This window comes from Mesorhizobium sp. M0088, assembly GCF_040322895.1.
Taxonomy (GTDB): Bacteria; Pseudomonadota; Alphaproteobacteria; order Rhizobiales; family Rhizobiaceae; genus Mesorhizobium.
Genome location: NZ_JAMYUI010000017.1, coordinates 1 through 57,338, shown reverse-complemented (window position 1 = coordinate 57,338; position 57,338 = coordinate 1). Strand labels below are relative to the sequence as shown.

Sequence of the window (57,338 nt, the reverse complement as noted above, 5' to 3'; positions counted from 1 at the left end):
TCATCGCGCACACGGTGCAGGCGCTGCCGCTGGTGGTGCTGACGGTGCTGTCGGGACTGCGCTCCTACGACATGAACCAGGAGCGGGTGGCGCGCAGCCTTGGCGCCGGCCGCGTCGCCGCCTTCTGGCAGGTGACGATGCCGCAGATCCGCTTCTCGATCGTCTCGGGCGCGCTGTTTGCCTTCATCACCTCCTTCGACGAGGTGGTGGTTTCGCTGTTCATATCGGGCGGCGAGACCACGACATTGACGCGCCGCATGTTCAATGCGCTGCGCGACCAGATCGACCCGACGATCGCCGCCATCTCGACCTGCCTGATCGTGCTGTCGGTCGTGCTGTTGTCGGTTGCGCAGATCTTCGGCAGGCGCCATTGATTTCACCAGACCAATTCGCAGAAGTGACCATGGGATATCCAGACAGAATGCGTGATTTCCAGCTTCCCGGCCGCTCGCCGGTTCGTGCCACCGAGGCGATTGCCGCGACCTCGCATCCGCTTGCAACCCTTGCCGCCATCGACATGCTGCGGTCCGGCGGCAATGCCATGGATGCCGCCGTCTGCGCCGCCGCCGTGCAGGGCGTGGTCGAGCCGCAATCGACCGGCATCGGCGGCGACTGCTTCGTGCTCTATTCTCCCGGAGGGCAAGGCAATATGCTGGCCTTCAACGGGTCCGGCCGGGCGCCTGCCAGGGCGACAGTCGACTGGTACCGCGAAAAAGGCTTCGACCGCATCCCGCTGCAAGGTCCGCATGCGGTCACCGTGCCGGGTGCCGTCGATGCCTGGAGCCGCCTGCTCGAAGACCATGGCCGCAAGGGCCTTGCCGAGGTGCTGGCGCCGGCCATCCACTATGCCGAGAACGGCTATGTCGTGCACGACCGCGTCGCCTTCGACTGGGCCGAACCGGAAACCGATCTGTCGGCCGACGAGCACGCCACGCGCATCTTCCTGCCCGGCGGCAAGGCGCCGAGGGCTGGCGACGTCCACCGGCAGCCGGAACTGGCGGAGACCTTGCGCATCATCGCCAAATATGGCCGGTCCGGTTTCTACGAAGGCGCTGTCGCCGACGATATGGTGAGTCGGCTCAATGCATTGGGCGGACTTCATACGGCCGAGGATTTCGCTGCGACCAGAGGCGACTATGTGGCGCCGGTCAGCACCTCCTATGGCGGCCATGACATCCACCAGATGCCGCCGAACAATCAGGGGCTGACGGCGCTTTTGATGCTCAATTTGCTGTCGGGCTTCGAGCTTGGCGGGCTGGATCCCAATGGCGCCGAGCGCCTGCATCTGGAGATCGAGGCCGGGCGCCTGGCCTATCGCGACCGCGACCGTTATGTCGGTGATCAGGACCATGTCCCGGTGCCGGTCAGAGAGCTGCTGTCCGGCGCCTATGCCGACCGGCTGCGCGCCGAGATCGACCGCGACCGCGCCATGACGCATCTGCCGCGCGTGGACCTGCCCGGCAGCGACACGGTCTACATCTCCATCGTCGACCGCGATCGCAACGCGGTCTCCTTCATCAACTCGACCTATTACTCGTTCGGCAGCGGCGTGGTCGGCCCTAAGACCGGTGTCGTGCTGCAGAACCGCGGTTCGAGCTTTCGCCTTGAGCCTGCGCACCCGAACGCCATCGCACCGGGCAAGCGGCCGATGCACACGATCATGCCGGGCATGGCGACGAAGAACGGCCGCGTGGTGATGCCGTTCGGGGTCATGGGCGGCGGCTATCAGCCGTTCGGCCATGTCCATCTGCTGACCAACATGATCGACTTCGGCATGGACCCGCAGCAGGCGCTGGATGCGCCGAGGGTGTTTTACAATGATGACACCGTGGAGGCCGAGCGTGGCGTTCCCACCGAGGCGATCGAGGGCCTGCGCCGGCGCGGCCACCGCATCGCCGAACCGCATCACCCGCTGGGCGGCGGGCAGGTGGTGCTGATCGACTGGGAGAAGGGGACGCTGACCGGCGCTTCCGATCCGCGCAAGGATGGTTTGGCGCTTGGCTACTGAGGCGATCCGTTGTCCAATGGCGTATCCGTATCGAGGCAAGCCCGTCAGAAGGGCTCCCGCCAATAGTCGTTCGAAATCCAGCCGGTGATCATGACCCAAACCGAAACCCTCGCAGATCTCTCCCGCCGTCTCGCCGCCGGCGCCGACGATGCGCCCGCCATCCTGGCACCCGACAGGGCGACGCTTAGCCATGGCGAATTGCGCAGCCTGATCGCCGATACGGCAAAACAGCTGCATGCGCGCGGCATCGGCCGCGGCGACAGGGTGGCGATCGTGCTGCCGAACGGGCCCGAGATGGCCACCGCCTTCGTCGCCGTGGCGGCCGCCGCCTCGACGGCACCGCTCAACCCCGCCTACCGGGCCGACGAGCTCGATTTCTACCTCACCGACATCGGCGCCAAGGCAATCCTTGTCGCGGAGGGCGAGACCGGACCGGCGGTGACGGTGGCCGAACGCCTTGGCATCGGCGTGCTGCGGCTTGTCGTGCAGCCCGCCACACCCGCCGGCAGCTTCATGATCGAGGGCGCAGCGATCGGACCGCAGGCCGCGCCCGACATGGCGCAAGACAGCGACATTGCGCTGCTGCTGCATACCTCCGGAACGACATCGCGTCCAAAACTGGTGCCGCTCAGCCATGCAAACATTGCGGCCTCGGCTGCCCATATCGGCGGCACGCTTGGCCTGACGCCAGATGACCGTTGCCTCAACATCATGCCGCTGTTCCACATCCACGGCCTGATCGCGGCCGTGCTGTCGTCGCTGGCTGCCGGCGGCAGCATCTACTGCACGCCGGGTTTCAACGCGCTGCGCTTCTTCCAGTGGCTGAGCGAGGCGCAGCCGAGCTGGTACACGGCGGTGCCGACCATGCATCAGGCGATCCTGCCCCGCGCGGCACGCAACACCGAGGCGCTGGCGGCGGCGCGTCTGCGCTTCATCCGCTCATCCTCGGCGTCGCTGCCGGCGCAGGTGATGGCCGAGCTGGAGGCGACCTTCGGCTGCCCGGTGATCGAATCCTACGGGATGACCGAGACCGCCCACCAGATGGCATCGAACCGGCTGCCGCCGGGCCAGCGCAAGCCCGGCAGCGTCGGTGCCTCCGCCGGTCCGGACGTGGCTGTCATGGCGCCCGACGGGCGGCTGCTCGCAGCCGGCGAGACCGGCGAGATCGTCATTCGCGGACCCAATGTCACGACGGGTTACGAGAAGAACCCGGATGCCAATGCCACGGCTTTCGCGCATGGCTGGTTCCACACTGGCGACCAGGGCGTGCTCGACGAAGACGGCTATCTCAGGGTCACCGGTCGGCTCAAGGAGATCATCAACCGCGGTGGCGAAAAGATCTCGCCGCTCGAGGTCGACGACGTGCTGATGGACCATCCGGCGGTGGCGCAGGTCGTCACCTTCGCCATGCCGCATGACAAGCTTGGCGAGGAGGTGGCCGCGGCGGTTGTGCTGCGCGAAGGCATCAGTGCCACCGAGGGCGACATCCGCACCTATGCCGCGACACGGCTTGCCGATTTCAAGGTGCCGCGCAAGATCCTGATCCTGGACGAGATCCCCAAGGGTGCGACCGGCAAATTGCAGCGCATCGGCCTTGCTGCCAAACTCGGGCTTTGACGATGAAGATCACCATCTTCGGCGCCGGTGCGATTGGCGGCTATCTTGCGGCCAAGCTCGCCATCACTGGGCGGACCGATCTTTCGATCGTCGCGCGCGGCGCCCATCTGGAAGCCATCAAGGCGGACGGCCTGCGCCTGATCGAGGATGGCCAGGAGATTTCGGTCCCCGTCCGGGCCGCCGCCAAAGCCGACGAGCTTGGCGCCCAGGATTACGTCGTGCTGGCGCTGAAAGCCCATTCGCTCTCCCCAGCCCTCGACCAGATCGCGCCGCTGCTCGGGGACCACACATCAGTCGTCACCATGCAGAACGGCGTGCCCTGGTGGTATTTCCACGGCGTCGGCGGGCCGCTCGAAGGCACCAGGCTGAACGCGGTCGACCCCGGCGGCGCGATCTGGCAGCGGATCGGACCGGACCGCGTCATCGGCTCGGTCGTCTATCCCGCCGTCGAGGTCGATGCGCCGGGTCTCATCCGCCATGTCGAGGGCAAACGTTTCTCGCTCGGCGAACCCTCCGGCGAGCGCAGCGAACGGGTCACGCTTCTGGCCGAGGAGATGGTCAAGGCCGGCCTGCAAGCGCCGGTGCGCGAGGACATCCGCAGCGAAATCTGGGTAAAACTGTGGGGCAATCTCTCCTTCAACCCGATCTCGGCGCTGACCGGCAGCACGCTGGCCGCGATTGTCGCCGACGATGGCACCCGCGCGCTCGCCCGCACCATGATGCTGGAGGCGCAGGCGATCGGCGAAAGCCTCGGCGTGCGTTTTCCCATAGCGGTCGACCGGCGCATCAAGGGCGCCGGCGATGTCGGCGAACACAAGACCTCGATGCTGCAGGACCTGGAGCGCGGCAGGCCGATGGAGATCGACGCGCTGGTGAGCGCGGTGCAGGAACTTGGCCGGCTCACGGACAAGCCGACCCCGACCATCGATGCCGTGCTGGCGCTGGTGCGGCGGCTGGCGGTGGAGCGCGGGTGTTATGGGTGAGGTGGAGCGACGGGTTAAATCAGAGTCGTGGCATGAGCACCTTGGCCTCAAATCCCAGCTTGACTGGAGTTAGCAGCATGCTGAACGCCATTCACCACGTCGCGCTCATCTGCACCGACTACGACCAGTCGCGACGGTTCTACGTCGAACTCCTCGGCCTCGATCTGATCCGGGAGATCTATCGGGAGGAGCGGCAATCATGGAAGGCGGATCTGCGGATCGGGTCGGCCCAACTGGAATTGTTCTCCTTCCCTGCACCAGCGATGCGGCCATCCCACCCAGAGGCTACAGGCCTGAGACATCTGGCATTCGCTGTGGCTAATCTTGAGCCCGTAATTTTCCGCCTGGAAGCCGCAGGCGTTGCCGTCGAGCCTATCCGGATCGACCCATATACGGACCAACGGTTTACCTTTTTCAGGGACCCGGATGGATTGCCGCTGGAACTCTACGAAGCCCCATAAGGAACGGTTCGCTTTCGCGACGGGCGCTGTGTACTGACGGTCTCGGTATCGGCGGACCGCGAATCTGTGCTAAGCGCCGCCCAACCAACCAAAGGACGACACCAATGAGCGAACTGACCGTGGCCGAGGCGACCGAGAGCATCTATGCCTCGCTCCGGGCGGACAATGCCGACATCGACACACATATCGCGGCGCTTAAGGCGGCGCTGACGCGAGAAGGGATAAAACAGGCGGTGTTCGATCCGACCAAACTCGCGCAGAACAACCGCTCGGGCCGGAAGTTGATGCAGGCTTATTTTCGGCAGCGCGGCGTGAGCGTGAGGTTTTCGGACCAGTAGAACGGCGCGCGGGCGATCTCAACCCCGCCGTTGGGAGTTCCCGGCCGGTCCGTCGCCATCCGGACGTCGGGACTGCAGGTTCTAATCCATCGGAGCTGTTTCAAAGTCGGCCCTGGATCGCGGAGGGGGGATGGACGTGGTGGATTTTGATCGGATCGACAGACTGATCGCAGCGGTGCCCCCCGCCTTGGCGCTTCGCGCCGGACTGGACCTTGGCATCTTCACCCGGCTCGGTGAAAGTGCTGTGACTGCCGACAGCCTCGGGGCCACGCTCAAAGTCGAGCCCGATCGTCTGTCGCGGCTCCTCTACGCGCTCGCCAGCATCGGCCTCCTTGAAGTCGAGGACGGTCAGTTTCGCAACGGAGCCGAAGCGTCGGCCTTCCTCGATGCGTCCAAGCCGACCTATCGCGGCGGCGACCACGCGCTCATGCGCGAGTTGTGGGGAGCCGACCTTTTGACCGCGGACTCGCTGCGACAGAACCGGCCGGCCGCGCTGCACGATTTTTCCGAAGCGGGACCTGAGTCCGCGGCGGCCTTCAGCCGCATGCTCGCACTGGGCGGGGTGATTTTCGGCCGACACCTGGCCCAGGAGATGGACCTCTCGGCGGTCGGTTCGGTGATCGACATCGGCGGGGGTGCCGGGACCATACTGGTCGGGCTTCGCGAGCGGTGGACGCACATTGCGGCGACGCTGATGGAACTCCCGACGGTCGCAGCGGTCGCGCCAGCTATCCTGTCGGAATACGGTGCCGATGACGTGGTTGTCGAAGAGGGGGACATAACCGTCGCGCCATCGGTCGGTCGGCACGATCTGGCGATCCTGAAGGCCGTCGTCCAGGTGCTTCCGCCGGACCAGGCGCGCAATTCGATCCTGAACGCGGCGCGTTGCCTCACCCCCGGAGGCGAGATCGCAATTGCGGGGTGGGGTGTCGTCGACGACGACCGCCTCGGCCCGTCCGAGGGTGTCTTCCTCAATCTCACTTTCCTGAATCTCTATCGCCACGGCGAATCGTACACGGAAGGTCAATATCGTGCGTGGATGACCGAGGCTGGATTCCGGGATATCTCCAGGTCGCGCCTGACGGACGGCTGCACGTTGTTTCGTGGACGCCTCCCGGGCTGACTCAATAACAGCGATCTGCCGCCGCAAGTGCTTCGGCGCGGTGAGCTTGGTCCAGCGCGCCAATCCGCCGGACCGATGCATAGAACCTGACATAGTCACCCGAACACAAGTCGAACAGCCGGAGAAACGCGGCCACCCGGTCGCTATAGACGGAGGTCGCGGCGAGCTTTGCATTGTTGATCGGGGACGCGAACCAGGCATCGTATCCCCGGTATCGGCCCCAGCGCCTGTCGCGCATATGTCGGTAGCGCATCCGCAGCCGTTCAATCGCGGCCGTCTTTGCGGCCAGCTTTTGCTCCGAGGTGCCGGCGTTGGAATAGACTTGCGCCAGCTCGTCCCGGGTCTGCGACACCAGCACAAGAAATTCAGCTTTGCGCCTCCGGGCGGCTTCGTAACGGCGCAATGCGGCGGTGTCGCCAGTCGCGCGCAGCCACTTTTTCACGCCGGTCGTTTCAACGGCGACAGCGAACGCCTCGTTGAATGCGGAATCGTCGTGCACGTAGACGCGCTGGTGGGCCAGTTCATGGAACACCAGCGCTGCGAGATAGGTTTCATCCTGGCCGAACATCGTGCTGAGCAGCGGGTCGCTCGACCAGCCAAGCGTGGAATATGCGGTGATGCCCGTCACATAGACGTCCATGCCCTGTCCTTGAAGTTGGACAGCGGTTTCAGTCGCGGACTTCTGGGAGAAATATCCCCGGTAGGGAACGCAGCCGAAAACAGGAAAGCACCATGTCCGCGGCGTCAGCGAAAATGCCGGCGCGGCGAAGACGGCCCATGTCACTGAGTCCCGACCGATATCGACATAGCTGCGATAGCTGTTGTTGTCGGGCAGCGCCAGTTCATCCGTTGCAAACTGCCGTATGGCGCTCGCCGATGCCATTCGGGCGCGCAATGCCTTCGGCGTCGAAGGATTCTCGATCAGTTTTCCGACATCCTGGCGCGCTGTCATGATCCGCAGATGACCTTGCACGGACTGCGCGTAGTAGGAAACACTGGTGCAGCCGGTTACGCCGGACATCACGATCACAACGGCAACCAATCGAAAGAATGCGCGCATTACGATTTGCCCACAGCAGTGCTCACCCGTTCCGATAGGTCGCGATTGCCCCAGACCTCTCAAGCAGTCGCACTCATTTGATCGAGGTCTATAGTTTTCTGAAGAATCCGGACAGAATATTCGGACCCGCTTCACCGGGCCGCAGTCTGATCCCATCCTCGAAGCAGTTCAGCGTCACGCATTCGAAGCCGCTGTGTGCGAGGAGTGCCACCAGCGAGTCACGGTCGAAGTGGTGGAGGTGCTCGTCGGGAAGACGCATACGCCACGTCCGGAACCAGGCGTCGCCTTCCGTGCCGAGTTCGCGCCAGCGGCAATAGGGGACGGCGACGGCAAGGTAGCGGGTCTTAAGCCGCGCGAGGAAACCCAGATCCGGGATATGCTCAAGCACATCGAACATGGCGACGAGATCCCACGAGCTGGAGAGCGCCTCATCCCAATCGACGAAGCGCACGCCCTTGGGCAGCGGAAACCTGGTTATGTCGCAGCCGGCGCAGTCGGCGACCCCGGTTATTTTCGCGGCTTCGATGAATGTGCCGGTGCCATATCCAATCTCCAGCACGGACCGAGGAATCTCGCCGGTGATCCCCAGCACCCAGCCGAGTCGCTGATACCCGAGCTTGATGGTCCGGTCACTCAGGTCCTCGTAATAGGAAATGTACTGCTTGTCGTATTTGATCGGTTTGAAGTCGACCTGGTGGATCACGCCAAACCCGTCCACCGCGTAGTTGTCCAACATTAGCGTGCGGCCTCCGGATTCCGAACTCCTTACATGGCACAGCTAAACGCAGCCGGGCAACTGAGCGGTTCCGACAGTCGGGTGGTAGCTTGAACTGATCAGTCCTTGCCCGCCCGCTTGAAAATCCGCGCGTAAAATTCGCCGACGATGCCGCGCCGGAAGACGAGCACGCACACCATGAAGATCAGGCCGGTGGCGATGGTCACCGGAAAGCCGGAAGTGGCAAGCGTGTTTTCCAGGCCGATGACAAGGCTGGCGCCGATGATCGGCCCGACCATGGTGCCGATGCCGCCCAGAAGCGTCATCAGGATCACCTCGCCCGACATCTGCCAGGTGACGTCGGTGAGCGTGGCGAACTGGAAGACGATGGCCTTGAGCGAGCCTGCCAGCCCGGCCAGTGCCGCCGACATGACGAAGGCGCCGAGCTTGTAGTTGGCGACGGAATAGCCCAGCGAAATGGCGCGGTTCTCGTTCTCGCGGATCGAGCGCAGGATCATGCCGAACGGCGAATTGACGATGCGCCAGATGGCGAAGACGCCGACGAGGAACACCGCCAGCACGAAATAATACATGTTCAGCGAGACGTTCAGGTCGAGGACGCCCAGCAGCATGCCGCGCGGCACACCTTGGATGCCATCCTCGCCTTGCGTGAACGGCGCCTGCACGCAGAAGAAGAAGAACATCTGCGACAGCGCCAGCGTGATCATGGCGAAATAGATGCCTTGCCGGCGAATGGCGAAAAAGCCCATGACAAGGCCGAGCAAGGCCGCACCCGCCATGCCGAGCAGAATGCCGGCTTCCGGCGGCCAGCCCCAGACCTTGACGGCATGCGCCGTGAAGTAGGCGGCGCCGCCGAAAAAGGTGGCGTGGCCGAACGACAGCAGCCCGGTGTAGCCGAGCAGGAGATTGAACGCACAGGCAAACAGCGCAAAGCACAGCATCTTCATCAGGAAGATCGGATAGACCAGGAAAGGCGCCACCAGCAGCGCCAGGATGCCGAGCCCGACCAGCGTCCATTCAAGCCGTGCCGAGTTTTTGGCCGATGTCTCGCGAAGCGTCAGTTCCGACATGTCAGATGTCCCTTCCGACATGTCAGGCGTCCCTTCCGAACAGGCCGGCCGGCCGGACCAGAAGCACGATGGCCATGATGACGAAGACCACGAGGTTGGAGGCCTCGGGGTAGAAGACCTTGGTCAGGCCTTCGGCAAGGCCGAGCATGTAGCCGGTGACGATCGCGCCAAGGATCGATCCCATGCCGCCGACCACGACGACGGCGAAGACGACGATGATGAGATCCGACCCCATAAGCGGGCTCACCTGATAGATCGGCGCTGCCAGAATTCCGGCAAGCCCAGCCAGCGCGGAGCCGAGGCCGTAGGTCAGGGTCAGCAGCAACGGCACGTTGACGCCGAAAGCCTGGACGAGGCGGGGATTCTCCGTCGCGGCGCGCAGGTAGGAACCGAGCCTGGTCTTCTCGATCAGCACCCAGGTTCCGAAGCAGACGATCAGCGAGGCGACGACGACCCAGCCGCGATAATTGGGTAGGAACATGAAGCCGAGATTGGTGCCTCCCGAAAGCAGCGGCGGGACGGCGTAGGGGTTTCCCGAGACGCCGTAATAATAGCGGAAGATGCCTTCGAGCACGAGCGCGAGGCCGAAGGTGAAGAGCAGGCCGTAGAGCGGATCGAGATCGTACAGCCGCGACAGCGCCAGGCGCTCGACTACGATGCCGAAGACACCGACGATCAGCGGCGCAAGGATCAGCGCCGGCCAGTAGCCGATGCCGAGATAGGTGAGCAGCAGATAGCCGACGAAGGCGCCGAGCATATACTGGGCGCCATGGGCGAAATTGATGACGCGCAGCAAGCCGAATATGACAGCCAGGCCCAGGCTCAGCATGGCGTAGAACGAGCCGTTGATCAGGCCGACCAGCAACTGGCCGAGGAAGGCCTGAACGGGGATGCCGAAGATCATCGTCATGGCGCCATCATACACCCAGGACTTCGTGGAGCTGCGTCATGCGGTCCGGCAGTTCGCCGACCGGGAACCCTGCCACCACCTTGCCGTGCTCCATCAGATAGAAACGATCGGCGACACGGCTGGCGAAGCGGAAGTTCTGCTCGACCAGCAGGATCGTCATGCCGCGCTTTTTCAACGTCGCCAGCAACGCGCCGATGCGCTGCACGATGACGGGAGCGAGCCCCTCCGTCGGCTCGTCGAGAAGCAGCATTTTCACACCCGTTCTCAACATGCGCGCGATCGCCAGCATCTGCTGTTCGCCGCCCGACAGCCTGGTGCCGGGACTGTTGCGCCGCTCCTTCAGATTGGGGAACAGATCGAATATCTCCTCGACGCTCATGCCGCCCTCGGCCACGACCGGCGGCAGAACCAGGTTCTCGTCGACGGTCAGCGTGGCGAAAATACCGCGCTCCTCCGGCACGAAGCCGATGCCCTGATGCGCGGTGCGGTGCAGCGGCAGCCGCATCAGATCCTGGCCGTCGAAGGCGATCCCGCCGGTTCGCTTGCGGATCAGCCCCATGATGGCGCGCAGCGTCGTCGTCTTGCCGACGCCATTGCGGCCGAGCAGTGTGACCGTCTCGCCGGAATACACTTCCAGATCGACGCCGTGCAGCGCATGGCCCTCGCCATACCAGGCGTTGAGGCCGCTGACGGCAAGCAGAGGTGCGGTACTAGTCATCGGCGGTGCCCATATAGGCGATCTTGACGCGCTCGTCGCGGCTGACCGTGGCGTAGTCGCCGGCGGCCAGCACCTCGCCGCGCTGCATGACCGTTATCCAGTCGCAAAGGTCGGCCACGACAGTCAGATTGTGCTCGACCATCAGCACGGCGCGATCCCTGGCCACCGAACGGATAAGGTCGGAAACCGTGGCCACGTCCTCGTGCCCCATGCCGGCCATCGGCTCGTCCAGCAGCAGCACTTTCGGATCGAGCGCCAGGGTCGTGGCGATCTCGAGCACGCGTTTCCTGCCATAGGAAAGGTCGCCGGCGAGCCTGTTCCTGACGTCGTCGAGACCGACCGAGCGCAGCAATTCCTCGGCGCGCGGCGTCAGCCGGTCGAGCGCCGCCAGCGAGCGCCAGAACTGGACGCTGAGCCCGCCCGGCCGTTGCAGGGCGACGCGGACATTGTCGAGCACGCTGAGGTGCGGAAAAATCGCCGATATCTGGAACGAGCGCACCAGGCCCATCCGCGCGACCCTGGCCGGCGAGGTGCGGGTGATGTCGTGGCCAAGCAGCTCGATCCTGCCGCTGGTCGGCGCCAGGAACTTGGTGAGCAGGTTGAAGACGGTCGTCTTGCCGGCGCCGTTGGGTCCGATCAGGGCATGGATGTTGCCATGGCGGACGTCCAGATCGACGTTTTTGACGGCGATGAAGCCGGCAAAGTCGCGCCGCAACCCGCGGGCGGAAAGCACCACAGGCGGCTCGTTCGCGTTCAGGTCAGTCGGCGCCATCGGCCGCGCCGATCACTGGCCGGCCGTCGGACAGCCGCTTTCCTTTTCGCTCAGGAAGGCTTCGTTGCCGGGAATGGTGGCCAGGTATTTGTAGTAGTCCCACTCCTTGGTGCTCTCGGCTGGCGACTTGACCTGATAGAGATACATGTCGTGGACCATGTTGCCGTCCGCCTGCACCTTGCCGTTGGTGATGGCGGCGTCGTCCACGGGCATCGAATGCAGTTGCTTGGCGACGGCTTCGGTCTCGTCCGTACCGGCCTTGTCGATCGCTTTCAAATACTGCGTCACCGCCGAATAGGTCGAGGCCTGGATCATGTTCGGCATGCGGTTGGTGCGCTTGAAAAAGCGCTGCCCGAATTCGCGGCTCTTGTCGTCGCGATCCCAATAATAGCCTTCGGTCAGCACAACGCCCTGCGCCGCTTGAAGGCCAAGCCCATGCACCTCGGCCAGCGTGAACAGGAGTGCGGCAAGACGCTGACCGCCCTGCGCGATGCCGAATTCGGCCGCCTGCTTGATCGAGTTGGAGGTATCGAGGCCGGCATTGGCCAGGCCGATGACCTTGGCGCCCGACGATTGCGCCTGCAGCAGGAAGGACGAATAATCGGTCGATCCCAAGGGATAACGCACTTCGCCCAGCACCTTGCCGCCATGGCTCTCGACGAACTTGGTGGTCTGATCCTTCAGCGAATAGCCGAATGCATAGTCGACGGTGACGAAGAACCAGCTGTCGCCGCCCTGCTGCACGAGAGAGCCGCCTGTCCCAACCGCTTGCGAATGAGTGTCATAGGCCCAGTGGAAGCCATAGGGCGAGCATTGTTTGCCGGTCAGCTCCGTGGTTGCCGCGCCGGTGACGATGTCGATCTTCTTCTTTTCCTTGGAGATCCCCTGGACGGCGAGCGCCACCGAAGAGGTGGTCAGTTCCATGATGGCATCGACCTGTTCGGTGTCGTACCACTGCCGCGCGATGTTGGAGGCGATATCGGGCTTATTCTGGTGATCGGCGCTGATGATTTCTATCGGCGCTCCCTGCACCTTGCCGCCGAAATCCTCGACCGCCATCTTGGCCGCCTCGACCGACCACTTGCCGCCGAAATCGGCGTAGACGCCCGATTGGTCGTTGAGAATGCCGATCTTGACCTTGCCGTCGGAAATTTCAGCGGCCGAGGCGGGGATCGCGGATGCGGCGAGAAGTGCCGCGGAAACGAAAAGGCTTACCTTCATGGTTGACTTCCTCCCATAGCGATGAATCCGACCGACCCTCCTACGATCGATCATCGCAATGGTATTGAACATGAGGAAGATAGGGACAGAGGGCAAGAGGCCGTTAGGGATTTCGTGTGCGAAGCGATACCGTTTGGCGGCGGAACGCGAGCCTTGAGCGCGAGATAGAGACACAAACACGTGAACCGCCCGGCGGCAGTGCCGGCTCAGCCCTCGGCGGCGACGAGATGGCCGTTGCCGACATCCCTCAGCGCCAGTTTCAGCGGCGCCTCGCCGATCCTGCGGGTGGCGCTCGGGATCTCCTGGTCCAGGCGGGCGAAGCGGCTTCTTCGCTTGGCTGGATCGGGCACCGGCACGGCTTCGATGAGGCGTCTGGTGTAGGGGTGGCGCGGGTTGGAAAAGACCTGGTCGCGCGTGCCCATCTCGACGATCTGGCCGAGATACATGACGGCGACGCGGTCGGAGATGTTCTCGACCACAGCCATGTCGTGCGAGATGAAGAGATAGGCGACGCCGAATTCGCGCTGTAATTCCTTCAACAGATCGAGCACGCGCGCCTGCACCGAAACGTCGAGCGCCGAGACGCTTTCGTCGGCGATGATCAGTTTCGGCCGCAGCGCAAGAGCGCGTGCAATACAGACGCGCTGGCGCTGGCCGCCGGAGAATTCATGCGGATAGAGCTCCATCTGATCGGCCGACAGGCCGACGCGCTCGAACAGCGCCGCGACACGGTCACTGCGCTCTTGCTTCGAGGCGATGCCATGGATCAGCAGCGGCTCGGCGACGAGGTCACCTACACGCATGCGCGGGTCGAGCGAGGCGTAGGGATCCTGAAAAATCATCTGCACGTCGCGGCGCACCGCCTTACGCTGGTCGCGGCCAAGGCCGGACAGATTGCGCCCGCCAACCGCGATGTCGCCGCTGTAGGGCACCAGTCCGGCCAGCGCCTTGGCGGTGGTCGACTTGCCGCAACCGGATTCGCCGACCAGCGCCAGCGTCTCGTTGGGCGCGATCGAGAAGCTGACGCCTTCGACGGCGTGGACGCGACGGGTGACCCGGCCGAAGAAGCCGCCATGCAGGTCGAAGCGGACATGCAGGTCGGTGACTTCGGCGACATTGGCCGGCAGCGCCGTCTCGACATCCCTGGATTTTTGGCGGCCGACGCCGCTGCCGATGCGCGGCACTGCGGCCAGCAGCTCGCGCGTGTAGTCGGCTTGCGGCCTGGCAAAAATGTCAGCGGTTTTTCCCTCTTCGACCATGCGGCCATGCCGCATAATGATGACGCGGTCGGCCATTTCGGCGACGACGCCCATATCGTGGGTGATCAGGATGACACTGGTGCCGTGCTGGCGCTGCAGGTCGCGCAGCAGCTCCAGCACCTCGCCCTGCACGGTGACGTCAAGTGCGGTCGTCGGCTCGTCGGCGATCAGCACGTCCGGCTTGAGCGCCAGCGCCATGGCGATCATCACCCTCTGGCGCATGCCGCCGGACAGTTCGTGCGGAAACTGCTTTAGCCGGCTTTCGGCTTCCGAAATGCGCACCGCCTTCAACGCCTCGATGGCGCGCTGACGAGCTTCGCCCTGCGACAGGCTGGTGTGTGCCTCGATGGATTCGGTGAGCTGCCGGCCGATCGACAGCACCGGGTTGAGCGAGGTCATCGGCTCCTGGAAGATCATGGCGATGCGGTCGCCGCGAATGCGCCGCATCCGGCGCTCGTCGAGAGTCGTCAGATCTGTATCGCCCAGATGGATTTTCCCAGACGATATGCGCGCCGCCGGCTGCGGCAGCAATTGCATGATGGCCAGTGCGGTCATCGATTTGCCGGAGCCGGATTCACCGGCAATGCAGAGCGTCTCGCCACGCGCCAAAGTCAGCGACAGGTCGGAGACGACCTCGCGCTCGCCATCCTCGCCGCGCACGCTGACGGAGAGGTTGGCGATGTCGAGGACGGGTTCGGGGGTTGAGGTCATTGCAAAGGCAAAGTTCTGAGAGGTTTATTCCGGCACGCCCCCCTCTGTCCTGCCGGACATCTCCCCCTCAAGGGGGGAGATTGGCCGTCACGTGGGCCGGCGCTCCCCCTTGCAACATTAGAGATTGGCGAAAGCCGAAGTGACATCTGATCTCCCCCCTTGAGGGGGAGATGTCCGGCAGGACAGAGGGGGGTGCAGCGCCGACTTGACATCATTCAAACACGCAGCGCGGGAAGTAGAACGACACCACCCAGTTCGGTATGTCGACGATCTCGCTGATCCTGAGATCACCGCAGACAGAGGCCAACATATAGGCTTCGACCGGGTCGATCTTGTAACGGCCGGCGAGCAGGTCGACCATCTGGGCAACCGCCTCCCTGGCGCCGGCCATCAGGTCCGGACCGATGCCGGTCGTCACCTCATAGCCCTTGGCATCGAGATGGCGCGTCACCGGGCCTGGCGTGGTGAAGCGCGGCGTCTTCAGCCTGGCGTCCTTGACCAGATCGAGCTTGAGCACGACGTCCATCGGGCTTTCGATCGCCGTGCCGCAGACCTCGCCGTCGCCTTGCGCGGCATGGGTATCGCCGACCGAAAACAGCGCGCCCGCCACTTCCACCGGCAGGTACAGCGTGGTGCCGGCGGCGAGATCGCGGATGTCGAGATTGCCGCCGACGCGCCTTGGCGGCACCACCGAATGGTGGCCCTTTTCCGCCAGCGCGTTGCCGATGGTGCCGGCGAAGGGTTTCAACGGCACACGCGCATTTTTGCCGAACAGCGCCGGCTCGAGCGAGACGGCGTCGTATTTCCAGATGTTCAGCGCCGGCTCCTTGAAGTCGTCGGCGAGCAGCCCGAAACCGGGAATGTTGGCCGTCCAGCCGAAGCCGGATGGTTTGAACATCTCGATCGTCACCTTCAGTGCATCGCCCGGCTCGGCGCCCTCGACGAAGATCGGCCCAGTCACCGGATTGACGGTGGCGAAGTCGAGCCGGGCGACGTCGGCGACCGTGCTGTCGGCCTGAAACTGGCCGCCGGAGGAATCGAGGCACTGGAACTCGATGGTCGAGCCGGGCGCCACCCGCTCGGCCGGGACAAACGAATTGTCCCAGCCGAAATGATGTTGGCGCCCGTGGATGGTGTAGTCGCAGTTATTGCACATCTTTTACGTACACATTGTCGTAGTTGATCGGGATATGGACCGGGTCGACATAGAGGTTGTCGGCGCCGCCCATGCGCGCCGACTTCATGGTGAAGCGCTGCTCGTTGAAGACCGGCGCCCAGGGCGCGTCTTCCATCACCTTGTCGTAGATGGCGCTCCACATCTTGTCGCGCTCGCCGGCCTTGGCCGGGTCGACCACCGAGTCGGCCTCGGCCGCCTTGGCGTCGAGATCCTTGTTGCAGTACCACGACCAGTTCCAGCCGCCCGGCACCGCGCCGGCGCAGCCGAGGATCGGGCCGTAGAAGTTCGACGGATCCGGGAAGTCGGCGATCCAGGCCATGCCGCCGGACCAGATCATCGGTGCGCCGGCCTTGTCGCCGCCGGCGGCAATGACGTTTGCCTGAGCCAGCGACTGGATGCTGGCCTTGATGCCGATCGCCGCCAGGTCCTGCTGGATCGCCTGGGCGATGCGCGGGTTGGGATCGGTGTTCATGGCGAACAATTGCGTGTCGAAACCATCGGGATGACCGGCCTCGGCAAGCAGCGCCTTGGCCTTGGCGACGTCATAGGGATAGCCCTTGTACTCCTTGTCGTAGCCCGGCATCGACGGCGGCAGCGGCTGGTTGGCCGGCACAGCGCGGCCGTTGATGATCTGGATGATGCGCGCCTTGTTGATCGCCATGTTGACCGCCTGGCGCACCTTCACATTGTCGAACGGGGCCATGGTGGTGTTCATGGTGACATAGCCGGTGTGCAGCTGGCCGCCTTCGACGACGCGTGCCTTCTGCTCCGGATCGGCCATCACCTCCTGGAATTTTGCCGGCGGAATGCCGTCGCCGGGCACGTCGATCTCGCCCTTCTGCAGGCGCAGCAGCGCAACGATCGGCTCCTGGCCGATCTCGAAGGTGATCTTGTCCAGATGCGGCAGGCCCTTGTGCCAATAGTCCGCATTGCGCTCGAAGACGATGCGCTGGCCGAGTGTCCATTCGGCGAGCTTGAAAGCGCCGGTGCCGACCGGATGCTTGCCGAAATCGGCGCCGTATTTCTCGACCTCTTCCTTCGGCACGATATGCGAGAAGTTGATGGCCATGACATGCAGGAAGGTGGCGTCGGGCCGGGTCAGCTCGAGCTTGACCGTATAGGGATCGACGACGGTGACGCCCGAGAGGCTCTCGGCCTTGCCTGCGGCGACATCGTCATAGCCCTTGATCGAGCCGAAGAAGCCGGCGCCGGGGCTCTGGGTCTTGGGATTGGTGACGCGGTCGAGCGAATATTTCACGTCGTCGGCGGTCATCTCGCGGCCATTGTGAAATTTCACGCCATGGCGCAGCTTGAAGGTGAAGGTCTTGCCGTCGGGTGCGATCTCGTAGCTTTCGGCAAGGTCGGGCTTCAAATTGGTGGTGCCCGGTTCGTAATCCATCAGCCCGTCGAACAGGCTCTTGATCATCGACCAGTTCTGCCAGTCATACCCGATCGCCGGATCGAGCGTGGCGACATCGTCCTTGTAGGTGATGGTGATGGCGCCGCCCTGTTTGGCGTTCGGATCGACGGTGTCCTCGGCGCGAACACTTGTCATGCCGAGCATCAGCGCCAGCGCCGATGCCGCTACCGTGGATGCGAGAAACTTTTTCATTTTTATGTTCCCTTTCTCTGTCTGGTTTTCATTTTCATCTGAGCTTGATGCGGGGGTCGATGAAGGGCGCGATGACGTCGGCCAGCAGATTGCCGAGCACGATGGCGAAGGCCGAGACCAGGGTGACGCCCATGATGATCGGGATGTCCACGCGCTGGATGGCCTGCCACGCCAGCTGGCCAATGCCAGGCCAGCCGAACACGCTTTCGACGACGACGATGCCACCCATGAAGATGCCGATGTCGATGCCGATCATGGCGATGACCGGCAGGATGGCGTTCGGCAGAGCATGGCGGAAAAGGATGGTGCCGCGTGCCAGGCCTTTGGCGCGGGCGGTGCGCACGTAATCCTGGCGCAACACGTCGATCATCGACGAGCGCATCATGCGGGCGTACCAGCCGGCGCCGAGTATGCCCATGGTCAGCGACGGCAGCACGAGATGACGCCAGGTGCCGTAGCCCCCGATCGGAAACCAGCTCAGCCGCACGGCAAAGACGTAAAGCAGCAGCAAGCCGACGACGAATTGCGGCGCCGAGACGCCGACGAAGGAGGCGACCATCAGCGTCTGGTCGGTGGCGGTGCCGCGCTTGACGGCGGCGATCAGGCCCATGCTCAGGCCGAGCAGCAGCTCGCACAGGATGGCGCCGACCATCAGCAACAGGCTTGCCGGCAGCCGCGAGACGATCAGCTCGGTGACTTCGGAGCGCTGGATGTAGGAGCGGCCGAGATCGCCGCTGATGAGCTTCGTAAGATAGCGCCAGTACTGGACGATGAAGGGCTGGTCGAGACCGAGCTGCTGGCGGATGTTCTCGACCGTCTGCGGCGTGGCGCTGCGGCCGGCGATCTGGCGCACCGGGTCGGCCGGCAAGAGATAGAGCAGCGCGAAGGTGATCAGCGAGACGCCGAGCAGGATCAGCAGCGACTGGATCAGGCGGCGGCCGAGATAGGCGATCATGCCCGGCCCCTTTGCGTCGGATCGAGGATGTCGCGCAGCGCGTCGCCGATCAGGTTGAAGGCCAGCGCCAGCGCCAGGATCGCCGCGCCGGGAAAGAACACCAGCCAGGGTGCTGCCTGGAAGTAGGTCTGGTTCTCGAAGATGATGTTGCCCCAGGACGCGGTCGGCGGCTGCACGCCGATGCCGAGGAAGGAGAGCGTCGCCTCCAACAGCACCGTGGTCGAAATGCCGAGCGTGCCCCAGACGATGATGGTCGGCAGGAGATGCGGCAGGATGTGGCGAAACAGGATGCGCGGTGCGCTCGCCCCGATGGTGCGCTCGGCGTCGATGAACTCGCGTTCGGCGAGCGAAGAGGTCTCGGTGTAGATAACGCGGGCGGTCTGCACCCAGTTGACCAGGGCGATGACCATAGCGACGATCCACAGGCTCGGCTCGAACACCGCAGCCAGGCAAATGGCGAGCAGCAGTGCCGGAAACGCCATCATCAAATCGGTGAAACGCATCAGCGCGCTGCCGATCCAGCCGCGGAAATAACCCGCGGTAACACCGACCAGCGTGCCGATGAACAGCGCCACGCCATTGGCGACGATGCCGATGATCAGCGAGGTGCGGGCTCCGTAGAGGATGCGGGTCAACAGGTCGCGGCCGAGCAGGTCGGTGCCCAGCCAGAATTTTGCATCCGGCGGCAAGGGCGAGCCCTCGATGGTCAGGCCGTCGAACATCTGATCGTTGGGATCGTAGCCTGTCAGCCATGGCGCCAGCACGGCGCCGGCAACGACAATGGCGACGATCACCAGCCCAAGCAGTGCCAGACGGCGCCTGACCAGCCGGCGCCAGACGCCGGCGCGCGGCTTGACCGGCATGCGCCCTGGCGCGGTGAGATCAGGCGCGATGGGACTGGTCATCGCCGCCTTCTTCCCCCGTTGCTTCTTCACTTGTCATGGCCACGATCCGCCGCGCGGCATCCTCGACGCTGATCTGCCAGCTCATCGCCAGCGAGCGAAGCTGCGCATAGGCGCGGCCGTCATCGGCGCCTTTCGCCAGTGCCGTCACCGCGCGCACGATGGTCTGGCGCTCGGCGACGCGCTGGCGAAGCGAGGCGATTTCGCTGGCCAGGTGTTTTCGCGCCTCGAAACTTTGCCTTGCGATCAGCAGTGCGCTGTAGACGCCGGCATTGCCGACCGGCTTCAAGAGTTGGGCGTCGGCCTTGTGCGACAATGCCCATTCGATGCGGCCGGGCGCCTCGGAGCCGATCAGCGCCACCAGCGGCATCGGCGCTTCGCCCGGCTTCCACGGGAATTGCTCGTCGAAGCCGAGATCGGCGTCGAAGAAGACGAAATCGGCCGCCAGCGCCTCGGGCGGTAGTTCGGGCCAGCAGTCCAGCGTGATCAGGCCGATGGCCGACAATTGCCTGGTGATCGCCTGCACCGTCGGGTGCGGACGGTGCAGGATGAAGGCCCTGGCGCCGCCGAGATTGGGGATGCGTGGGGTTCTCGTCACGACACCACCCTCAGGCGCGGGCGGCCGAATGTTTTTGCCGGGTCGTAGCGCGACAGATACGGGTCTGGTGCGACTTCGTCCTCGCGGCTGACGACCTCGAAGAAGCCATCCGCGATGCGCCCGATGATCACCGGCAGCGTCGCGTGCTGAGAATGCGCATCGATGGCGATCGGCCCGAGCCGGGTGGAGAAGCGGCGTTCTGCGAAGGCTCTGGAAAATTCCGCCGGACCGGCTTCGGAATTGCTGGAGAGCACGTCGGCCATCACCTGCACGGAGGCATAGGCGGAGGCCTCGAAAGACGAGGCGAAGGCGGCCGGCCGCGGCGCGAAATACGGCCCGACCGACAGATGTCCCTTGCCGGATTCACCGATCGCCGGCAGCTCACCTTCGGTGAGGTTGCAGGAGATGACGGGACAAGTCTCGGGACTGAAGGCGGCATCCTCGTGACCCAGGTCGCGATAGGCCGCGAGGAAGGCGTAGGACGAGGTGCCGATCAGGTTGTTGAGGACGAAGTTCGGCCGCGTGGCGCGGATCTCCGCGATCAGCCGCGACACGTCGGTCTCGCCGATGCGCAGATAGCGTTCGCCCAGCACCTTGCCGCCGGCATCGGCGATCAGGTCGCGGGCGACGCGGTTCATCTCCCAGCCCCAGATGTAGTTCGAGCCGAGCAGGAAGCCATTGGCGCCGAAACGCGGCACGACATGCGCCATCAACGGCACCAGATGCTGGTTTGGGCAAGCGTGCATGTAGACGACGTGCTCGTTGGCCTCGAAGCCCTCATAGGGGCAGGCGTACCAGAGCATGCCGCCCGCCTTCTCGAGCACCGGAATGGTTTCCTTGCGGCTCCACGAGGTGACGCAGCCGACGACATGGCGCGCGCTGCTGGTCCTGAAAATATCCTCGCACAGCGTCGCGTAGCGGTCCGCATTGCTTTGCGGATCGCGCTCGACCGGCACCAGTTCGATGCCTGAGCTGCGATCGGCGTTGATGTCGGCGATGGCGCGCATGGCGCCGATGCGGCACGCATCGGAGACGAGTTGATAGCTCCCCGAGCGGGAATACAGGATGCCGATCTCGATACGCCGTTTCAAACAGATCCCCAAAATGACAATGCCTCGCAGCCAGCGCCGGAAGGGCGAGGCATACGAGGCATTCTTGCCGCCCGGCGATCAGAGCCGGTATTTTGCGCTAGCGTATTCTGTCCGGCGGGTCAGTCAAGCCCTCAACGGTATTTGCGTGACCGTCATCGCCGTTTCGCTGCCGCCGGCTATCTGGCCGATCTGGCCGCCGGCCTCTGACCGTGTTGACGCGCATAGGTCACGCAGGCGTCCACCGTGCTGACACAAAGCGCGTCGCGCCTGTTCGGCAAATTGTTGTCGCCGGCATAGGCAACTTCGGCGACGCGGCCGTCGACCATGCGAATTTGCGTGTCGCAATAACCGCCGGGAGCGACATTGACGGAGCCGCCGACCGCCGGGATCGCGCCTACCGCTAGAGTCGGAACCACAATGCTGAGATTGCCGCGCTGGACGATGCGCTTGTAGGTCCAGATCTGGCCCGATCGGCCGGCGTCGGCGGTGGCCGTCGGAAACCCGGCGCACATTCGAACATCGGCTTCGCTGAGGCCGACCATCTCCTTGCGGGCGGCCGCCGCCGTTGGATCAACCTTGGCGATACGCGACGCATCGTCGGGAACGACGCAGGAAGACTGGATGCCAACGAAGAGAACAGGTAGGGCAAGCTTTTGAATGCAGGAAAATATCATGCCGACCGTCAGATTGGTCCGATGTCAGATTTGCGTGGCGCCCGCCGCTCCTTTCTACCTAGGCAGACAGGCGAAGGGATCAACCCGTTCGGCTTCACGAAAAAGTGGCTGTGGCTGCAACATCAAGGATTTGCGCGTCACGGGGTCTGCATTCGCGCAGGATCAATGGTCCAGCAAGTGCTTCCGGCGCCAGGCGGCGGGCGCTTCGCCGACCCGCGCGCGAAAGAACCGTGAAAAATACGCCGGGTCGTCGAAGCCGATCTCGTAGGCGATGTCCTCCACCGTGCGTACGGTGAACAGCAGCAGGCGCTTGGCCTCCAGCAGCCGCCTTTCGCTGACGACCCGCTTGACGCCGGCACCCAGAACCGCATGGGCAGCCTTGTCGAGAAGATGCGGCGTGGTGGCCAGCGCCTCGACGTAGCGATCGACCGGCCAGTTGTCGCGGAAATGCGCGTCGGCGAGCCGACGCAGGCCCCGCGCCAGCGAAGCATCGGAAGAGGCGGCAGAGGCGGTCACGCCGGGGCTCAGGCGCGCAATGTGGGAGAGTGCGACTGCGATCAGCGCCGGCAGGACCCTGTCATTGCCGGCTTGCGCCTCGGCATATTCGGCGGCGATCATCTCCAGCACCGCCGCCAGTCTCGCCCACGCTGCGTGTCGTGGCAGACCGTCGGCAAAGACCGGCCTGTCCAGCGGCAGCAGGCTGTGAGCGGCGATGGCCGCGAGCGCGCCGTCGGCGACCGAGACGACGATGGCGTCGGTGCCGGGTCCGATCGAGAAGCCATGCACGACAGCGCTCGGCACGAAGCTGACGGCAGGCGCCGAAAAGTCCCAGGATCGGTCTTCGATACGGTAGGTGCCGGAGCCGCTGGTCCAGTAGGTGATCTGGCCCATCTGCGGATGTTTGTGCGCCGCAACCTGACCAAGATGGATATTGCTGCGCGCAAGCACCGTCTCGACATGCAGGAAACCGACATCGAGCGGCCTCACCGGCTCGCCATAGACGAAGAAGTCGGGAATGGAATTCTGGCTCATGGTGCCTGAAAAAGTCCAATCGGTTTTGCCGTTCCGTCCATAACCGATGCATGCCCAAGGCGCTAGTGTTGCGACTCAAGAGGAGGACCATCATGCGATCAGAAGACTTCCGCACTGATAAGGCACGGCCGTTCACCGGGGCCGAGTATCTGGAGAGCCTGCGCGACGGCCGCGAGGTCTATATCAATGGCGAACGCATTGCCGATGTCACCACGCACCCGTCGATGCGCAATTCGGCGCGGTCGCTGGCGCGCCTCTACGATGCGCTGCATGATCCCCTGCGACGGGACACGCTGACCTCGCCGACCGACACCGGCTCGGGCGGCTACACCCACAAATATTTCCGGGTTGCCAAATCCTCGGCTGAGCTTGTTACCCAGCAGACGGCGATCGCCGAGTGGTCGCGCATGTCCTATGGCTGGATGGGGCGCACGCCCGACTACAAGGCGGCGCTGATGAACACGCTCGGCGCCAATGCCGACTGGTACGGGCCGTTCAAGGACAATGCTCTGTCTTGGCACAAACGTGCGCAGGAAGCCGCACTGTTCATGAACCATGCCATCGTCAATCCGCCGATCGACCGCCACAAGCCGGCCGAACAAGTGAAGGACGTCTTCGTCCACATCACCAAGGAGACGGATGCCGGCATCTATGTCTCCGGCGCAAAGGTGGTGGCGACGTCCTCGGCGCTGACCCACTACAATTTTCTGGCGCAGGGCTCGGCGACGATCACTGAGGATCCGTCGCTGTCGGTGATGTTCATCGTGCCGATGAATGCGCCGGGGATAAAGATGTTCTGCCGCGTCTCCTACGAGCAGACGGCCAACACGGTGGCGGCGCCCTTCGACTATCCGCTGTCGTCACGCTTCGACGAGAACGACGCGATCCTGGTGCTCGACAATGTCTTCATCCCCTGGGAGGACGTTCTGGTGCTGCGCGACGCGCAGAAAATCCTGTCCTTCCATCCGGCATCCGGCTTCATGCATGGCTACTGCTTCCAGGGCTGCACGCGTTTCGCCGTCAAGCTCGATTTCCTCGCCGGCCTGCTGGCCAAGGCGCTGCGCGCCACGGGCGGCGATGCTTTCCGCGGCAACCAGGCGGCACTGGGCGAGGTCATCGCACTCAGGCACATGTTCTGGAGCTTTTCCAACGCCATGGCCTACAACCCGATCCCGTGGGCGAATGGCGCGGTGCTGCCCAATCTGGAAGCCGCGCTCGCCTACCGCACCTTCATGTCGGAAGCCTATCCGCGCGTCATCGACACCGTGCGCCGGGTAATCGCGTCCGGGCTGATCTACCTGCCGTCGTCGGTGCGCGACTTCAACAACCCCGAGATCGACAGATATCTGGCGCAATATGTGCGTGGCTCCAACGACATGGGCCACATCGAGCGCATCAAGATCATGAAGCTTTTGTGGGACGCGACCGGCACCGAGTTCGGCGGCCGCCACGCGCTCTACGAGCTCAACTATGCCGGCGCGCCGGAAGAGGTGCGGCTGCAGGTGCTGAAAGGAGCTGAACGCGGCGGGCGGCTGAAGGCGATGGAAGAGCTCGTCGACACCTGCATGGCCGACTATGACGAGAATGGCTGGACGGGCGATACCTGGTTCAATCCGCTTGTCTCAACGGCCGAGTGAAACCAGATGGCCACGCAGATTTCGAAAGCCGATTTCCGCGACGCCATGGCGAGGGTCTGCGCGCCGGTCAACATCGTCACCACCGATGGCCCGGCAGGGCGCGGCGGCTTCACCGCCACCGCCATGTGCGGCGTCTCCGACGAGCCGCCGACGCTGCTGGTGTGCATGAACGGGCGCTCGACGCAGGCCGCCATGTTCCTGTCCAACCAGCGCTTCTGCGTCAACGTGCTGACGCATGACCACATGCATCTGGCGGGAAAATTCGCTGGCGCGGCCAGGGACATGGAGGCACGCTACGCCTCGGCGCGCTGGCAGACGCTGACCTCCGGCACGCCAGCACTCTCGGATGCGATCGTCAATTTCGATTGCGAGATCGAGACTGTACATGTCGTCGGCACGCACAATGTCATTATCGGCCGCGTCATCGACGTCCGGCACGGCAGCGGCGGCTCGGCCCTGCTCTATGTCGACCGCAGCTATACGCAGCCGACGCGGCTGGGCAGCTTTGGCGGGTGAAGCCGGGCGTCAGACGGTTTGGTGGCGGGGAGGCCTCCGCCTATCCCGTACGCGGCCGTGCCATCAGCCAGTCTTTCACCCTCGCCGATCCAGCCTCGCCACCAGCCGGTCCCCCGCCCACTGGATGCCGCAGACCAGGATGATCAGCACGATGACCACCGCGATCATGACGGACGTCTCAAATCGTTGATAGCCGTAGCGGATGGCGAGGTCGCCGAGGCCGCCGGCGCCGATCGCACCGGCCATGGCCGAGGCACCGATCAGCGTCACCAGCGTCACGGTGAAGCCGGCGACGATGCCGGGCAGGGCTTCGGGCACCAGGACCTCGCGGATGATCGTCCAGCGGTTGCCGCCCATGGCGCGCGCTGCCTCGATCAGGCCGCGGTCGACCTCGCGCAGCGACACTTCGGCGATGCGCGCATAGTAGGGGGTGGCGGCGATCGACAGCGGCACGATGGCTGCCCATGTGCCGATCGAGGTGCCGACGATCAGCCGCGTCACCGGGATCAGCGCCACCAGAAGGATGATGAAGGGCACCGAGCGGAAGCCGTTGATGATGGCGCCGAGCACGCGGTTCACCCACAGGCTTTCGGCGATACCGCCGAGTTCGGTGGCAATCAGTGCCAGGCCGAGCGGCAGGCCGAAGACCAGCGAGATGAAGCCGGAGGCGGCCGTCATCAGTACTGTCTCCCAGATCGAACGCGGCAGAAGCTCAAACAGGATTGGCGACATGGCCAAGCACCTCCACCCGCGCCTGGCGGGCCTTCAGGAATGTGATGATGTCAGCGAGATGATTTGCATCGCTGCCGGGAACCGAAAGGAACAGCGTCCCGACCGGCTGCTGCTGGATATGGTCGATGCCGCCATGGACGAGGCGGAAGGAGCCGGGAACAGCCACGGCAAGGTCGGACAGCAGCGGGCCGCTTGCCGCCTCGCCGGCCACGTCCACGCGCAGGATCGTCTCCGCGCCGGCCGCCGGCAGCAGCCGGGCTGCCAGTTCGGCCGGCAGCCGCGGCCGGATGGCGCGGAGCAGGCTTCTTGTGATGTCGGAGCGCGGGTCGGCAAACACTGACCAGACCGGCCCTTGCTCGACGATGCGCCCGGCGTCGATCACCGCAACGCGGTCGGCGATCGAGCGGATCACCTCCATTTCATGTGTGATCAGCAGGATGGTCAGGCCAAGCTGCCGGTTGATATCTTTGAGCAGCGCGAGGATCGACCGCGTCGTCTCCGGGTCGAGCGCCGAAGTGGCTTCGTCCGACAAAAGCAGTGCCGGGCGCGCGGCAAGCGCCCGGGCGATGCCGACGCGCTGCTTCTGGCCGCCCGACAGCGACGCCGGATAGGCTTTTGCTTTCTCCGATAGGCCGACGAGATCGAGCAGTTCGGCGGCGCGTCGCAGCCGTTCGGCTTTCGGGCGGCCCTCGATCTTCAGCGGCAGCGCCACATTGTCCTCGACGGTCTTGGCCGACAGCAGGTTGAAGTGCTGGAAGATCATGCCGATGCGCCGCCGCAGCGGTTGCAACTCGCGCTCGCCCAACCGGCTGATCTCGCGGCCTTCTATGAACACCTCGCCGGAATCAGGCCGTTCCAGCCCGTTCAAACAACGGATCAGCGTCGACTTGCCAGCGCCGCTGCGGCCGATGATGCCGAGGATCTCGCCCTTGCGCACGGTCAGCGAGACGCCGTCGAGCGCCGCCGTCACACCGAAATGGCGCTTCAGGTCGACAAGGCGCACGACGTCCTGAGACGCGTCGGGCCGGGCATGGATCGGATCGGCGGTTTCTCCGGATGCCGTGATATGCTGGTTCATGAATGTTCCTGTTCCCGAAAACGCAATCGCGGCCCGCGCCTGAGCGCGGACCGCTGTTGCTATCGAACCGGGCTTCCGGTCGACCGGATCAATAGGCGCTGAGGCCGGTGCCCTTGTAGACCTTGTCGAACTCGGCCTTCACCGCCTCGTTCTGATAGGAGGCGACCAGCGTCTTCACCCAGGCCTCGTTCTCGTTACCGGCCTTCACCGCGATGAAGTTGCGGTAGGGATTGTCGGCGATGGGCTCCTGTGCGATGCGGTTTTCCGGCGTTAGGCCGCTTTTCAGCGCCCAGTCGGTGTTGACCACGGCCGCGTCGAGATCCTCGACCGAGCGGCCGACAATGCCGGCGTCCAGTTCCTTGATCACCACCTTCTTCGCGTTCTCGGCGATGTCGACGGTGGTGGCGAGAATGCCGGTGCCGTCCTTCAATTTGATCACGCCCTCGTTCTGCAGCACGCGCAGCGCCCGGCCTTCATTGGATGGATCGTTCGGCACGCCGACGACCGCGCCCTCGGGCAGGTCGGCGACTGCTTTGTACTTCTTGGAGTAGAGGCCGATCGGCCACACGCCGGTATAGCCGACGCGCACGATATGATACCCTTGAGTCTTGATCTGGTTGTCGAGATAGGGCTGGTGCTGGAAGGCGTTGGCGTCGATTTCGCCGCGCTCCAGCGCCTCATTGGGCTGGGTGTAGTCGTTGAACACCACGGTTTCGATGGAGAGGCCCTTTTCGGCGGCCTGGGCGACGACGACTCGCCAGACATCCTCGTCCTCACCGCTGATGATACCCACCTTGATCGCCTTTTTGTCCTCGGCGAACGATGCGCCGGGCGCCATCAGGCTGCCGATCGCCACGGCCGAGGCGAACAGCAGAGCAAGGCCACTGCGCCGGTTGACGGTTGACCCCGGGGAAGATGGCAAAGTGTTCTTGAAGTCGGACATGATTGATCTCTGTGGTTGTGAAGTCATGGCAGCGAGGCGGATTGCCTAGCCTTGGTCACATCCTCAGAAATTCTATCAAATTTATCAAAGAACGCCTTTCGCCGTTCTCGCCAAAGCCGGGAATATTCTCTCAAAATTTTCGCGTGAGTGAGAACGAGACGCCATTGAATCGATCGCCGCGGGCTACGATGCGATCCGCTGCGCTTCGGAAGTAAGATCGGACTCTCGGAAAAACCGGCGCTGACGCCAGGCTCAAAGCGCGATCCACGCCGTCTTCAGTTCCAAATATTTCTCCAGCGCGTGAAGCGACTTGTCGCGGCCGAAACCGGACTGTTTGACGCCGCCGAGCGGCACGGTGATGTCGGCGCCGCCATAGGTGTTGACGTGGACGACGCCGGCATTGATGGCGCGCACCATGCGGTGTGCTGTGGAGAGGTTGGCGGTCCACACCGCCGAGGCGAGCCCGTAGACGGTCGAATTGGCAAGCCGCACCGCCTCCTCCTCGGTCTCGAAGCGCATGACGCCGAGCACTGGCCCGAACACCTCCTCGCGCGCAAGCTGCATGTCTTGCGTGACATTCTCGAAGATCGTCGGCGCCATGTAGCTGCCGCCGGTCTCGGTCAGAATCCGCTCGCCACCGGTGACCAGCTGGGCGCCTTCTTCGGTGGCCCTGGCGACGAAACCGAGATTCTTGTCCAGCTGTTCGGCGCTCGACACGGCGCCGACATCGCTGGTGAGATCGAGCGGATCGCCGACTTTGAGCCGCGTGGTTGCCGCGACAAGTTCGTCCATGAACCGATCATAGACCGCTGACTGGACCAGAAGCCGCGAGCCGGCGACGCAGACCTGGCCGGAATTGCGAAAAATGCCGTTGGCCGAGAGGACGGCCGCCTGTTTCAGGTCGGGAGCATCGGCAAAGACGATGTTGGGCGACTTGCCGCCGAGTTCGAGGAAGACGCGCTTCAGATTGGAGCGAGCGGAATATTCGAGCAGCCGTCGACCGACCGGCCCCGAGCCGGTGAAGGCGATGGCGTCGACATCCATATGCAGGCCGAGCGCTTCGCCGGTGACCGCGCCACGGCCGGTGACGACATTGAGCACACCGGCGGGAAGTCCGGCCTCGCTTGCCAATTCGGCCAACCGCAGCAGCGTCAGCGAAGCGATTTCCGGCGGCTTGACCACCACGCAATTGCCGGCGGCAAGTGCGGGCGCGATCTTCCAGGCGCCGATCATCAGCGGGAAATTCCACGGCACGATGACGCCGACGACGCCGAGCGGCTCCTTGTGGATCAGTCCCAGCACATTGTCGGCCGTCGGCGCGATCTCGCCATAGACCTTGTCGATGGCCTCGGCATAATAGCGGATGGTGCCTGCCGCCGACAGCGGTTCGGCCTTGTAGGCCATGCCGATCTCGGTGCCGTTGTCGCGCACGCCGAGCACGGCGAGCTCGTCGGCATGCTTTTCGACCAGCTCGGCGAACTTCGTCAGCACCTTCTTGCGAAAGGCCGGCGCTGATCGCGACCACGAGCCCCTCTCGAACGCCTTGCGCGCCGACTTCACGGCGCGGTCGATATCGGCGGCGTTGCCGTCGGCGATGCTGGCGAAAGGTCGGCCGTCGATCGGCGACGTCACCGGCAGGCTTGCGCCGCTTGTTGCCTCGATCTGCACGCCATCGATGAACAGGCCCCGTGCGCCGATCTCCGTCCTGCGCAGCGTGTCGATGGCATTCTGACTGATCATGGGTGACGGACTCCCAGGGAAACATGCAATGTGGTTGGCGCGCGGAATTCCCAGCCGCGAAACACCGGCTCCTTGCCAGGCACAAGGCTGAGATGGGGGAAGCGCAGAAGCAACAGCCTCACCGCAAGGCACATCTGCTCGCGTGCGAAAAACCGACCCGAACAGAAATGATGGCCGAAGCCGAAAGCGGCATGGTTGCCTTCGTCGCGGTTGATGTCGAAGCGGTCTGGATCGGCAAAGCGGCTCTCGTCACGGCTTGCCGAGGAGACAAGTGCGGCAACTGCGGCACCGGCCGGGATCGTCACGCCGCCAAGCTCGACCGCCCGTGTCGTCTGCCGCGTCTGGGTGCCGATCGGCGCCACCCAGCGCAGGCCCTCGTCGACCGCTTTGGGCACGAAGGTCTCGGGATCGGCGAGCACCTGCCGCATCTGCTCGGGATGGGCCAGTAGACCGGCCAGGATTGAGCCGGCGCCATGTCCGGGCTCCTGCATGCCGCCAAGCAGGATGACCTTGATGCTCGGCATCAAAAAATCGATTGGCCGCGTCGTGCCCTCCGGCATGCCGTCGTGCAGCATATGCGACAGCGCGGAATCATCCGGCGCGTGGACAAGCCTTTCCAGCGTCGGCAAGATGGCGTCGCCGACCTCGGCACTGATCGCGTCGGCGATCTCCTGCCGCTTCGGGTCGTTCTCGAAATTGATGGCGCCCTGGGCAAGGCCATAGAACCAGCGGCGCAGCGTCGGCATGTCGATGTCGGCAAGGCCGAGCGAGCGCGCCAGGCTGAGCGTCGACACCGGTTCGAAATAATCGGCCATCAGCTCGGCGGAGCCTTGGTTGACGATCCGGTCGAGAAAAGGTTCGGCAATCGACCGCACGAGGTCGCCGGCATAGGCGGCGACGGTGCGCGGCCGGTATTTCGGATCAACGCCCTGTCGCAGCTGTTTATGCGTTTCGCCATCGGTGGTCAGGATGGTCGGCTTGCCGAAGGAGCGCTCGACCGGCGATGAGCCGACGACGGCGGAGAAGATGTCGGGCGACTTGGCGACGCTCTCGACATCCTTCCAGCGGGTGACGAACCACAGGTTGACCGCCGGCACGAAAGCGACAGGCGCACTGCGCCTGAGCTCTGCATAGATCGGATAGGGATCGGCTTCCAATGCCTCGACGGTTATATTTTCGGCAAAGCTCAAATCCGCCACTCCCCTTGTGGTGTAAGGGGCGGCATGGCACGGCGCCCCTTGCTTTTCTCAATCTTTCAGCGGCTGGCCGAGGTTTTCGAAGGCTATGGGATCGCGGCTCTTCAGCGCGCTGGCCAGCAACAGGCCGACGATCGCGGCGATCAGCACCAGCCCCGGCAGGAACACACCGAGAAAACCGCCGGCCCCGGACAGGCTGCCGAAATTGATGACGATCAGGTAGATGATGATGACGAAAGCGATGAAGGTCAGCCCGGGCAGGATGGTGGTCTTCAGCGCGTTCTCCTGGGCTGCCGGGTTGGCGCGGAAGAACATCACCACGGCCAGCGAGGCCACCGCCATCATCACGATGACGCCGAGCGTCGCGACATTGGTCAGCCACGAAAACAGCGCCAGCACCGGATCGAGGCCGAGCACGGCGAACAGGCCGACGACGACCGCAGCGAGCACGCTCTGGATGACGGAAGCGACATGCGGGCTCTGGTGCACCGCATGCGTCACGCCAATCGTCTGCGGCAACAGTTTTTCGCGGCCCGAGACATAGATATAGCGCGCAACCGCATTGTGGAACGCCAGCACGCCGGCAAACAGGCTCGACACGAACAGGATGCTCATCGCCTGCGACAGCATCGTGCCGGCGTAACGATCCGACAGGCCGAACAGGAAGGTCGTCGGATCCTGCAGCCCTTGCAGCGTCGGCAGCAGCTTGTCGACACCGGCGCCGACCGCCATCAGCCATGCCGTGAGCATGTAGAAGACGCCGATCAACACGACCGAAAAATAGGTGGCGCGCGGAATGGTGATCTTTGGATCGCGGGCTTCCTCGGCATAGATCGTCGTCGCCTCGAAACCGATGAAGGCGGCAAAGCAGAACAGAATGGCGATGGCCGGCGAGCCCGATGTGATCTGGCTCCAGCTGAACGGCGCCGCCGACAGGCCGCTATCGCCGCCGGTCTTGAGGATGGCGATGTCGAGGACCAGAACCACAAGATATTCGCACAGCACCAGCACCGTTAGGATCTTGGCGGAGAGGTCGACCTGCCGATAGCCGAGCACGGCGACCAGCGCGATGGCGATGAAACTCCACACCCACCAGGGCAGGTTGATGCCCCAGCCGGCGAACAGGCCTGACGTCGCGGCGCCGAGCAGGCCCATGACCCCGATCTGCATGGCATTGTAGGACAGGATGGCGATCAGCGCCGTGGCGCCGCCGGCCATGCTGCCGAGGCCGCGCGCGGCATAGGCATAGAAGGCGCCGGCATTGCCGACATGGCGTGACATGGCGACATAGCCGACCGCGAACAAAAGCAGCAGGATGGTGACGATCAGATAGGTGCCGGCAAAGCCGGCGCCATTGCCCATCAGCATGCCGAGCGGCGTGCCGCCGGCGACGGCCGTGAGCGGGGCGGCCGCCGAAATCACCATGAAGGTGATGGCGCCGACGCCAAGACTGTTCTTGCGCAGCCTGTTGGCCGGCGCCTGTTCTGCAACTGCTGTCATCGATCCCTCCTGTTTGCAAACCCTCAGGCTCGCCGGCCGAATGGCCTGTCCCATGCACTCTGGCGGTTGGTTCGTTATTTGAACCGTTATTTTGAATATAGACTTGCAAACAATGCCGATGCCTGTCAAGTTAATTCACACGTTAAATGATTGTCCCGAACCGGGAGGCAAATTTGAGTACGGTCGGAAAAGCGATCTCGCTTCTGGAGCTGTTCAGCGTCGACGAGCCCGAGCTCGGCCTGTCCGATCTGGCGCGCCGCTCGGGCTTCGACAAGGCGACGACACGGCGGCTGCTGGTTGCGCTGGCCGGCCATGGTTTTGTCGAGCAGGATATCGGCACGCGGCACTATCGCCTCGGCGCCGGCCTGTCGCGGCTGGCGCGCATCCGCGAAGCGCGCTTTCCTTTCCTGCAGACAGCTGTTCCGCTGGTGCGGGACCTGGCAGCATCGACGGCCGAGACCGTGCATTTGTCGGAATTCGGCGTCGACAGGCTGGTCACCGTCCATGTCGAGCATCCGGCATGGGCGAACCGGGTCAACATCGACATCGGTCAGTTGCTGCCCCTGCATTCGACCGCGTCGGGCATCGCCTATCTGGCCTTCGCCCGCGACGAGACCGTCAAGGCGTGCCTGACGGGTTCCCTCGACGCTTTCACGGCCCATACGCTGATCGAGCCGGCCGCCATCTCAAGATGCATGAGCGAGGCGCGCGAGCGCGGCTATTCGATCTGCGACCAGGGCTATGAGGAAGGTGTGATCAGCGTCGCGGCGGCAATCCGCGGGGCGGATGGCTTTGCGCTCGGCACCATCGCGGTGGCGGCGCCAAAGGCCAGAACGACGGCAGCCGCGATCACAGAGCGGGGACTTGCCGTGAGGGAGGCGGCACGGGAGATTTCCATGCGCCTCAACGGCGAAAACCTGCAAATCTTGAGGAGGCAGGCCTGATGCCCTCGGAGACAGCGCCCCGCATCCTGGTCATCGGCACGGGCGACACAAAGGCCGAAGAGCTGCTGTTCATGAAACAGTGCATCGAGCAGTCAGGCGGCCGCGCCGTGATGATGGATGTCAGCGTGCTCGGCGACCCGCCCTACAGCCCGGACCACGACAAGCACGCCGTGGCACGGGCGGTGGATGTGACGATCGCCGAGATCGTTTCGAGCGGTGATGAGAACACCGCCATGACGCTGATGGCCGGCGGCGCGGTGCAGCTGGTGCGCAAGCTCCATCAAAACGGCGAGATCGACGCCTTCATCGCCATCGGCGGTTCGATGGGGACAGATCTGGCGCTCGACGTGGCGCTTTGCCTGCCGCTCGGTGTGCCGAAATTCGTCGTCTCGACCATCGCCTATTCGCACCTCATCCCGCCCGAGCGCGTCGCGCCCGACCTGATGATGATCCTCTGGGCGGGCGGGCTGTACGGCCTGAACAGCATCTGCAAACTGGTCCTGTCACAGGCCTGTGGGGCGGTCGTCGGCGCGGCCAGGATTGTGCTGGAGGCCCGCATGTCGGCTCCGGCAATCGGGCCGACCATCGGCATGACCTCGCTCGGCAGCAGCTGCCTGCGCTACATGAAGACGCTGAAGCCGGCGCTGGAACGGCGCGGCTATGACGTTGCCGTCTTCCACACCACCGGAATGGGCGGCCGCGCCTTCGAATCGATTGCCGGTCAGGACCATTTTTGCGCGGTGTTCGACTTCAGCCTGCAGGAAATCACCAATCATCTCGCGGGTTCCGTCGTCAGTTCCGGTACCGACCGGCTGGAGAACGCCGGCGCTCGCGGCATTCCGCAGATCGCCGCACCCGGGGCGGTCGACATGGTCGATCTGCCGACCTGGCAGGATTTGCCGGCTAAATTCTCGACGCGGCCCTTTCATGCCCACAACAGGCTGATCGCGTCGATCACCGTTGATGCCGACGATCGTCGGCAGGTCGCCAGGACCATCGCCGCCAAGCTCGGCGCCGCGAAAGGCCGCTCCGCCTTCATCCTGCCTACCGGCGGCATCCAGGAATGGGACGTGCAGGGCGAGCCGCTCTATGAACCCGAGGCTCTCGCGGCCTTCGCAGATGAAATGCGCAGGGCTATTCCCGCCGGGGTCGAGTTCCACGAGATCGACGCTCACATCAACAGCGACGACTTCGTCGGCAAGGCGCTCGAGATATTCGACCGCTGGGTCGAGGAAGGCATCGTCCCGCGCGGCAAGCCGGCCAAGGGAGTGGCAGCGTGAGCGCTGTTCCCGCCCAGGCGCTTGTCCTTGATTTCGGCGGCGTCGTCACCCGGACGCTGTTCGAGACGCATGCCTTGACCGAACAGGCGCTCGGCCTTGCGCCGGGAACGCTGCAATGGCGCGGGCCGTTCGATCCGGACAGCGATCCGCTGTGGCGCGCGATGCAGGCCGACGAGATCAGCGAGCGCGACTACTGGCGCTCCCGCACCAGTGAGGTCGGTCGGCTGGTCGGCGAGGACTGGCAGGCGATGGAGACCTTCGTCCAACGAGCGCGCGGCGCCGAGCCGGAAAAGGTGGTGCGGCCCGAGGCCGACAGCGCCATTCGCACGGTGCATGCGGCGGGTTTTCGGCTGGCGATCCTGTCAAACGAACTCGACCTGTTCTACGGCGCCGATTTCCGCCGGCGGCTGCCGTTGCTCGGCCTGTTCGACCTCATCGTCGACGCCACCTATACCGGCATCCTCAAGCCCGATCCACGCGCCTATGCCTTGGTCACCGAGGCGCTCGGCCTGCCTGCCGGCGCTTGCGTCTTCGTCGACGACCAGCAGCGCAATGTCGATGGCGGCTCTGCTGCCGGCATGCGCACGGTCCATTTCGACGTCGCTCGCCCGGCTCATTCCTATGCCGAGGCCCTCGGTCATTTCGGCCTCGTCCCAGTTGCCTGAGATTTTTTTGCGGAGTCCTCTATGCGCGACATCAATTTTCTCACCGAAACCAACGCCAAGCCGATCTGGCACCCGATGGCGCATCCGGCCGAGATGCGGGCCAACCCGCCAAAGGTGATCATGAAAGGCGAGGGTGTGATGGTCACCGACATCGCCGGCAACACCGTGCTCGACGCCGTCGGCGGCCTGTGGAACGTCAATCTCGGCTACAGCTGCGACCCGATCAAGCAGGCGATCGCCGACCAGCTTTCGGCGCTGCCCTATTATTCCGGCTTTCGCGGCACCTCGACCGGGCCGTCGATAGAACTCGCCTACGAACTCTGCGAATGGTTCGAGCCAGAAGGCATGGTGCGGACCTTCTTCACCTCGGGCGGCTCGGATTCAGTAGAAACGGCACTTCGGCTGGCCAGGCAATACTGGAAGATCCGCGGCCAGGCCGACCGGACAAAATTCCTCGCCCTGAAGAAGGGCTATCACGGCACGCATTTCGGCGGCGCGTCGGTTAACGGCAACGCCAATTTCCGTCGCAACTACGAGCCGCTGCTGCCCGGCGTCTTCCACATTCCCGCGCCCTGGACCTTCCGCAACCCGTTCGATGAGACCAACCCAGCGCGGCTGGCGAAACTGTGCGCCAAGGCGCTGGAGGACGAAATCGCCTTCCAGGGCGGCGACACCATCGCCGCTTTCATCATGGAGCCGGTTCTCGGCGCCGGCGGCGTCATCGTTCCGCATGAGAGCTTCATGCCACTGGTGCGTGAGATCTGCGACCGCCACGAGATCCTGCTGATCGCCGACGAGGTGGTGACGGGCTTCGGCCGCACCGGCGCATGGTCGGGCTCGCGTCTGTCCGGCGTGAAGCCGGATTTCATGACCATCGCCAAGGCGATCACGTCAGGCTATTTCCCGCTCGGCGCGACCTTGATCGGCGGAAAAGTCGCCGATGTCTTCGAGGCCGACAAGACCAGTTTTGGTGCGATCGGCCACGGCTATACCTATTCCGGCCACCCGGTCGGCTGCGCGGCGGGTCTGGCGGCGCTTGCCGAGACCAAACGGCTTCGCCTGAACGAGAACGCGGCGGCACGGGGCGTCGAACTCGCGGCCACGCTGGAGGGGCTGAAGGCCAGGCATGCGATCGTCGGCGATGTCAGGTACAAGGGCCTGATGGCGGCGCTGGAGCTGGTCTCGGACCGCACGACGAAAAAGCCGGCCGACAAGAAGACCATGGCCGTGGTTTCGGAGGCCGCCTATGAGGCCGGCGTCATGCTGCGTGTGTCGGGCAACACCATCATCCTGTCGCCGCCGCTCATCATCACCGCCGCCGATGTGACGAAGATTGGCGAAGCGCTGGATGCAGGCCTATCGAAGGCCTGACGGTTAGCTGGCCACAACGGAGTTTCAAGACGCAATGAGTCAATCACAAGAGGCACTGGTTAGCCGGCGTTCCCGCCTGCTCGGCGCGAAATCGCAATTGTTCTACGACGAGCCCGTGCATCTGGTTCGCGGCGAAGGCGTCTGGCTCTACGATGCCGACGGCCGCAAATATCTGGACGCCTACAACAATGTCGCGCATGTCGGCCACTGCCACCCGCATGTGGTCGAGGCCTTGTGCCGGCAGGCAAGCCTGCTCAACACCCACACACGCTATCTGCACACCGCCATCCTCGATTATGTCGAGCGGCTGACCGCGACCTTCAATGCCAGCCTGTCGTCCGCCATCCTGACCTGCACCGGCAGTGAGGCCAACGACATCGCGCTGCGCATGGCGCAGGCCGCAACCGGCCGCATGGGCATCATCGCCACCGACGCCACCTACCATGGCAACACCACGGCGGTTTCGCAGCTCAGCACCCGCATGCCGCCGGTCGGCGGCCGCGCCCGCAATGTCAGGCTGGTGCCGGCGCCTGACAGCTATCGCCATCCGGATGCGATGGCCAACGGCAAAGCCTTTGGCGACGCGGTGCGCGAAGCCATCGCCTCGCTGGAGCAGGATGGCATCGGCCTGTCCGGTATCATCCTGTGTCCGCTGCTCGCCAATGAAGGCTTTCCGACGCTCCCGTCCGGATTTTTCGACGACGCGATGCGCGCGGTGCGTGACGCCGGCGGACTGGTCATCGCCGATGAGGTGCAGCCTGGTTTCGGCCGCACCGGCAGCCATTTCTGGGGCCACCAGCGCGCCGGCTTCGTGCCCGACATCGTCACCATGGGCAAGCCGATGGGCAACGGCCATCCGGTCGCCGCGGTGGTCACCACCAAGGACACATTGGCGACCTTCCGCAACGCTTTCCGTTACTTCAACACCTTTGGCGGCAATCCGGTTTCCTGCGCGGTGGCCAATGCCGTCCTCGACGTCATCGAGCAGGAAGATCTCGTCGCCAACGCACGTGACGTCGGCGCCTGTGCGCTCGGTCTGCTGCGCCCGCTGGCCGAGCGCCATGAATGCATCGGCGAGGTCAGGGGCGCCGGCTTGTTCTTCGGCGCCGAATTGGTTCACGACCGCGAGACGCGCGAGCCGGCGCCCGACATTGCCGAGCAGGTCGCCAACCGCATGCGCCACCGCGGTGTGCTCATGGGCAAGACCGGGATCCACGGCAATGTGCTGAAGATCCGCCCGCCCATGCCGTTCTCGCGCGACAATGCCGACGTCCTGATCGGCGTCCTCGACGAGGTGCTGGGTGAAGTCGGCGGAGTGAAGGCGTGAACGCTGTTTCCACGCAATCCGAGCCCGAGACGGCAGCCGATGTCACCGAGCTTGCCAGGCGTGCGCTCGCCCATTGGGGTATTCGTGAGGGTGAGCCGGAGCTGCTGAAATTCCGTGAGAACGCGGTGTTTCGCGTCATCTTGCCAACAGGCCAGCCGGCCGCCATGCGCATTCATCGGCTTGGCTATCACACGGATGCCGCCCTGCGCTCGGAACTGCAATGGATGGGCTTTCTGCAATCGGCCGGCATCGCCACGCCATCTGCGGTCGCCACGCCGGCCGGCGATCTGTTCGTGCTTGTCAGCGCCAACGCCTCAATGCAACCCCGGCAAGTCGATTGCTTGAGCTGGCTGGAAGGTCGCGCCGTCGGCGCGCGAGGCGTGCCGCTGGATTTTACGCCCGAGCAGGCTAGACAGGTCTTTACCGCGATGGGCCGAACCATCGCCCACATGCACAATGTCACGTCTGCCTGGACGCCGCCCGCCGGCTTTGCCCGCCATGCCTGGGATTTCGATGGCTTCTTCGGCGCGAACCCGAATTGGGGCCGCTTCGAGACCTCGCCCTTCCTCGACGGCCCTCATCGCGAGCTGGTTTTCCAGGCGCGGGAAAAGGCCGTGAAGGTGCTGTCGGAGCATGAACGCAGCGCCCGCAATTTCGGCATCATCCACGCCGATCTGGTGCGCGAGAATGTGCTCGTCCATGACGGCGCGATCCGCATCATCGACTTCGACGATTGCGGCTATGGCTGGCACATGTACGACCTTGCCGTCGCGCTCTACCAGAACCGCGATGAGGCGATCTATCCGCTGATCGAGGCCGCTTTGCTCGACGGCTATCGGCAGGAGCGGGCACTGACCGCGCGCGACATCGCCGCGCTGCCGCTGTTTTCGGCGTTGCGTGCCTTTGCTTTCCTCGGTTGGGTGCAGAGCCGCGTCGAAGGCGACATCACCAGGGATGTCGGCCAGCGTATGTCGGCCATCGCAGCCGATGTGGTGATTGCCTATCTGCGTGGCGAATAGGGCCGATCAATAAGAACTGGCGGGTCGTCAGCCCTTCGCGAAATGGATGCTGACCGTGCCCGAACTGCCGAAATCGGCGACGATCGTGTCGCCGGGCCGCGCCTCGACCGGGCGCACGAACGATCCCGAGAGCACCACCTCGCCAGCCGCGATCGACATGCCGTAGCGGGCGAGCCTGTCCGCCAGCCAGGCGATGCCCATGGCCGGGTGGTTGAGCACGCCGGCGCCGAGCCCGGTTTCCTCGACCTCGGCGTTGCGCGAGACGATGGCACCGATCCAGCGCATGTCGGCCTCATCAGGACGTTGCCGCCGGCCGCCGATGACGATGCCGGCATTGGCGGCATTGTCGGAAATCGTGTCGAAGAAGGTGCGCACCTTCTTCGTCTCCGCATTGACGCGCTCGATGCGCGTGTCGAGGATTTCCAGCGACGGGGTGATGTAGTCGGTGGCGTTGAGCACGTCGGAGATGGTCACGCCGGGGCCTTTCAGCGGCGCCTTCATGACGAAGGCGATCTCGGCCTCGACGCGCGGCTGGATGAAGCGGCCGGCCGGCACCGTCGCGCCGTCATGGAAGAACATGTCGTCGAACAGCACGCCCGAATCCGGCGTGTCGATGGCAAGCGCGTACTGCATTGCCTTCGATGTCAGCCCGATCTTCCAGCCCTTCGGCTTCAGCCCGGCATCGATCTTTCGCGTCACCAGCGCCGCTTGCACGCGGTAGGCGTCCTCCATCGTCGCATCGGGAAAATCGAGGCTGAGCAGACGGATCTGGCGGCGCGACCGCTCGGCCTCGAACAGCCGTGCCGCGGCGTCTTCCACTTGCTCCGGGGTCATTGCGCTGCCTCGTCGACGACACCGTTTCTGAGCACGCCGATGCCTTCGGCCTCCACCTCGATCACGTCGCCGGGCTTCAGCCAGATCGGCGGCTCGAAGCGGGCGCCGGCGCCCGTCGGCGTGCCGGTGACGATGACATCGCCCGGCACCAGCGTGGTGAAGGTCGAGATGTAGTTGATGATCTTGCGGAAGGAAAAAATCATCCGGCTGGTGCTGTCCTGCTGGCGCAACTCGCCATTGACGCGGGTGGTCAGCGCGATATCGGCGATCTGCGCCTCTTCGCTGAACGGCACCAGCCATGGGCCGATCGAGCCGCTGCGGTCGAAATTCTTGCCTTGCGTGACGTTGAACTTGGCATGCCGCACCCAGTCGCGGATGGTGCCCTCGTTGCACAGCGACAGCGCCGCGATATGGCCAAGCGCGTCGGCCTCGGCAATGCGCCGGCCAGCCTTGCCGATGACGATGACGATTTCGCCCTCATAGTCGAGCTGCGGTGATTCCGGCGGCCGCACCAGCGGCGCGCCATGGCCGACGAACGAGCGGGGAAAGCGGATGAACAGCGACGGGTTGGAGGGCGCCGCCTGACCGTCCTTGTACTCCTCGTTGCGGTCCGGATAGTTGACGCCGACGCAGATGATTTTTTCCGGTGACGGGATCGGGATTTCATAGGCGATGGCGTCGAGCGGGAAATCTGCGGCGAAGGCCTCGGCCGCTTCCGCCAGCCGCCGCAAGGCGCCGGCCTCGATCACTTCACGCAGCGTCGGCCATTGGCCGTAACGAGCCGACAGGTCGATGACGCCCTTGCTCGTGATCGCGCCATAGCGCGCCTTGCCGCCGACGGTGAAGGTGGCGAGGCGTGGGGGGGTCATGCTGCGGCTCCGGCATTCGTTTTGCTGGATATGGACCAGGTTGGCGCTCTACGGCGCCCCCCTCTGTCCTGCCGGACATCTCCCCCTCTTGGGGGGAGATTGGATGTCATCTCTGCCTTCGCCAATTTCCAACGCTGCAAGAGAGGCGCTGACCATGGGCCTGGCCAATCTCCCCCCTTGAGGGGGAGATGTCCGGCAGGACAGAGGGGGGCGTGACGGAACGCTATCATCTCTGAATTCCCGTCTAAGGCGCAATGATCGGCGAAGCCGCCAAATCCGGCTGGCGTGCCTTCGCTCCGGCAAACACACTGCCCTCCTCGAACCAGCTTTTCGGCGCCGGCGCGCCCCACAGCGTCTGGCGCTGCGGGTCCTTGAGGTCCCATTTTATCGGCTCGAGGTCCGGATCGACCGTCTGGTAATCCGAACAGTAGATCTCGATGCGGTGATTGTCCGGGTCTCTGACATAGAGGAAGAAGGCGTTGGAAATGCCGTGCCGGCCGGGGCCGCGTTCGATGTTCGGCAGATAGCCCGTCGTTGCCATCAGGTCGAGCAGGTCGATGATGTTGAGCGGCGTCGGCACCCAGAAGGCGACATGGTGCAGGCGCGGCCCGATGCCGTTGGTGAAGGCGATGTCGTGCACGCCGCCCTTGCGGTGCGTCCACGCCGCCCACAGCTTTCCGCTGCTGGCATCCTCGGTATACTCGGTCACCCGGAAGCCGAGCTCGTTGTAGAACGCCACCGATTCATCGACGTTCGGCGAGAAGCAGTTGAAGTGGTCGATGCGCAGTGGCTTGACGCCCTTGTACAGCGCATATTTCTGGTGGATCGGCGGCAGCCGCTCCATCTCCGCGTAGAATTCAAGCGGAATGCCGTGCGGATCGCGGGTGCGGAAGGTGCGCGACTGGTAAGGCCGCTCGACCCATTCCACCGGCAGGCCCTTGTCCTTGAAGAAATGCACTGCCTTGTCGAGGTCTTCATCCGAGAAGACCTTGAAGCCAAGGTCGCGCGCTTCTGCCGTGGCCGCCTTCTTCAGCACGATGCAATGGTGCCCACGCTCCTCCAGCGCCCTGAGATAGATGGTGTCCGATGTCTCGTCGGTGACCTGCAGGCCGAGCGTATCGACATAGAAGGCGCGGGATTGGGCGAGGTCGGTGACGGCCAGCTCGACATGGCTGAGGCGCACGATGTTGAAGGCGGGGTAGAGATTGGGCTTGGGCAAGGGCATCTGATTTCCTCCGGTCAGCCGCCGAGTTTCTGGATCGCGTGCGCCGTCGTCGCAAAGGCTATGTTCTTCGTCTCCATGTAGAAGTCGAAGGAATGGTCCCCGCCGTCGCGGCCGATGCCGGAATTCTTGACGCCGCCGAACGGTGTCGGCAAATGGCGCACATTCTCGGAATTGACCCAGATCATGCCGGCATCGAGCGCGTCTGTGAAGCGGAAGGCGCGGGTGACGTCCGAGGTCCAGAGATAGCCGGTCAGGCCGTATTGCGTGTCGTTGGCCAGCGCAAGCGCCTCGGCCTCGTCGTTGAAGGGAATGGCGCTCAGCACCGGCCCGAAAATCTCCTCCTGCGCAATGCGCATGCCGTTGGTGACGTTGGTGAACAGTGTCGGGCCGACATAACAGCCGCCGCCCGGCCCATCGACCTTGCCGCCGCCGACGGCGAGCGTGGCCCCCTCCGACCTGCCGATGTCGATATAGGATAGCACCTTCTTCTCATGCACCGGATGGATGAGCGGGCCGACCACCGTTTTCGGATCGAGCGGATGGCCGACGACGATGCGCTTCGCCCTCTCCGCGATTTTGGCGGTGAAGCTTTCATAGATCGAAGCTTCGACCAGCAGTCGCGACGACGAGGTGCAGCGTTCGCCATTCAGCGAATAGATCATGAATACGGCGGCGTCGGCGGCGCGTTCGAGATCGGCGTCGGCAAAGACGATCACCGGGTTCTTGCCGCCAAGCTCGAAATGCACGCGCTTCAGCGTGTCGGCGCCTTGTTTCATGATCATCGAGCCGGTACGGCTCTCGCCGACAAAGCCGATCGCCTTGATGTCGGGATGCTCGGTCAACGCCTTGCCGGCATCTTCACCCAGGCCGTTGACCAGGTTCCACACACCCTTCGGCAGACCGGCCTCCTCGGCGATCTCGACCAGCAGGCGGGCGGTCAGCGGCGAAAATTCAGCCGGCTTATGAACCACGGTGCAGCCGGCCGCCAGCGCCGGCGCGATCTTCCAGGTCGACAGCATGAACGGCGTGTTCCACGGCGTGATGATGCCGATCGGGCCGATCGGAACGCGTGTCGTGACGTTGACCTGGCCGGACGTCCGCAGCGTCTCGCCGTCTCGGGCTTCGGGTGCACGGTCGGCGAAGAAGCGGAAATTCTCGGCACCCCGCAACGCCGCCTTGGCCATGAACTTCAGCGCCTGGCCGGTATCCATGCATTCGACGAAGGCTATCTCCTCGGCACGCGCCTCGATCGCGTCGGCGATTCTGTGCAGCAGCTTCTTGCGCGCTTCGCCCGGCATGGCGGCCCAGGCCGGAAACGCAGCCTTGGCTGCCCTGGCGGCGCGGTCGATGTCGGCGGCTCCGCCGCGCGCGACGCTTGCCAGCGGCTTCAGGTCGACCGGCGACAGCGTTTCGAACGTCGCGCCGTCGAGCGCCGGTACCGCCTCGCCGCCGATCTGGTTCAACACGCCATCGCGCCTGAAGCGGTCCATATAGGCCTCGGCCTTGTTCAGATTGCCTTGCAGGTCGGACATGTCGGGTTCCGTCACTTGCCGCGCAGTCGCGGGTGGATTGCGTTTCTCTTCCAACTCAGCTCCGGGTCGATTTCCCGGATCTCGAGCGACAGGGCGAAATGCGGGGTCTCGAACAGCCCGGCGAGATATTCGCTCACCGCCGCGAAGACGGCTTCGCCGGTCCGCTTCTTCTCATCAGGGCTGCGGCCGGTGCCGATGCGAAACGACATGTCGAGAAAAGCGTTTTCCGGCAGACTGTCGGCCATCGCGTAAGCCTCGGCGCGAAAGGCCCGCACCCGCACGGCGCCGGTCTCGAACAGCCCGGTGTCCAGCACGGTGCGCAACACCAGCGCGCACAATTCGCCCATGTCGACCTTGGCATCGAGATTGGCTGAATACTCGATGGAGAAGTGAGGCACGGCGTTTCCCTGGTCTATTGCTTTTGTTGTAGTTAACGCGTTAATTACATGCAACGCCGACGAAGTCAAGTCTTGCATCGGCCTTGGCGCAACGATACGGGATGGCAGGAACGGGCCCTGGCAGGCGGATTCGGCTGAGGGAAGGCCTGTTTTCGATCGCAAGCGTGGGAGGCTCTTTTTCTTGCTGCCTGAAAACACCCGTCGTTCTCTGCCAATGGCGCTGCTTCATGCCCGCGAAGCGGTGATGGCGCGGTTTCGGCCGATGCTTGCGGCGCATGACGTGACCGAACAGCAATGGCGCGTGCTGCGCGTGCTGAGCGAAGCCGGCCCGGTCGAGGCGACGGAACTCGCCGACCGCGCCTCGGTTTTGCCGCCCAGCCTGACGCGCATCATCAAGGCGCTCGAGGGCCGCAAATTCATCACCCGCAACAAGGCCGAAGGCGACGGCCGACGCGTCGTTCTAACCATTGCGCCCGCCGGTTCCGCCCTGATCGACGCCCTGTCGCCGGAGCGTCGCGTCATTTATGACGACATCGAACAGCGCTTCGGCCACGAAAAGCTCAAGCAGTTGCTCGATCTGCTGGAGACGCTGATCGACGGCGAGAGCTGATCGTTCCGGCTACCTCAGAAGTTTCGACGGTCGCTTGGGTTGACGGCCCCGCATACCTTGGAAATGGCCGAAACACCCGAAGGGGGGTCAGCTAACCTCGCAACCTCGCCCCTTCCGGATCGAAGAACGGTATCGGAGCCACCACCGCACGCGTCGGCTTACCACCGATATCAATGCTCAATTCGGTGCCGACAGCCGTGAAGGGCAGCCGCAGATGCGCGGTGGCCAGCACCTTGCCGAGGGAATAGCCGTGGTCGCTGTAGGTGACGATGCCGGCGTCCTCGCCATCGGCCAGAATCCTGGCATCGGCCGCGGCCGGCTTGTCGCCGTCGAGGATCAGTCCGACCCATTGCTCGTCGAGGCCCTTGTCGCGAACCTTGAGCAAAGCTTCGCGGCCGATGAAATCGCCCTTGTCGAACTTGATCCAGCGGTCGAGGCCGACATGGAACGGGGTGCGGGTCTCGTCCATGTCGATGCCGTGCGCCGGATAGGCCTTTTCCAGGCCCAGCGTGAACATCGCCAGCACGCCATAGGGTTTCAGGCCAAAGTCACGGCCGGTGCGCATCAGCGCGTCCCAGAGAGAGGCCGCCTCGTCGGCCGGCACGAACAGTTCGAAGCCGAGTTCGCCGGTGACGCCGGTGCGCGAGATCAGTACTCTCGTGCCGTTGATATGGCCCGACGTGAACGACCAGCGCTTCAGTCCATCCAGATCGGCATCCGCGATCAACGCTTTCAGCAGTTCGCGCGAGCGCGGACCCTGGATGGTCGGGAAGGCGATGGCCGCCGTGATGTCGGTGACATAGGCCTTGCGGCCCTGAGCGTGATGCTGCAGCCAGGGCAGCATCTTCAGCCGGTTGACCGAGCCGGTCACCAGCATGAAGTGCTCCGGGCCCAACCGAAACACGGTGAGGTCGTCCATGATGCCGCCATCCTCGCGGCAGACCGTGGAATAGCGGACCTGGCCCGGTTTCATGGCAGCGGCATTATTGACGATGACATGGTTGACCAGCGCCTCGGCGTCCGGCCCCTTGATATCCATCTTGCCCATGGTGCTGAGATCCTGCACGCCGACATTCCTGCGGGTGTTCAGGTGCTCGTCGGCAATGCCGGAATAAGTCTTGGCCGAGATGAAATCGCCCCCGACACGACCCATGGTCGCGCCCAGCCCGACGATGCTGCTGTAGAAAGGGGAACGCCGCTCAGCCAAGGAAGTCTCCATCATTCAAGAAAACGGCAGCGCCAGGCAGCGCTGCCGGAAGGCATTTGTTGTCGTTCTCAGCTGCCGTAGACGTCGAAGGAAAAGTATTTGTCGTTGATTTCCTTGTACTTGCCATTGGCGCGTAGCGCGTCGATGGCCGCATTGAGCTTGTCGGCCAACTCCTTGTTGCCCTTCTGCAGGGCGATGCCGACGCCGGGGCCGTGTATGGCCGGATCGGCCGTCAGCGTGCCGAGCAGCTTGCAGCAGGCGCCGTCTGGCTTCTTCAACCACTCGGTCAGGATGATTGAGCCGTCCATCATCGCGTCGAGGCGGCCATTGGCCATGTCGGTGCGGGCATCGTCGCCCGTCGGATAGGCCTTGACCGTCGAGCCTGCATACTTCTGGTCGGCGAATTTCTGGTGGATGGTCGCGGTCTGCACGCCGAGCGCCTTGCCTTTCAGGTCGTCCGGCGAGGTGCCTGATATGGTCGAATCCTTCGGTACGGCGATGGCCGGCGGCGTCTGGTAGTATTTGTGGGTGAACTCGACCTTCTCGGCCCGCTCGGGCGTGATGGTGATGTTGATGATGGCGTCGAACTTGCCGGCCTGCAGCGCCGGGATGGAACCATCGAAATCCTGCACGCTGAACTCGCACTCGGCCTTCATCTCGGCGCATAGCGCCTTCCCCAAGTCGATGTCGAAGCCGCCCAGCGTGCCGTCGGCACTGGCGTAATTGAAGGGCGGATAGGCGCCCTCGGTGCCGATCCTGAGTTTTTTGTCCTGGGCGGAGGCGGCGCCCGTGGCAAGGGTGAGAGCGACGGAAGCGGCAAGCACGAAACGACCGAAAAGACGCATGTTCGAGTTCCCCGTTGAAAGCGGGAAGTCTACGGTCTTCCAGGCGTGTGGCGGAGACGGAAACGACATGCGCTGCGGCGATCGCGGCGCGGCGGGCGATCCAGGCCAGGCGATCGGTGGTGCGTTACCCGGCGCGCTGCTTGTTGGTCGCCGTCCGGTCGATGGCCAACTCCCCGGCCGAGAGGACAACGCCAAACTTTTCGGCGGCTTCTTCTGATGTGTAATACCCCAGCGCCACGTCGCGCAGCACCAGATCCGGATCGCGCTGCAGCGGATCGCCGTAGCCGCCGCCGCCCGGCGTGCCGACGCGCACGCGGTCACCGGCCTTGAGCGCAATGTCCTGCTCCTTCGAAAGGTGCAGCGGTACATGTTCCTCGCCGTTGCGGAAGACGGTCACCATGTTGACCGCGCCATCCCTGCCGCCGAGTGCGCCTTGGGGGCCGAAACGGCCGTGATCCATGACGAAAGAAGCACGGGCGTCGCCGCGCAGGATTTCGACCTCATAGGCGAGGCCGAAACCGCCGCGATGCTTGCCGGCGCCGCCTGAACCTTCGCGCAAGGCATAGTGGCGGTAGAGCACCGGGAATGCCTGCTCCATGATCTCGACCGGCGGCGATTTGGAAATGCCGATGGTCGAGCAGCCATTGGTCAGTCCGTCATGGCCTGAATTTCCGCCGTAACCGCCGCCGGAGATCTGGTACATGACGTAATCGCGACCGCGCGCCGGGTCGTTGCCGCCGAGCGCGAAATTGCCGCTGGAGCCGGCGGGCGCCGCCGTCACCTTGTCCGGCAACGCCTGCACCATGGCCGCGAACACCGCTTCGGCGATGCGCTGCGACACTTCAGCCGCGCAGCCCGAGACCGGGCGTGGATATCTGGCGTCGAGGAAAGTGCCTTCCGGCCGCTTGACTTCAAGCGGTTCGAAGGCACCGGCGCTGATCGGCACATCAGGGAAAATGTGGCGCATGGCGAGATAGACCGAGGACAAGGTCGTCGCCAGCACACTGTTCATCGGCCCGGCGCAGGGCTTTGACGAGCCGGTGAAATCGAAGGTCAGCGTATTGCCCTGTTTCTCCACCGCGAGCGCGATGGTCAGCGGCTCGTTGACCACCCCATCGGAATCGACAAACGCCTTGGAATGGTAGGTGCCGTCGGGAATGGCTGAGATGTTGGCGCGCATCTGCTCGGCCGCGCGGCGGCGCAGTTCGGCGATCGCCTCGACAACCGTTTCATCACCGTAACGATCCAGGATCCCATTGAGCCTGTCCTGACCGATCAGCAGTGCCGCAGCCTGGGCGCGGATGTCGCCGATGCGCTGGTCGGCGACACGGATGTTGGAGCAGATGATGGCGTAGATCTCCGGATCGAGCACGCCCTTCTTGAACAGTTTTACGGGCGGCAGTCGCAGGCCTTCCTGCTCCACGGCAGTCGCCGAGGCTGAAAATCCGCCCGGCACCGAGCCGCCAATGTCGGGCCAATGGCCGGTATTGGACAGCCAGCAGAAAATCTTGCCGTCCCGGTAGACCGGCATGGCAAAGCGCACATCCATCAGATGCGTGCCGCCGAGATAGGGATCGTTGACGATGTAGATGTCGCCCGGCTCCGGGGCCAAGCAGCGGCCATCGGCGATCATCTCGATCACCGTCCTGGTCGAATATTGCATGACGCCGACGAACACCGGCAGGCCCTGGCTGCCTTGCGCGATCAGCGAACCATCGACGGCCGAATAGATGCCGTCGGAGCGGTCATTGGCCTCGGCGATGACAGGCGAGAAGGCGGCGCGCGAGAAGGTCAGGTCCATCTCGTCGCAGACCTGCTGCAGTGCCGCCTGCAGGACCGAAAGGGTGATGGCGTCGAGCTTTGCCCTATCAAGATTTGGCATCTCAGGCCTCGCCAATGTCGATGATGATGTTGCCGTCGGCGTCGCTGCGTGCGCGGTCGCCGGGCTCGAGCACGGTGGTGGCATCCATCTGTTCGAGGATCGCCGGCCCTTCGATTTCAGCGTCGAGCGGCAGTTTTTCGCGCGCGTATACCGGCGTGTCGTGCCATTGGCCGGCGTACCAGACCGGCCGGATCTCGCGCCGCGCCTCGTCGAGCGTTGTCGCGCGCCCCGCCGGGTCGATCAGCCGCGACAGGTCGATCGCCGGACGCACGCCGGTCACCGAGGTGTTGAGATTGACGAGGTTGGCGCGGATTTCCGGAAGCTCTACCTTGAAGCGGGCGAAATAGGCCTTTTCGAAAAGCTGCTGCAGCGTTCCCCGCGTCACCGAGGAAGACGGCAGTGCCACGTTGATGATGTGGGTCTGGCCGACGAACTGCATGTCGGCGGAGTGCGTGACGCGGATCGTCTCCGGCTTCACCGCTTCCTTACCTATCAGCTCTTCACCTTCGTTTCGGTGGCGTTCCAATACAGTGTGAAGCTGTGTTTCGTCGAGCACCGCCACCGGCTGGTTGATGGTGTTGACGAAGTCATGGCGCAGGTCAGCGACGACGCAGCCGAGTGCGTTGGTGATGCCCGGACGCGCCGGTACCAGCACCCGGGGCAGGCCGAGTTCGCGCGCCAGGGCCGTTGCGTGCAGCGGGCCGGCGCCGCCAAAGGCGAACAGCGCGAAATCGCGAGGGTCATGGCCGCGCGACACCGAGACCATGCGGATGGCGCCGGCCATCTTCATGTTGCCGAGCCGCAGCACCGCGCCCGCCGCCTCGACGCCGGACAGGCCGGTCGCCTTACCGATCTTGTCTTCGAAAATGCCGGTGACGCGCTCTGATGTGACGGGATTTTGGACCGCCAGCAGCTTCTTCGGCGCCAGCCGGCCGAGCACCAGATTGGCGTCGGTAATGGTCGGCTCGAGGCCGCCGCGTCCGTAGCAGATCGGGCCGGGATTGGCGCCGGCACTTTCCGGACCGATCTGGATCAGGCCGGCCGCATCGACGCGGGCGATTGAGCCGCCGCCGGCGCCGACCGTGTGCACCGCCACCATCGGCACATGGATCGGCATCGCATATTCGATCTCGATCTCGTTCGACACTGCCGGCTCGGCATTGCGGATCAACGCCACGTCGGTCGAGGTGCCGCCCATGTCATAGGTGACGAGGTTTTCGAAGCCGGCGCGTTTTCCCGTATAGGCGGCGGCGATGACGCCCGAGGCCGGGCCGGACATGACCGTCTTGGCCGATTCACGTGTGACGAAGCGGGCCGAGATCATGCCGCCATTGCCGTTCATGATCAGGAAGTCGCGGGCATAGCCTTTGGCGGCCAATTCCTTGCGCAGCCGCTCGACATAGCGCTCGAGGATCGGCTGCACTGAGGCGTTGACCGAAGCGGTCACGCCGCGTTCGAATTCGCGCGCTTCCGACAGCAGCGCATGGCCTGCCGTGATGTAGCCGTTCGGCCAGAGTTCGGTGGCGATTTCGACGGCGCGCCGCTCATGTGCCGGGTTGGCGTAGGAATGCAGGAAATGGATGACCAGGGATTCGCAACCGGCCGCTATCAGCGTCTGCACTGCGTCGCGCATCTCGGTCTCGTCGAGCGGCGTGCGCACCGCGCCCGATGCTTCGACGCGCTCCGAGACTTCGAGCCTGAGATTGCGCGGAATGATCGGCACGAAGCTGCCGGTCATGCCATAGGCCTGCGGCCGCGTGCGCCGGCCCAGTTCGATCACGTCGCGAAAACCGCGCGTGGTGATCATGCCGGTTTTCGCCAGCCGGCGTTCGAGCACCGCATTGGTGGTGGTGGTCGTGCCATGCACGATGAGGTCGATGCTATCGATGGCAAATCCGGTGGCGCCGAGTGCCGAAACCACACCGAAAGCCTGGTTGTCCACCGTGGTCGGCGTCTTGGCCAGATACACCCGGCCGCCGTCGCTTCCGTCGATCAGGAGCAGGTCGGTGAAGGTGCCGCCGACATCGATACCGGCGACGACATTTCCCCGGGAATTGCGCGCTTGCGCCGAAATATTCTCTTCCATCGTCGAAACCCGAAATGCGCGGACTACGGATATGCGCCAGTTTGGAAAGCTGTTTTAAGGGAGCATCTTGACGCAAATATCGTTTGTATACTAATAAATTCCGGACACAAGAGCTTGCCGCTTTGCAGTGTGCGAACAGCCCGCCGGGATCTGAATGGTCCGGGCGTGCAGGTGAAAGTTTGGCGCCCGCGTCCACGGTTGGGCCAGAAGGTTGGATTTGATGAACACCACATCCGCTCTCAACACCGCCGGCGCCCGACTGCTGCAGTTCCCGATTCCGGCCAACGTCTATGCCGAAACCGTCGTCTCGGTGAAGCACTATACCGATCGGCTGTTCTCGTTCCGCATCACCCGTCCGCAGTCGCTGCGCTTCCGCTCCGGCGAGTTCGTCATGATCGGCCTGCCCAATGCCGAGAAGCCGGTGTACCGCGCCTATTCGGTGGCGAGCCCGGCCTGGGACGAGGAGCTGGAATTCTTCTCGATCAAGGTGCCGGACGGTCCGCTGACCTCCGAACTGCAGAAGATCCAGGTCGGCGACACGGTTATCATGCGCCAGAAGTCGACCGGCACGCTGGTGGTCGACGCGCTGACGCCGGCCAAGCGGCTGTTCATGATCTCGACCGGCACCGGCATCGCGCCTTTCGCCAGCCTGCTGCGCGACCCCGACACCTACGACAAGTTCGATCAGCTGATCCTGACCCATACCTGCCGCGACAATGCGGAACTCACCTACGGCCAGGAGCTGGTCGCGGCGTTGGAAAGCGACCCGCTGATCGGCGAACTGACCACTGGACGCGTCACGCTCTACAATTCGACGACCCGCGAGGACTCAGCGCGCATGGGCCGCATCACCGCGCTGATCGGCTCCGGCAAGTTCTACAGCGATCTCGGCATCGACAAGCTCAGCCCGGAAACCGACCGCATCATGATCTGCGGCTCGATGCATATGCTGAAGGACGTCAAGGAACTGGCCGAAAGCCTCGGCTTCGAGGAAGGTTCGCTGAGCCACCCGGCGACCTTCGTGGTCGAGCGCGCTTTCGTCGGCTGAGCCGCACCTGACATCTCGAAGTCTGCGTTTTTGACCATACGGTCAAAAACTGCTGCTTTCGCCGCCTTTTTCGGATATCATCGTCTGCAGGACTCGTGAAGTACGACTTCACGGGCTATCTTCGGCACACGTCGCTGAATGAAAGGGCAGGAGATGAGCAGCACAATCCGCGAAGCCGATGTTGGCTCGTCCAAGGTGACGCCGCTGCCGGCGCGTGCCGCCGCCAACACAGCCGTTCCACCGGACCATCGCATTGCGCGCAATCCCGGCATGAAGCTCGATCTCGGCTTCATGGAATCGGTGCGCAGCGTCAACCGCTCGGCGCTGGAACGGCGCGTCGCCAGCTTGACCAAGCGGCGCTCTATAAAGGCCGACAACCAGGCGGCCTGGCTGCTGCGCGCCGTCGCCTGCATGGATTTGACGACGCTGAATTCCAACGATACCGAGGAGCGCGTGCGCCGGCTCTGCGCCAAGGCGATCAATCCGTTCCGCCGCGACATCGTCGAGGGCCTTGGCATATCGGGTGAAACCATCCGCCCGGCCGCCGTCTGCGTCTACCATCCCTTCGTTGCCACCGCCGTCGATGCGGTGCGCGGCACCGGCATCCATGTCGCCGCCGTTTCCACCGCCTTCCCGCATGGCCTTACGCCGCTGTCGACCCGCCTGCAGGAGATCGAGGCCTCGGTCCGCGACGGCGCCGACGAGATCGACGTCGTCATCCCGCGCGGCCTGGTGTTCGGGGCCAAGTGGCGGGAGCTTTACAACGAGATCGTCTCGATGCGCGCCGCTTGCGGTGACGCGCATCTGAAGGTCATCCTCGGCACCGGCGACCTCGCCACGCTGCGCAATGTCATGCTGGCCTCGATGGTGGCGATGATGGCAGGCGCCGACTTCATCAAGACCTCGACCGGCAAGGAAAGCGTCAATGCGACGCTGCCCGTCGGCCTCGCCATGGTGCGCGCCATCAGGGCCTATTTCGAGGAAACCGGCTATCTCATCGGCTTCAAGCCGGCCGGCGGCATTTCCACCGCCAAGGCCTCGCTCGACTGGCTGGTGCTGATGAAGGAAGAGCTCGGCCGGCCATGGCTGGAGCCGGACCTGTTCCGCTTCGGTGCGTCGAGCCTCTTGACCGACATCGAGCGCCAGCTCGAGCACCATCTGACCGGACACTATTCGGCCAATCATCGCCACGCGATGGCTTGAGAGATTTACCCCCACCCGATCGGCAAGCCGATCGACCCTCCCACAAGTGGGAGGGGTGAAGGAGGCACCCAATGAACATTCTCGACCGCTACCACGCCATGGAATACGGCCCGGCGCCGGAAGCCCGCAACGAGGCCGACGCCTGGCTTGCCGCGCGCGATTTCGGCAGGGCGCTGTTCATCGGCGGCGACTGGAAAGCCGCGTCCGGCGGCAAGACCTTCGAAACCAGCGAGCCGTCTTCCGGCAAGCTGCTGGCCAACGTATCCGACGCCAACGCCGTCGACATCGACGCGGCGGTTGCGGCGGCCACCAAGGCGCTGCCGAAGTGGTCGGCAGCCTCGGGTTATCAGCGCGCCAAGGTGCTTTATGCCATCGGCCGCGCCATGCAGCGTCACCAGCGCCTGTTCGCGGTGCTGGAAACCATCGACAATGGCAAGCCGATCCGCGAAAGCCGCGACATCGACGTGCCGTTGGCGATCCGCCACTTCATACACCATGCCGGTTGGGCACAGGCGCTGGACAAGGATTTCCCCGGCCACAGGGGTGTCGGCGTGGTCGGCCAGATCATCCCGTGGAACTTTCCGCTGCTGATGCTGGCCTGGAAGATCGCGCCGGCGCTCGCCGCCGGCTGCACCGTGGTGCTGAAGCCGGCCGAGTTCACGCCGCTGACATCAATCCTGTTTGCCGAGATCTGCGAGCGCGCCGGCGTGCCGAAAGGCGTCGTCAACATCGTCCAGGGCGGCCCTGAGGCCGGCGTCGCCATCGTCAACCATCCCGGCGTCCAGAAGATCGCCTTCACCGGTTCTTCCGAAGTCGGCAAGATCATCCGGAAAGCCACCGCCGGCTCGGGCAAGAAACTGTCGCTGGAACTTGGCGGCAAGTCGGCCTTCATCGTCTTCGAGGATGCCGATCTCGACAGCGCCGTCGAAGGCCTGGTCGATGGCATCTGGTTCAACCAGGGCCAGGTCTGCTGCGCCGGTTCGCGGCTTTTGGTGCAGGAAGGCATCGCCGACGCCCTGATCGCCAAGGTCAAGACGCGGATGAGCCGGCTGCGCGTCGGCAGCCCGCTCGACAAGAACACCGATATCGGCCCGCTGGTCGACTTGACCCAGCTTGACCGCGTCAAGGGCCTGGTTGCCGAAGGTGCCAGGCAGGGCGCCGTCTGCTGGCAGCCGGATGCGGCGCTGCCGTCTTCCGGCTACTACCATCTGCCGACGCTCGCCACAGGTGTTTCGCCGGCTAACATATTGGCACAAGAAGAGGTGTTCGGCCCTGTTCTGGCGACCATGACCTTCCGCAACACCGAGGAAGCGATCGAGCTAGCCAACAACACGCGCTATGGCCTCGCCGCCTCGGTGTGGAGCGAGAACGTCAACCTTGCTTTGCACGTCGCGCCGCAATTGAAGGCCGGCGTGGTCTGGGTCAACGGCACCAACATGTTCGACGCCGCCTGTGGCTTCGGCGGCTACCGCGAGAGCGGTTTCGGCCGCGAGGGCGGGCGCGAGGGCATGTTCGAATATCTCACGGCAAAGCTGCCGCTCGGCCCGGTCATCAAGCCGGCGACGACCTCCGCACAGCCAGTCGAGCAGGCCGACGGCTCGGCAATCGACCGCACCGCAAAGCTGTTCATCGGCGGCAAGCAGGTTCGGCCGGACGGCAATTATTCGCTCGCCATCGCCACCGCCAAGGGCAAGCTTGCCGGCGAAGTTGGGCTCGGCAGCCGCAAGGATATCCGCGATGCCGTCTCTGCCGCCCGCGGTGCCAAGGCCTGGCCGGAGGCGACCGCCTATAACAGGTCCCAGGTGCTCTATTATCTGGCCGAGAATCTTTCCGGCCGTGCCGGCGAGTTCGCCGCCCGTCTCACCGAATTGACCGGCGCTACGCCCAAGGCCGCGCGGGAAGAGGTGGAACAGTCCCTCGAACGGCTGTTCCTCTATGCCGGTCTGGCCGACAAGTTCGAGGGCCGCGTGCACCAGCCGCCGGCGCGTGCCGTGACGCTGGCGCTTCATGAACCGGTCGGCGTCGTCGGCATCGTCGCCCCCGATAGCTCGCCGCTGCTCGGCCTGATATCGCTGGTCGCACCGGCTCTGGCCATGGGCAACACCGTGGTCGCGGTGCCGTCGGAGCGCTACCCGCTGCTGGCGACCGATCTCTACCAGGTCATCGAATATTCCGACATTCCCTCAGGCGCCATCAACATCGTCACCGGTCGCAGCGCCGAACTCGCCGGCGTGCTGGCCAAGCATGACGATGTCGACGGGCTCTGGGTGTTCGCCGACGCAGAGACCTGCGCCAAGGCGGAGGCAGAGTCCATCGGCAACCTCAAGCGCGTCTGGAGCGGCAATGGCCGCAGCCTCGACTGGGCATCCGACGAAGCCGCCGGCGACGCCTTCCTGCGCCGCGCCGTCGAGGTCAAGAATGTCTGGGTGCCTTACGGCGATTGATGTCCCGCCGCGCCGTTGAGACGGTTCGGGGTTGACGCACGGACAGATGTTCTTTAACGAGAAAAAACATCTTTATCAGTGAACGGTCAGCGGCGCAGGCTGCACGATCACGCGTGACTGGCACATGACGCCTTGGCCAGCCGCAGGTAGACCCGGACTATCCCAGCGGACGAGGAGAACAGCATGGCGGATCTGGCAGGCAAGGTCGTTGTCGTCACGGCAGCGGCGCAAGGCATCGGCAAGGCGAGCGCACTGGCGTTCGCAAAAGCTGGCGCCATCGTCCACGCCACCGACATCAACGAGGCACTGCTGGCGGAACTCGCCAGGACGCCGGGGATCAAGACCCGCAAGCTGGACGTACTCAACGACGAAGCCGTCAACGCCGCCTTTGCCGAGATCGGCGTCGTCGACGTGCTGTTCAATTGCGCCGGTTTCGTCCATTCCGGCTCGATCCTCGAGATGAAGGAAGCCGATCTCGATTTCGCGCTGGATCTCAATGTTCGCGCCATGATCCGCACCAGCCGGGCCGTGCTGCCCGGCATGCTGGAACGCGGCGACGGATCGATCATCAACATGGCCTCGCTGGCCGGTTCGACCAAGGGCGTGCCCAACCGCTTCGTCTACGGCCTGACCAAGGCCGCCGTCATCGGCCTGACCAAGGCGATCGCCGCCGACTATGTCGGCAAGGGCATACGCTGCAACGCCATTTGCCCCGGCACGGTCGAGAGCCCGTCGCTGCAGGACCGCATGCACGCGCAGGGCGACTATGATGCCGCCCGTGCCGCCTTCATCGCCCGCCAGCCGATGGGCCGGCTCGGCACGCCGGAGGAGATCGCCGATCTCGCCGTCTATCTGGCCGGCGCCACCTACACGTCCGGGCAGGCCTACAATATCGATGGCGGCTGGTCGATCTGACCAGAACCTCTTCCCGGCGTTTACCAGGGGATCGAAGAGTCTGAAAATCCCGCGCGCCGGCTATTTTGTATGGCGATCGCGCTTGTCCGGGAACAGGTCGATGGGTACGGTCCGCCGGTTCCGCGAAGGAGCCATCGCCTTGGCGGCAAGTTTGCAAAAGGCCATGAGGCCGCAATCAGGAGAAGGATTTTAGATGAAACTGCTGCGCTATGGCGAGGTGGGAAGCGAGCGCCCAGGTCTGCTCGATGCGGATGGCACGATTCGTGATCTCTCCGCTCACGTCACCGACATCGGCGGCAAGGCACTTGATCCGGCATCGCTGGCGGCACTCGCCAAGCTCGATCCCAAGTCGCTACCGGCGGTTTCCGGCAGCCCGCGCCTCGGCGCCTGCGTTGCCGGCACCGGCAAGTTTATCTGCATCGGCCTCAACTATTCCGACCACGCCGCCGAGACCGGCGCCACCGTGCCGCCGGAGCCGATCATCTTCATGAAGGCGAGCTCGGCCATTGTCGGGCCTGATGACGACGTGCTGATTCCACGCGGCTCTGACAAGACCGACTGGGAAGTCGAGCTGGCCGTGGTCATCGGCAAGACCGCCAAATATGTCAGCGAGGCCGACGCGCTCGACTATGTCGCCGGCTATAGCGTTGCCCACGACGTCTCCGAACGCGCCTTCCAGGCCGAACGGCAGGGCCAGTGGACCAAGGGCAAATCCTGCGACACGTTCGGCCCGACCGGCCCATGGCTGGTGACCAAGGACGAGGTAGCCGATCCGCAGAACCTCAAAATGTGGCTGACCGTCAACGGCAAGACGATGCAGAACGGCTCGACCAAGACCATGGTCTATGGCGTCAAATATCTGGTTTCCTATCTCAGCCAGTTCATGTCGCTGCATCCCGGCGACATCATCTCCACCGGCACGCCGCCCGGCGTCGGGCTGGGCATGAAGCCGCCGGTGTTCCTGAAGGCCGGCGATGTGGTTGAGCTCGGCATCGAGGGCCTGGGCCAGCAGAAGCAGACGTTCAAGGCGGACGTATAAGCCTGTCGCTCGACAGGTCTGCGCCGCCCCTCATCTGGCTGCCGCCATCTTCTCCCCGTGAACGGGGAGAAGGACGCTGTGACTGCTGCTTTCGCCAATCGCCAACGCTGCAAAGAAGGCGCCGGCGTCGCGCCAGTACCTTTCTCCCCGTCACTATACGGGGAGAAATGCCCGGCAGGGCAATGAGCGACTATCTGTGGTGTCAAGTTGCATTGGCGAACTCCA

The 57,338-nt window shown here is 64.2% G+C and carries 52 protein-coding genes (1 of these 52 running past the window's edge); 21 read left to right on the top strand and 31 right to left on the bottom strand.

The genetic code is table 11. The features are described from left to right. From NKJ67_RS20955 to NKJ67_RS20925, 7 genes are all read left to right on the top strand, one after another. A protein-coding gene (locus NKJ67_RS20955; protein WP_127321958.1) for an ABC transporter permease crosses the window boundary here: on the top strand, positions 1–374 show its 3' end. Its footprint begins 427 nt before the window's first position; only the last 374 of its 801 coding nucleotides appear in the window; its start codon lies beyond the left edge, outside the window; the stop codon is at positions 372–374. Positions 375–421: 47 nt separating this feature from the next. Beyond that, complete coding sequence (gene ggt, locus NKJ67_RS20950) at positions 422–2,008, top strand: gamma-glutamyltransferase (protein WP_352582812.1); 1,587 nt, start codon at positions 422–424, stop codon at positions 2,006–2,008. Positions 2,009–2,098: 90 nt separating this feature from the next. Next, positions 2,099–3,625: an acyl--CoA ligase gene (locus NKJ67_RS20945; RefSeq protein WP_352582810.1), complete on the top strand. Its 1,527-nt coding sequence runs from the start codon at positions 2,099–2,101 to the stop codon at positions 3,623–3,625. Positions 3,626–3,627: 2 nt separating this feature from the next. Beyond that, a complete protein-coding gene (locus NKJ67_RS20940; protein ID WP_128363164.1) occupies positions 3,628–4,608 on the top strand; it encodes a 2-dehydropantoate 2-reductase in 981 nt (326 codons plus the stop codon). Between the two features lie 77 nt (positions 4,609–4,685). Next, complete coding sequence (gene gloA2 / locus NKJ67_RS20935) at positions 4,686–5,069, top strand: SMU1112c/YaeR family gloxylase I-like metalloprotein (protein ID WP_352582808.1); 384 nt, start codon at positions 4,686–4,688, stop codon at positions 5,067–5,069. Between the two features lie 104 nt (positions 5,070–5,173). Beyond that, positions 5,174–5,407 (top strand): hypothetical protein, encoded by a 234-nt coding sequence (locus tag NKJ67_RS20930; protein WP_352582806.1) that lies wholly within the window; start codon positions 5,174–5,176, stop codon positions 5,405–5,407. 130 nt (positions 5,408–5,537) lie between these two features. Then, a complete protein-coding gene (locus NKJ67_RS20925) occupies positions 5,538–6,530 on the top strand; it encodes a methyltransferase (protein WP_352582804.1) in 993 nt (330 codons plus the stop codon). Between the two features lies 1 nt (position 6,531). Here NKJ67_RS20925 and NKJ67_RS20920 read toward each other — a convergent pair whose 3' ends face one another. The 16 genes from NKJ67_RS20920 to NKJ67_RS20845 form a co-directional block, all read right to left on the bottom strand. Further along, positions 6,532–7,590, bottom strand: a complete 1,059-nt coding sequence (locus NKJ67_RS20920; RefSeq protein ID WP_352582802.1) for an aminopeptidase — start codon at positions 7,588–7,590, stop codon at positions 6,532–6,534. Positions 7,591–7,678: 88 nt separating this feature from the next. Beyond that, positions 7,679–8,326 carry a class I SAM-dependent methyltransferase gene (locus NKJ67_RS20915; RefSeq protein ID WP_352582800.1) on the bottom strand — a complete coding sequence of 216 codons (648 nt, stop codon included), beginning with the start codon at positions 8,324–8,326 and terminating at the stop codon, positions 7,679–7,681. 98 nt (positions 8,327–8,424) lie between these two features. Beyond that, positions 8,425–9,396: a branched-chain amino acid ABC transporter permease gene (locus NKJ67_RS20910; protein WP_128363165.1), complete on the bottom strand. Its 972-nt coding sequence runs from the start codon at positions 9,394–9,396 to the stop codon at positions 8,425–8,427. Between the two features lie 22 nt (positions 9,397–9,418). Next, positions 9,419–10,306: a branched-chain amino acid ABC transporter permease gene (locus NKJ67_RS20905; protein WP_127321083.1), complete on the bottom strand. Its 888-nt coding sequence runs from the start codon at positions 10,304–10,306 to the stop codon at positions 9,419–9,421. 7 nt (positions 10,307–10,313) lie between these two features. Further along, positions 10,314–11,024 (bottom strand): ABC transporter ATP-binding protein, encoded by a 711-nt coding sequence (locus tag NKJ67_RS20900; protein WP_127267608.1) that lies wholly within the window; start codon positions 11,022–11,024, stop codon positions 10,314–10,316. Beyond that, a complete protein-coding gene (locus NKJ67_RS20895) occupies positions 11,017–11,796 on the bottom strand; it encodes an ABC transporter ATP-binding protein (protein WP_352582797.1) in 780 nt (259 codons plus the stop codon). The genes NKJ67_RS20900 and NKJ67_RS20895 overlap by 8 nt, the downstream gene beginning before the upstream one ends. A gap of 12 nt (positions 11,797–11,808) precedes the next feature. Continuing rightward, positions 11,809–13,017, bottom strand: coding sequence for an ABC transporter substrate-binding protein (locus NKJ67_RS20890; RefSeq protein ID WP_352582795.1), 1,209 nt, complete (start codon positions 13,015–13,017; stop codon positions 11,809–11,811). Between the two features lie 206 nt (positions 13,018–13,223). Then, on the bottom strand, positions 13,224–14,987 hold the full coding sequence (locus NKJ67_RS20885; protein ID WP_352582793.1) for an ABC transporter ATP-binding protein: 1,764 nt from the start codon (positions 14,985–14,987) through the stop codon (positions 13,224–13,226). A 211-nt stretch (positions 14,988–15,198) separates the two neighbouring features. Further along, on the bottom strand, positions 15,199–16,143 hold the full coding sequence (locus NKJ67_RS20880; RefSeq protein WP_352582791.1) for an acetamidase/formamidase family protein: 945 nt from the start codon (positions 16,141–16,143) through the stop codon (positions 15,199–15,201). After that, a complete protein-coding gene (locus NKJ67_RS20875; protein ID WP_502905226.1) occupies positions 16,133–17,728 on the bottom strand; it encodes an ABC transporter substrate-binding protein in 1,596 nt (531 codons plus the stop codon). The genes NKJ67_RS20880 and NKJ67_RS20875 overlap by 11 nt, the downstream gene beginning before the upstream one ends. Before the next feature lie 82 nt (positions 17,729–17,810). Further along, a complete protein-coding gene (locus tag NKJ67_RS20870; protein ID WP_292337519.1) occupies positions 17,811–18,731 on the bottom strand; it encodes an ABC transporter permease in 921 nt (306 codons plus the stop codon). After that, complete coding sequence (locus NKJ67_RS20865; protein ID WP_352582949.1) at positions 18,728–19,594, bottom strand: ABC transporter permease; 867 nt, start codon at positions 19,592–19,594, stop codon at positions 18,728–18,730. Before NKJ67_RS20865 ends, NKJ67_RS20870 begins: the two co-directional genes overlap by 4 nt. A 19-nt stretch (positions 19,595–19,613) precedes the next feature. Continuing rightward, complete coding sequence (locus NKJ67_RS20860; protein WP_127268207.1) at positions 19,614–20,231, bottom strand: ANTAR domain-containing response regulator; 618 nt, start codon at positions 20,229–20,231, stop codon at positions 19,614–19,616. Next, positions 20,228–21,322: a transporter substrate-binding protein gene (locus NKJ67_RS20855; protein WP_352582788.1), complete on the bottom strand. Its 1,095-nt coding sequence runs from the start codon at positions 21,320–21,322 to the stop codon at positions 20,228–20,230. The genes NKJ67_RS20860 and NKJ67_RS20855 overlap by 4 nt, the downstream gene beginning before the upstream one ends. A gap of 176 nt (positions 21,323–21,498) precedes the next feature. After that, positions 21,499–21,996, bottom strand: a complete 498-nt coding sequence (locus NKJ67_RS20850) for a hypothetical protein (protein WP_127328068.1) — start codon at positions 21,994–21,996, stop codon at positions 21,499–21,501. 162 nt (positions 21,997–22,158) lie between these two features. After that, complete coding sequence (locus NKJ67_RS20845; RefSeq protein ID WP_292457288.1) at positions 22,159–23,028, bottom strand: helix-turn-helix domain-containing protein; 870 nt, start codon at positions 23,026–23,028, stop codon at positions 22,159–22,161. Positions 23,029–23,120: 92 nt separating this feature from the next. On the opposite strand from NKJ67_RS20845, the gene NKJ67_RS20840 reads away from it, so the two are divergent. Further along, positions 23,121–24,665: a 4-hydroxyphenylacetate 3-hydroxylase N-terminal domain-containing protein gene (locus NKJ67_RS20840; protein ID WP_256746496.1), complete on the top strand. Its 1,545-nt coding sequence runs from the start codon at positions 23,121–23,123 to the stop codon at positions 24,663–24,665. 6 nt (positions 24,666–24,671) lie between these two features. Then, a complete protein-coding gene (locus tag NKJ67_RS20835) occupies positions 24,672–25,181 on the top strand; it encodes a flavin reductase (RefSeq protein WP_352582785.1) in 510 nt (169 codons plus the stop codon). Positions 25,182–25,256: 75 nt separating this feature from the next. Here the strand turns inward: NKJ67_RS20835 and NKJ67_RS20830 are convergent, their stop codons facing one another. From NKJ67_RS20830 to NKJ67_RS20805, 6 genes are all read right to left on the bottom strand, one after another. Continuing rightward, positions 25,257–25,913, bottom strand: coding sequence for a methionine ABC transporter permease (locus tag NKJ67_RS20830; protein ID WP_352582783.1), 657 nt, complete (start codon positions 25,911–25,913; stop codon positions 25,257–25,259). After that, positions 25,894–26,991 carry a methionine ABC transporter ATP-binding protein gene (locus tag NKJ67_RS20825; protein ID WP_352582781.1) on the bottom strand — a complete coding sequence of 366 codons (1,098 nt, stop codon included), beginning with the start codon at positions 26,989–26,991 and terminating at the stop codon, positions 25,894–25,896. Before NKJ67_RS20825 ends, NKJ67_RS20830 begins: the two co-directional genes overlap by 20 nt. 88 nt (positions 26,992–27,079) lie before the next feature. After that, positions 27,080–27,934, bottom strand: a complete 855-nt coding sequence (locus tag NKJ67_RS20820) for a MetQ/NlpA family lipoprotein (RefSeq protein ID WP_127396249.1) — start codon at positions 27,932–27,934, stop codon at positions 27,080–27,082. A gap of 252 nt (positions 27,935–28,186) precedes the next feature. Then, complete coding sequence (locus tag NKJ67_RS20815) at positions 28,187–29,674, bottom strand: aldehyde dehydrogenase (RefSeq protein WP_352582779.1); 1,488 nt, start codon at positions 29,672–29,674, stop codon at positions 28,187–28,189. Beyond that, complete coding sequence (locus tag NKJ67_RS20810; RefSeq protein ID WP_352582777.1) at positions 29,671–30,864, bottom strand: cytochrome P450; 1,194 nt, start codon at positions 30,862–30,864, stop codon at positions 29,671–29,673. Before NKJ67_RS20810 ends, NKJ67_RS20815 begins: the two co-directional genes overlap by 4 nt. A gap of 57 nt (positions 30,865–30,921) precedes the next feature. Beyond that, positions 30,922–32,370 (bottom strand): APC family permease, encoded by a 1,449-nt coding sequence (locus NKJ67_RS20805; RefSeq protein WP_292337981.1) that lies wholly within the window; start codon positions 32,368–32,370, stop codon positions 30,922–30,924. A 173-nt stretch (positions 32,371–32,543) separates the two neighbouring features. On the opposite strand from NKJ67_RS20805, the gene NKJ67_RS20800 reads away from it, so the two are divergent. The 6 genes from NKJ67_RS20800 to NKJ67_RS20775 are packed head-to-tail and all read left to right on the top strand — an operon-like array spanning position 32,544 to position 38,976. Next, a complete protein-coding gene (locus NKJ67_RS20800) occupies positions 32,544–33,314 on the top strand; it encodes an IclR family transcriptional regulator (RefSeq protein ID WP_127266749.1) in 771 nt (256 codons plus the stop codon). Continuing rightward, entirely contained in the window at positions 33,314–34,594 is a 1,281-nt protein-coding gene (locus NKJ67_RS20795) for a Tm-1-like ATP-binding domain-containing protein (protein WP_352582775.1), read from the top strand. Before NKJ67_RS20800 ends, NKJ67_RS20795 begins: the two co-directional genes overlap by 1 nt. Next, positions 34,591–35,259, top strand: a complete 669-nt coding sequence (locus tag NKJ67_RS20790) for an HAD family hydrolase (protein ID WP_127266751.1) — start codon at positions 34,591–34,593, stop codon at positions 35,257–35,259. Before NKJ67_RS20795 ends, NKJ67_RS20790 begins: the two co-directional genes overlap by 4 nt. 21 nt (positions 35,260–35,280) lie before the next feature. Beyond that, entirely contained in the window at positions 35,281–36,630 is a 1,350-nt protein-coding gene (locus tag NKJ67_RS20785) for an aminotransferase class III-fold pyridoxal phosphate-dependent enzyme (protein ID WP_127266752.1), read from the top strand. Between the two features lie 34 nt (positions 36,631–36,664). Next, positions 36,665–37,957: an aminotransferase class III-fold pyridoxal phosphate-dependent enzyme gene (locus tag NKJ67_RS20780; RefSeq protein ID WP_352582773.1), complete on the top strand. Its 1,293-nt coding sequence runs from the start codon at positions 36,665–36,667 to the stop codon at positions 37,955–37,957. Further along, complete coding sequence (locus NKJ67_RS20775) at positions 37,954–38,976, top strand: phosphotransferase enzyme family protein (RefSeq protein WP_352582770.1); 1,023 nt, start codon at positions 37,954–37,956, stop codon at positions 38,974–38,976. The genes NKJ67_RS20780 and NKJ67_RS20775 overlap by 4 nt, the downstream gene beginning before the upstream one ends. Before the next feature lie 27 nt (positions 38,977–39,003). Here the strand turns inward: NKJ67_RS20775 and hpaH are convergent, their stop codons facing one another. The 5 genes from hpaH to NKJ67_RS20750 form a co-directional block, all read right to left on the bottom strand. Continuing rightward, positions 39,004–39,810 (bottom strand): 2-oxo-hept-4-ene-1,7-dioate hydratase, encoded by an 807-nt coding sequence (gene hpaH / locus NKJ67_RS20770; RefSeq protein ID WP_128306906.1) that lies wholly within the window; start codon positions 39,808–39,810, stop codon positions 39,004–39,006. Further along, positions 39,807–40,679, bottom strand: coding sequence for a fumarylacetoacetate hydrolase family protein (locus NKJ67_RS20765; RefSeq protein WP_352582767.1), 873 nt, complete (start codon positions 40,677–40,679; stop codon positions 39,807–39,809). Before NKJ67_RS20765 ends, hpaH begins: the two co-directional genes overlap by 4 nt. Positions 40,680–40,923: 244 nt before the next feature. Then, positions 40,924–41,904, bottom strand: a complete 981-nt coding sequence (hpaD, locus tag NKJ67_RS20760) for a 3,4-dihydroxyphenylacetate 2,3-dioxygenase (protein WP_352582765.1) — start codon at positions 41,902–41,904, stop codon at positions 40,924–40,926. A 14-nt stretch (positions 41,905–41,918) separates the two neighbouring features. After that, positions 41,919–43,436 (bottom strand): 5-carboxymethyl-2-hydroxymuconate semialdehyde dehydrogenase, encoded by a 1,518-nt coding sequence (gene hpaE, locus NKJ67_RS20755; RefSeq protein ID WP_352582763.1) that lies wholly within the window; start codon positions 43,434–43,436, stop codon positions 41,919–41,921. Positions 43,437–43,447: 11 nt separating this feature from the next. Beyond that, entirely contained in the window at positions 43,448–43,834 is a 387-nt protein-coding gene (locus NKJ67_RS20750) for a 5-carboxymethyl-2-hydroxymuconate Delta-isomerase (protein ID WP_127266759.1), read from the bottom strand. A 214-nt stretch (positions 43,835–44,048) separates the two neighbouring features. Between NKJ67_RS20750 and hpaR the strand changes: the two genes are divergently transcribed. Continuing rightward, complete coding sequence (gene hpaR / locus NKJ67_RS20745; protein WP_352582947.1) at positions 44,049–44,444, top strand: homoprotocatechuate degradation operon regulator HpaR; 396 nt, start codon at positions 44,049–44,051, stop codon at positions 44,442–44,444. Between the two features lie 91 nt (positions 44,445–44,535). On the opposite strand, the gene NKJ67_RS20740 is transcribed toward hpaR, so the two are convergent. The 4 genes from NKJ67_RS20740 to NKJ67_RS20725 form a co-directional block, all read right to left on the bottom strand. Next, positions 44,536–45,666: an aminomethyl transferase family protein gene (locus NKJ67_RS20740; protein ID WP_352582761.1), complete on the bottom strand. Its 1,131-nt coding sequence runs from the start codon at positions 45,664–45,666 to the stop codon at positions 44,536–44,538. Between the two features lie 53 nt (positions 45,667–45,719). Continuing rightward, positions 45,720–46,496, bottom strand: coding sequence for an ABC transporter substrate-binding protein (locus tag NKJ67_RS20735; protein WP_127320873.1), 777 nt, complete (start codon positions 46,494–46,496; stop codon positions 45,720–45,722). A gap of 124 nt (positions 46,497–46,620) precedes the next feature. Next, positions 46,621–48,378 carry a hydantoinase B/oxoprolinase family protein gene (locus tag NKJ67_RS20730; RefSeq protein ID WP_352582759.1) on the bottom strand — a complete coding sequence of 586 codons (1,758 nt, stop codon included), beginning with the start codon at positions 48,376–48,378 and terminating at the stop codon, positions 46,621–46,623. Between the two features lies 1 nt (position 48,379). Further along, positions 48,380–50,464 carry a hydantoinase/oxoprolinase family protein gene (locus NKJ67_RS20725; RefSeq protein ID WP_256746480.1) on the bottom strand — a complete coding sequence of 695 codons (2,085 nt, stop codon included), beginning with the start codon at positions 50,462–50,464 and terminating at the stop codon, positions 48,380–48,382. A 220-nt stretch (positions 50,465–50,684) separates the two neighbouring features. On the opposite strand from NKJ67_RS20725, the gene NKJ67_RS20720 reads away from it, so the two are divergent. From NKJ67_RS20720 to NKJ67_RS20700, 5 genes are all read left to right on the top strand, one after another. Then, positions 50,685–51,512 (top strand): ferredoxin--NADP reductase, encoded by an 828-nt coding sequence (locus NKJ67_RS20720; protein WP_256746479.1) that lies wholly within the window; start codon positions 50,685–50,687, stop codon positions 51,510–51,512. A gap of 153 nt (positions 51,513–51,665) precedes the next feature. Beyond that, on the top strand, positions 51,666–52,715 hold the full coding sequence (gene deoC / locus NKJ67_RS20715) for a deoxyribose-phosphate aldolase (protein ID WP_127380899.1): 1,050 nt from the start codon (positions 51,666–51,668) through the stop codon (positions 52,713–52,715). Between the two features lie 71 nt (positions 52,716–52,786). Beyond that, positions 52,787–55,159, top strand: a complete 2,373-nt coding sequence (locus NKJ67_RS20710; protein ID WP_256746478.1) for an aldehyde dehydrogenase family protein — start codon at positions 52,787–52,789, stop codon at positions 55,157–55,159. 183 nt (positions 55,160–55,342) lie between these two features. After that, a complete protein-coding gene (locus tag NKJ67_RS20705; protein ID WP_256746477.1) occupies positions 55,343–56,074 on the top strand; it encodes an SDR family oxidoreductase in 732 nt (243 codons plus the stop codon). A 193-nt stretch (positions 56,075–56,267) separates the two neighbouring features. Beyond that, complete coding sequence (locus NKJ67_RS20700) at positions 56,268–57,113, top strand: fumarylacetoacetate hydrolase family protein (protein ID WP_256746476.1); 846 nt, start codon at positions 56,268–56,270, stop codon at positions 57,111–57,113. Positions 57,114–57,338: the final 225 nt, after the last annotated feature.

Excerpts from the sequence above, each read along its gene's own strand:
- ggt (WP_352582812.1), top strand. The coding sequence starts at position 422 with ATGCGTGATTTCCAGCTTCCCGGCCGCTCGCCGGTTCGTGCCACCGAG.
- NKJ67_RS20945 (WP_352582810.1), top strand. The coding sequence starts at position 2,099 with ATGACCCAAACCGAAACCCTCGCAGATCTCTCCCGCCGTCTCGCCGCC.
- NKJ67_RS20940 (WP_128363164.1), top strand. The coding sequence starts at position 3,628 with ATGAAGATCACCATCTTCGGCGCCGGTGCGATTGGCGGCTATCTTGCG.
- gloA2 (WP_352582808.1), top strand. The coding sequence starts at position 4,686 with ATGCTGAACGCCATTCACCACGTCGCGCTCATCTGCACCGACTACGAC.
- NKJ67_RS20930 (WP_352582806.1), top strand. The coding sequence starts at position 5,174 with ATGAGCGAACTGACCGTGGCCGAGGCGACCGAGAGCATCTATGCCTCG.
- NKJ67_RS20925 (WP_352582804.1), top strand. The coding sequence starts at position 5,538 with ATGGACGTGGTGGATTTTGATCGGATCGACAGACTGATCGCAGCGGTG.
- NKJ67_RS20920 (WP_352582802.1), bottom strand. The coding sequence starts at position 7,590 with ATGCGCGCATTCTTTCGATTGGTTGCCGTTGTGATCGTGATGTCCGGC.
- NKJ67_RS20915 (WP_352582800.1), bottom strand. The coding sequence starts at position 8,326 with ATGTTGGACAACTACGCGGTGGACGGGTTTGGCGTGATCCACCAGGTC.
- NKJ67_RS20910 (WP_128363165.1), bottom strand. The coding sequence starts at position 9,396 with ATGTCGGAACTGACGCTTCGCGAGACATCGGCCAAAAACTCGGCACGG.
- NKJ67_RS20905 (WP_127321083.1), bottom strand. The coding sequence starts at position 10,306 with ATGACGATGATCTTCGGCATCCCCGTTCAGGCCTTCCTCGGCCAGTTG.
- NKJ67_RS20900 (WP_127267608.1), bottom strand. The coding sequence starts at position 11,024 with ATGACTAGTACCGCACCTCTGCTTGCCGTCAGCGGCCTCAACGCCTGG.
- NKJ67_RS20895 (WP_352582797.1), bottom strand. The coding sequence starts at position 11,796 with ATGGCGCCGACTGACCTGAACGCGAACGAGCCGCCTGTGGTGCTTTCC.
- NKJ67_RS20890 (WP_352582795.1), bottom strand. The coding sequence starts at position 13,017 with ATGAAGGTAAGCCTTTTCGTTTCCGCGGCACTTCTCGCCGCATCCGCG.
- NKJ67_RS20885 (WP_352582793.1), bottom strand. The coding sequence starts at position 14,987 with ATGACCTCAACCCCCGAACCCGTCCTCGACATCGCCAACCTCTCCGTC.
- NKJ67_RS20880 (WP_352582791.1), bottom strand. The coding sequence starts at position 16,143 with ATGTGCAATAACTGCGACTACACCATCCACGGGCGCCAACATCATTTC.
- NKJ67_RS20875 (WP_502905226.1), bottom strand. The coding sequence starts at position 17,728 with ATGCTCGGCATGACAAGTGTTCGCGCCGAGGACACCGTCGATCCGAAC.
- NKJ67_RS20870 (WP_292337519.1), bottom strand. The coding sequence starts at position 18,731 with ATGATCGCCTATCTCGGCCGCCGCCTGATCCAGTCGCTGCTGATCCTG.
- NKJ67_RS20865 (WP_352582949.1), bottom strand. The coding sequence starts at position 19,594 with ATGCCGGTCAAGCCGCGCGCCGGCGTCTGGCGCCGGCTGGTCAGGCGC.
- NKJ67_RS20850 (WP_127328068.1), bottom strand. The coding sequence starts at position 21,996 with ATGATATTTTCCTGCATTCAAAAGCTTGCCCTACCTGTTCTCTTCGTT.
- NKJ67_RS20845 (WP_292457288.1), bottom strand. The coding sequence starts at position 23,028 with ATGAGCCAGAATTCCATTCCCGACTTCTTCGTCTATGGCGAGCCGGTG.
- NKJ67_RS20840 (WP_256746496.1), top strand. The coding sequence starts at position 23,121 with ATGCGATCAGAAGACTTCCGCACTGATAAGGCACGGCCGTTCACCGGG.
- NKJ67_RS20835 (WP_352582785.1), top strand. The coding sequence starts at position 24,672 with ATGGCCACGCAGATTTCGAAAGCCGATTTCCGCGACGCCATGGCGAGG.
- NKJ67_RS20830 (WP_352582783.1), bottom strand. The coding sequence starts at position 25,913 with ATGTCGCCAATCCTGTTTGAGCTTCTGCCGCGTTCGATCTGGGAGACA.
- NKJ67_RS20825 (WP_352582781.1), bottom strand. The coding sequence starts at position 26,991 with ATGAACCAGCATATCACGGCATCCGGAGAAACCGCCGATCCGATCCAT.
- NKJ67_RS20820 (WP_127396249.1), bottom strand. The coding sequence starts at position 27,934 with ATGTCCGACTTCAAGAACACTTTGCCATCTTCCCCGGGGTCAACCGTC.
- NKJ67_RS20815 (WP_352582779.1), bottom strand. The coding sequence starts at position 29,674 with ATGATCAGTCAGAATGCCATCGACACGCTGCGCAGGACGGAGATCGGC.
- NKJ67_RS20805 (WP_292337981.1), bottom strand. The coding sequence starts at position 32,370 with ATGACAGCAGTTGCAGAACAGGCGCCGGCCAACAGGCTGCGCAAGAAC.
- NKJ67_RS20795 (WP_352582775.1), top strand. The coding sequence starts at position 33,314 with ATGCCCTCGGAGACAGCGCCCCGCATCCTGGTCATCGGCACGGGCGAC.
- NKJ67_RS20785 (WP_127266752.1), top strand. The coding sequence starts at position 35,281 with ATGCGCGACATCAATTTTCTCACCGAAACCAACGCCAAGCCGATCTGG.
- NKJ67_RS20780 (WP_352582773.1), top strand. The coding sequence starts at position 36,665 with ATGAGTCAATCACAAGAGGCACTGGTTAGCCGGCGTTCCCGCCTGCTC.
- hpaH (WP_128306906.1), bottom strand. The coding sequence starts at position 39,810 with ATGACCCCGGAGCAAGTGGAAGACGCCGCGGCACGGCTGTTCGAGGCC.
- NKJ67_RS20765 (WP_352582767.1), bottom strand. The coding sequence starts at position 40,679 with ATGACCCCCCCACGCCTCGCCACCTTCACCGTCGGCGGCAAGGCGCGC.
- hpaD (WP_352582765.1), bottom strand. The coding sequence starts at position 41,904 with ATGCCCTTGCCCAAGCCCAATCTCTACCCCGCCTTCAACATCGTGCGC.
- hpaE (WP_352582763.1), bottom strand. The coding sequence starts at position 43,436 with ATGTCCGACCTGCAAGGCAATCTGAACAAGGCCGAGGCCTATATGGAC.
- hpaR (WP_352582947.1), top strand. The coding sequence starts at position 44,049 with ATGGCGCTGCTTCATGCCCGCGAAGCGGTGATGGCGCGGTTTCGGCCG.
- NKJ67_RS20740 (WP_352582761.1), bottom strand. The coding sequence starts at position 45,666 with ATGATGGAGACTTCCTTGGCTGAGCGGCGTTCCCCTTTCTACAGCAGC.
- NKJ67_RS20735 (WP_127320873.1), bottom strand. The coding sequence starts at position 46,496 with ATGCGTCTTTTCGGTCGTTTCGTGCTTGCCGCTTCCGTCGCTCTCACC.
- NKJ67_RS20730 (WP_352582759.1), bottom strand. The coding sequence starts at position 48,378 with ATGCCAAATCTTGATAGGGCAAAGCTCGACGCCATCACCCTTTCGGTC.
- NKJ67_RS20725 (WP_256746480.1), bottom strand. The coding sequence starts at position 50,464 with ATGGAAGAGAATATTTCGGCGCAAGCGCGCAATTCCCGGGGAAATGTC.
- NKJ67_RS20720 (WP_256746479.1), top strand. The coding sequence starts at position 50,685 with ATGAACACCACATCCGCTCTCAACACCGCCGGCGCCCGACTGCTGCAG.
- deoC (WP_127380899.1), top strand. The coding sequence starts at position 51,666 with ATGAGCAGCACAATCCGCGAAGCCGATGTTGGCTCGTCCAAGGTGACG.
- NKJ67_RS20710 (WP_256746478.1), top strand. The coding sequence starts at position 52,787 with ATGAACATTCTCGACCGCTACCACGCCATGGAATACGGCCCGGCGCCG.
- NKJ67_RS20705 (WP_256746477.1), top strand. The coding sequence starts at position 55,343 with ATGGCGGATCTGGCAGGCAAGGTCGTTGTCGTCACGGCAGCGGCGCAA.
- NKJ67_RS20700 (WP_256746476.1), top strand. The coding sequence starts at position 56,268 with ATGAAACTGCTGCGCTATGGCGAGGTGGGAAGCGAGCGCCCAGGTCTG.